Genomic DNA, 56,834 nt, shown 5'->3' with positions numbered 1-56,834 from the left:
GCCAGGCCAGCACGTGGGTCGGGTGCAGCCGGGGCCACCAGGCGCGGAGGAAGTCCCGGAACTCGGGCCGTTCGGCGATCTCGTCCTCGAAGGCCCGCTGCTCCGGCAGCCGACCGACCCGCAGTTCCCGGGCCTGGGCCCAGAGCGCGTCGAAGATCCCGTCGAAGCCGGCCCGGCGTACCTCGTTGCGCCGGGCGCCCGGCGGCAGCGCCCGCTGCCGGATCCGTTCCAGTTCGGTGCCGGTGAGCCGGAGCAGTTCGCCCCGGTAGAGCAGCCGCAGTTCGTCGGGGGCGTCCGGTACCTGGTCGCGGACCGCCCGTTGCAGCACCTTGCGCATCCGCAGCGAGCCCTTCACGGCCGCGACCGGGCCCGGATCGGTACGGGTGGCCGTCACCCCGTCGACGAGGGAGCCGAGCGAGTGCAGCGTGGCGGCGTTCTCGCCGAGGGAGGGGAGTACCGAGGCGATGTAGTCGACAAAAACGGCGGACGGCCCGACCACCAGGACACCGCCGCCGGCGAACCGGTTGCGGTCGGAGTAGAGCAGGTAGGCGGCCCGGTGCAGGGCGACGGCGGTCTTGCCGGTGCCCGGACCGCCGGAGACGATGGTGACCCCACCGGCGGGGGAGCGGATCGCCTCGTCCTGTTCCCGCTGGATGGTCGCGACGATGTCCCGCATGCCGCGCCCGGTGGTCCGGGAGAGCGTGGCGAGCAGGGCGCCGTCGCCGACCACCCGCATCCCGGGCGGGGCCGCCGCCGGGTCGAGCAGGTCGTCCTCGATCCGGGTCACCCGCTCGCCGCTCGACGAGATCATCCGACGGCGTACGACACCCTGCGGATCCGCCGCGGTGGCCTGGTAGAACGCGGCGGCGGCCGGGGCCCGCCAGTCGATCACCAGGGGTTCGGAGCGCTCACCTCGGACGCCGAGCCGGCCGACGTGCAGCACCTGGCCGGTCCGCAGGTCGAGCCGGCCGAAGACCAGGCCCTCGTGTTCGGCGTCGAGGGTGTGCCGCCGCCGGGCGGCGTGGAAGACCATCGCGTCGCGTTCGACAAGCGCACCGAAGTTGCCGACCCGGGCGATCTGGTACCCCTCCCGTTCCGCCCGGGCGGCGGAGCGGCGCAGCTGCGCCAGCCGGGCGTACACCCGGTCGAGGTGCCGTTGCTCGGCCTCGATCTCCTGCCGCAGGGTGGTCTGGTCGGTCAACGCGCATGCTCCCGGGAGATCGAGGTCCGGCCGGGGTGTCCGGTCCCGGCAGGCCGGACCCGGCACCTCCCCCCGGCGTGAGTGCCAGCTAGCGAGGGTACGCCCCGCCCGCTCGCCCACCGACCACCGCGTCGGCGGCGCCGGCCCGTTCGGTCACCGCGAGCAGGGCGGTGGCGACGACCTCGGCGCGTTCCAGCATCAGCATGTGACCGGCACCGGGGCAGACGGTCAGGTCGGTCGACGGCAGCGCCTCGACGATCGCGCGTGCGCACGGTGGCGGGGTGAGCCGGTCCCGGTCGCCGACCAGGACCGCGACCGGCATCCCGGTCAGTGCCGCGAGGGTCTCCAGCCGGCGCTGTGCCCCGATGGACGGGCGGAACCCGCCGATCGAGACGAGCGAGGCACGGGCCACCGCGGCGGTGGTGAGCCGGATGTCGGCCGGGTCGCAGACGTCGCCGAAGAGCAGCCAGCGCAGGGTGGGGCGGAGCAGTTCCAGCAGGGGGCGGGGGGTACGCCAGCCGCCGCACCGGGCCAGCAGGCCGGCGCCGGCGGTCTCCGCGACCCGGATCAGCCGGGCGAGTTGCGGTGCCACCCCGTAGCCGGTGTGGGTGTGTCCCTCTGCGGTGGTGGAGACGAGGACCAGACCGGCGACCCGGTGGGCGAAGTCGTCGGCGTGGCGGTGGGCGTACTCCATCACGGTCATCCCGCCCATCGAGTGGCCGACCAGCACCACCCGGCCGTGCGGGACCAGCTGGGACACCACCTCGGCGAGGTCGTCGCCGAGCTGGGCGAGGGTCGCGGTACGCAGCGTGGTCGGACCGGACCGGCCGTGGCCCCGGGCGTCGTAGCTGATCACCCGGACGGCGTCGCCGAAGGTGTCCCGTAACGCGGTCACCTGGCGGTGCCAGATCCGCCGGTCGAGGGTCCAGCCGTGCAGCAGCAGCACGGTGAGCGGCGCGTCCTCGGGGCCGCAGCTCTCGGCGTGCAGTCGTACGCCGTCCGGCAGGGAAACCACGACGGGGTTGGGCATGGTCACCTCGCATCGGGTCGGGGTGCACGGGGGATTACCCGTACCGCCGGGGCGCTGAACCCGGAACCACGCCGCCCCGGAGCGGGCCGCCCGACGGGCACGGCGAACGCCCCCGGCACGGAGTCGTGCCGGGGGCGTTACCGGAGGTACGTGCGGTGAGCGGGCGTCCGGGCCACGAGCGCCCGGAAGGGTGCTCAGGCCTCGAAGACGCCGGCCTCGACGAGCCGCTTCTCGCAGCGGTCCCACCCGTCGCTCGGGTACGCGGCGGCCAGGTTGGTCAGCTCGGCGCGGATCTTGACGGCGTGCCCGGCGCCGGCCAGCGCCCGGATCTCCTCGACGAAGGCGTCGGAGTCGGTGCGCAGGTGCGTGGTCTTGCCGTTGAGCAGGTTCCGCACGTAGGCGTGCTTGCCGCCGTTCAGCGGGATCAGGTACTTGAACTCGCCGAGCACGCTCAGGGCGCCACCTTGCCCTGCTTGCCCGGCCCGGACGGATGCGCGCGCGGTCTTGGAGGTGTTGCTCGCCACGGAGGTACTCCTTGCATGACGTACGGGAGGACGGGAAAGTCCGAGGGGACAGTTGGCGGACCGGGCTGCGAGCCCACCCGCCGGATTCATGTCGTGCTGGCCGGCTCCGCCATCAGTGGACGCCGCCCGGCAAATTTTACACGACAGCGGTGTTGGCTGGTCGGCTACCGCCGCTGACGTGGGGTCCAACTACCTACGCCGGTACGGCTATTCCCCCGGGGCAGTTTTCCGAATCCCTGGCGTACCATCCGTCACAACCGTCATCATGTGTCTCAGCATTGCGCGGTGGTCCGCGTCGGTGATCCGAGGTCGTAGGGGAAGACGCACCTCGCTCTCCGGGAGGTCACCGTGCCAACGCGTGGCGTCGTATACGTCCACTCGACCCCACTCGCCGTGTGTCAGCACGTCGAGTGGGCGATCGCGCGCGTCCTGACCGCGCCGGTCACCCTGCACTGGACAGCCCAGCCCGTCGATCCCGGCGCGCGTCGGGCGGAGTGCGGGTGGTCCGGCCGGCCCGGGACGGGTGCCGAACTGGCTGCTGCGCTGAGACAGTGGCCGATGATCCGCTTCGAGATCACCGAGGAACCGAGTCCGGGGGTCGACGGCGAGCGGTTCATGTACGTGCCCGGTCGAGGGCTTTTCCGGGCCACCACCGGGGCCGCCGGCGACATCCAGATCGGCGAGGACCGGCTTCGGTCGATCATGGCCTCGGCGCGGGCCCCCGAGGCGCTGGCGCACGCGCTCGACAAGGCGATGGGCACCGCCTGGGACGCCGAACTCGAGCCCTACCGCTTTGCCGGGGACGGCGCGCCGGTGACGCTGCTGACCCGGGTCGGTTGACCTCCGCCGCCCGGGCCGCGACCGGGGCGGCCCGCGGTCGGTCGGTGCGTCCCGGTCCGGCGCGATTCAGCCCGGTTCTGAGCAGTATGTCTCTTCTGTGTCGGATGTGCCCGCCCGCGTCGGCCGGGTGATCCACGGTCCGACCGGTGGCCCGCCCCCTCGGCAACGGGTCGGCGGTCGAGTTGCCCGCCCGATGGCGGCCTGATGGGATAGCCGACGTGTCGAATCCCCTCCGACAGCTTCCGCTCGTACTCGCCACCGTGACCGCCCTGCTCGTCTCCACCGCCTGCGCCGGCCCGGCCGGCCGCACCGCCGGGCCCGGCCCCTCCGCGTCGTCGACCCCGGCGCCGCCGGGCACGCCGCCGGCCGCCGACCCGGCGGCCCGGGCCGCCGAACTGGTCGCCCGGCTCGGCGACGAGGACCTGGTCGGCCAGGTCCTGATGCCCTACGCGTACGGCGACTCGGCGACCCGGGTCTCCGCCGGGTCGGCGGCCGGCAACCAGAAGCTGGCCGGGGTGGACACCCCCGCCGAGATGGTCGCCAAGTACCGGTTGGGTGGGCTGATCCTGGTCGGGTTCTCCGCCGACGACCCGACCGGCCGCAACCAGCCGACCACCAACGTCGACAGCCCCGAGCAGGTACGGAAGCTGACCGGAGGGCTGCAGGAGGCGGCCGGCACACTCGCCGCCGGTGCCGTGCCGATGCTGGTCGGGATCGACCAGGAGTTCGGTGTGGTGACCCGGATCTCCGCCGGCGTGACCAACCTGCCCAGCGCGATGGCGCTCGGCGCGGCCGGCGAGCCGCCGCTCACCGAGACGGCCTGGCGGGCCGCCGGCAGCGAACTCGCCGCGCTCGGGGTCAACGTCGACTTCGCGCCGAGCGCCGACGTACTCTCCGACGGCCGGAGCACCGTGATCGGCTCCCGGTCGTACGGCTCGGATCCGAAGGCGGCGGCGGCCCAGGTCGGCGCGGCGGTCCGGGGCCTGCAGGGGGCCGGGGTCGCCGCGACCCTCAAACACTTCCCCGGACACGGCCAGACCGCGGCCGACTCGCACCAGGGACTGCCGGTGGTCCGCCAGGACGAGCAGAAACTGCGGGCGAACGCGCTGCCGCCGTTCTCCGCCGGCATCGACGCCGGGGCCTGGATGGTGATGAGCGGCCACCTCGACGTGCAGGCGATGGATCCGGGGGTGCCGGCGACCTTCTCCCGCAAACTCCTCACCGACGTGCTCCGGGGCGAGCTCGGCTTCACCGGGGTACTGGTCACGGACGCGATGAACATGGCCGCCGTCACCGACCAGCCGACCGGCAAGGCGGTGGTCCGGGCGATCAACGCCGGCAACGACCTCGTGCTGATGCCGTCGAACGTGACCGAGGCGTACGACGGTCTGCTGGCCGCCCTGCGGGACGGCTCGCTGCGCCGGGAGCGACTGGTGGAGGCGGTGACCCGGGTGCTGACCCTGAAGTTCCGGCTCGCCGGTCGTACCGCGCCGGAGCTGGGCACGCTGAACAGCCCGGAACACCAGGAGGCGGCCCGTCAGGTGGCGGCCGCCGCGGTGACCGTGCTGCGCGGCAGTTGTACGGCGGCAGCGGTGACCGGGCCGGTGACGGTGACCTCCTCCGGCGGGCGGGAGCGCACCCGGAACCTGCTGACCGAGGCGCTGACCCGGGCCGGGGTCGAGGTGGTCCCCTCCGGCGGCGCGGTGGTGCACCTGGTCGGGTACGGCGACGGCGTCGGCGACCTGCGCGGCGACGCCGCGGTTACCGTCGGGATGGACACCCCGTACCTGCTCGGGCAGGCCCGGTCCAAGGTGCTGCTGGCGACGTACTCGTCGACGGCCGCGTCGATGACGGCGCTGGCGGAGGTGCTCGCCGGAAAGGCGAAACCGACCGGACGCTCACCGGTGCCGGTGTCCGGGCTACCCCGGTCCACCTGCCCGGCGGGTTGACCGGTGTCGCCGCTGGTGACCTCGGTCACCGACGCTGCTGGTAGCGTTCCGCAGGCCGAGGGGCAAGGTCAATCAAACGGGGGGTGTCACGGGCGGTGACTAGCCGGACTCCGAGCCTCTCCGTGGTCGTGCCGATCTTCAACGAGGAGAGTGTGCTGCCGCTGCTGGCCCGGCGGCTCCGCCCGGTCCTCGACGGCCTCGACGAACCGTACGAGGTGGTCGCCGTCGACGACGGCAGCACCGACGCCACCCCGGTTGTCCTCGCCGGCCTGCGTCGGAGTTGGCCGCAGCTGCGGGTCGTCCGGCTGCGGCGCAACAGCGGGCACCAGGCGGCCCTGACCGCCGGCCTGTTCCGGGCCCGGGGCGGCTACGTCGCCAGCATCGACGCCGACCTGCAGGATCCGCCCGAGGTCCTGGTCGAGATGCTGACCCTGGCCCGGGAGCGGGCGTTGGACATCGTCTACGGCGTGCGCAGCGACCGTTCCACCGACTCGACCTTCAAGCGGTCCACCGCCGGCCTCTATTACCGGCTGGTGCGCCGGCTGGTCGGCAACACCGTGCCCGCCCAGGCCGGTGACTTCCGGCTGCTCAGCCGGGCCACCGTGGAGGCGCTGCGCGAGCTGCCGGAACGCCGCCTGGTGCTCCGGCTGGTGGTGCCGTGGCTGGGTTTCCCCAGCGCCGAGGTGCCGTACGTCCGCGAGCAGCGGGCGGCCGGCAGCACGAAGTACTCGCTGTCCCGGATGGTCCGGCTGGCCACCGACAGCATCACCAGTTTCTCGGCGGTACCGCTGCGGGTGGCGACCTGGCTCGGGGTCGGCGGCATGCTGCTCTGCGCGCTGATGGTGGTCTTCGCGTTCGTCGCCTACCTACGCGACTCGACCGTGGCCGGGTGGGCCTCGCTCTACGTGGCGATCCTCTTCCTCGGCGCGGTGCAACTGCTCTGTCTCGGGCTGCTCGGCGAGTACGTCGGCCGGATCTACGCCGCGGTGCAGGGACGGCCGGCCTACTTCGTCAGCTCCGACACCGCTGACCTGCCCGAGCCGGTGGCGTCGGCAGACCCGGTGCCGTCGGTCGAGCCGGTGGCGATTGCCGAACCGGTGGATGCGGTCGAGCGGGTGCCGTCCGCCGAGCCGGTGAACGAACCGCTGGAGGAGTCGTTCGGCGCACCGGCGGCCCGTACCGGTGGGGGTGCCACGTCGGCCACCCACGACGGCGCCGCACCGCCCCGGCGTGGTCGGGCCGGCACGAGGACGGGGGGATGACCGCGACCCTCCGGGAGGTCGCCCGCCCGACCCGGCCCGCGCCGCCCCTCGTCCCGCCCGCGCTGCGCCGCTGGGCCCCGCTCGGCGCGGCGGTCGGCTACGTCGCGGTGGCGCTGCTCGCGGCCGACACCAGCCCGCTCGACCTGCTCCGGTACGCGGGCTACCTGCTCTGGGCACTGATCCTGCCCGGCACCCTGGTCTACCGGGCGCTGCGGCGCCGCCCGCACACCCTGGTCGAGGACATCACGATGGGGGCCGCCGTCGGGCTGGTCCTCGAACTGCCGGCCTGGGCGGTCTTCGCGGCGCTCGACGTCGGCGGCTGGCTGTGGCTCTGGCCGACGATGGTGGTCGGACTCTTCCTCGGCGTACCGGGCCTGCGTCGACACTGGCTGGTCCGGGACTATCCGAGCCGGGCCCCGGTCGGCTGGTCCTGGACGGTCGCCGGCGCGGTCGGATTCTTCACCACCTACCTGTCGGTCACCTTCCTGCAACGCAACCCCGTGCTGCCCACCTCCGACGGGACCCGGCAGTACCTCGACCTGGCCTACCAGCTCTCCCTGGCCGGCGAGGCGAAGCACCAGTTCCCGCTGCACGTGCCGCAGGTCGCCGCCGAACCGCTCGACTACCACTGGTTCGGCTACGCGCACATGGCCGCCACCAGCCTGATCGGGCAGATCGACCTGCCGGTGGTGGCACTACGGCTGGCCATCCCGGCGCTCTGCGCGGCGGCGATCGTCCTCACCGCCGTGCTCGGCTGGCGGGTCAGCGGGCGGCCGTACGTCGGCGCGATCGCCGCGGTGCTCTTCTTCGTCATCGGCGAAACCAACTTCACCGACCCGGTGAACATGCCGTTCGGCACCCAGGCCTCCTTCGTGATCTGGCACGGCATGTCGATGATCTACAGCTGGGTGCTGCTGATCGCGCTGGTCGCCGTACTCGCCGACGTGGTCGACCGGCGTGCCGACCGACCGGTCCCACCACTGCCCCGGGCCGGGGCGGTGGTCCTCGCCGCGCTGCTGATGCTCGCCTCCAGCGGGGCGAAGGCCAGCTCCCTGCCGGTCGTCGGGCTCGCCCTCGCGGTGACCGCGGTCGCGCTGCTCGTCACGACCCGACGCATCCCGTGGGCGGTGGTCGTCGCCGGCCTGCTCACCGGCACCGCACAACTCTTCGCCACCGCCGTGCTCTACCGCTTCCAGGCGTACGGCATCAAGGCCGCGCCGTTCGGCGGCCTGGAACCGTACTGGACGATTCCGTCGGACCGGCCGGGCTGGGCCGGCCCGCTCGCCGTGGCCGCCGTGCTCGGCGCCTTTCTGGTCAACATGCAGCTGCGGGTGGCCGGCGTCGTACCGCTGCTGCTGCGGCGTCGGGGACGCCTCGAACCGGTGCAGTGGTTCCTGCTCGGCGGCACCCTCGCCGGACCGGCGCTCTTCCTGGTCCTCGACCAGCCCGGCGGCGCCCAGCAGTACTTCACCCGGGCCGGCTTCAGCTTCGCCGTGGTCCTCTCCGCGTGGGGATACGTCCTGGTCGCCGACCGGGCCCGGCTGACGTCCCGGGCCCGCTGGACGGTCGGGCTCGCCGCCCTCGGCTTCGCGACCGTGCTGGTGCTGTTCCAGCTCCGGTACGCCACCCCGCCACCGAACACGTCGCTGTTCGACTCGCTTCGCCCGCTGCTCTGGTGGGCCGGCGGACTGGCGCTGCTGATGGTGCTCGCGGTCGGCGTGTGGCGTCCGGCGACCCAGGGCATCGCCGCCCTGCGGGGCCGGGGCGGGCTGCTGCTGCTCACCGCGGTCCTGGTCGTCGGCGCACCCGGGCTGGTGATGGACATGGCAAAGTCGGCCCGTTCCCCGAACGGCGGCGCGTACACGAACGTGCCACTGCCGAAGTCGCGGGTCGACGCGGCCCGGTGGACCCGGGAGCACAGCGCCCCGGGTGACGTACTGGCGACGAACGCGCACTGCCTCGTCGTCACCAACGGCTGGTGTGACGCCCGCTCGTTCTGGCTCAGCGCCTACGCCGAACGTCGGGTGCTGGTCGAGGGCTGGAGCTTCGCGCCCCGGGTGGCGGCGCTCGGCGCGTACACCCCGTTCTGGGACCAGGAGCTGCTGCGCCGCAACGATGCCGCGATCAGCGCGCCGACCGAGGCCGGACTGCGCGAACTGCGCGACCGGTACGACGTCCGCTGGCTGGTGGTGGACCGGCAGGTCGGCCGGGAGTCGCTGGAACTGCGTCGACTCGCCGCGCTCCGCTACGACAACGGCCGGATGGCGGTCTACCAGCTCCGCTGACCGGCGGCATCCCGGCGCCCCGCCTGTCAGGCACCATCGCCGGCGGTCGGACAGGGCCGCTGTTCACTGCCCGACAGGGCGGTAGCGGAGGTGTACGACACCGTTGCGGAACCGGCGCTCATCGAGGAGCTCAAGGTCGGCGCGCATGCCGTTCGGCAGCCCTGGCTTGCCTCCGCCGACGACCACCGGCCAGACGAACAGCTGGCACTCGTCGACCAGCCCGGCCTGGAAGGCCTGCGTCGCGAGGTTCGCACCTCCTACGGTGAGATCGCTGCTGGCTGCGGCCTTCAGTTCGCGTACCGCGGTGGGGTCGAAACGGCGTTCGAGTCGGGTGTCGGCGGTCGACACCGTGGCAAGGCTCGTGGAGTAGACGACTTTGTCCGCCGCCTGCCACACGCTCGCGAAGTCGGCCATGAGCTCGGACCGCGCGGCCAGCGCGGCGTCGGTCTCCCAGACGGCCATCGACTCGTACAGGCGCCGCCCGTAGAGGAGCGTGCCCACCGAGCGCAGAAGGTCGGTGGTGAACGCGAATACCTCGTCGTCGGGTGGGAACCAGGCGAAGACGCCGCGTTCGTCCTCGATGTAGCCGTCAAGCGACACGTTGGTCACGTAGATCAGCTTTGCCATGCCGCTACCTCTCGGTGATCACCTGCAACGTCCGGGACATTCACCAGCGTGGGGTTCAGCTTGTCACCCCAGGCGCCGACCGGCAGCCGTGAGGGCGAGGTGGCCGTCAACTTCGTCGCCGACGATCCCGACTATGCGGGCACCATGACGATGACCTGGACGGTGACCGCAACCGAGGACAGGACGCGCGTGGACTTCCGGGCCGACGACGTCCCCGTTGGCATCTCCGCGGAAGATCACGCGGCTGGGCTCGCGTCCTCGCTGGCAAACCTCGCCGCCTACGTCGAACGGTAACCCCGTCACGAGACGGGGATACGATCGGCGCGGACGTGACCCCGCGTTTCGATGGCACCCGCCAGGGAGGTACGTCGGCGACGCGGTTACCGTCGGCCCCGCCCTCTCGACCCGCCGTAAAGGTGGACTCGATGGTCGACATCATGGTCGGGCTCGCATGAGACGAACCCGTCGGCCCGCATCTCGCCATTCGCGACGAGTACCAGCCAGTCCTCGTAGTACCAGCTCGGATCGCAGGCGCAGGTGGTGACGGTGAACCGGAAGTTCGCCCGGTACCGGCCGATCTCCCCGGGCTTGAGCGAGAAGAGACGGGCGGGGCCGCTCTGCCGCGGGTAGGCGGCCCCGCCCGGCAACCGGTCGACGACCAACGCCCCGCCCTCCAGGGACAGCCAGAGGCCGAGGTCACGGGCTCGATCAAGACCGCCACCGACTACGTCGGCATGACGCACGTACCGGGCCGCCTCAGCTGCGAGTACCTCATGAATGACCACCTCAGCGGTTGGCATCGACGGCGGGAGCGTCACCGGGCTACCCAGACCCCGCCGGGCGTTCGCCTCCGGCGCCCCACGTGCTGCCGCACTCCACCGCACACGCACTCGTTGAATGGTGATCACGGTTCACCCTGCCGCACCGGGCCGCCGGACCGCCAACCGTTATCCGGACCTGCCGCCCGGCGCGCCAGCGACCGTGCAGCTAACGGAGTTCCCGAGGGTCGGGGAAGTAGGTGTCCAGCAGGTCGTTGCGGAGCTTGCCGGTCGGGTCGTACCGACGGGCCAGCGCGACGAAGTCGGCGTACCGGTCGTAACGTTCGCGCAGCACCTCCGGCGGTACGCCGAACAGCTTGCCCCAGTGCGGGCGGGCGTCGTACGGCGCCAGCCGCTGCTCGATCGCGTCCAGCACCGGCAGTACGGCACCGGTGTCGGCGATCCAGGTGAAGTGCAGCGCCACACTGTCCCGCCGGTACGCCGGACTCAGCCACAGTTCGTCGGCGGCGACCGTACGGATCTCCGAGATCTGCAGTACGGCGGCGATCCGGTCGCCGATCTCCTCCAGCGCGGCCAGCGCCTCGACCAGGTGCCGCCGGTCGACGAAGTACTCCGACTGCAGCTCCTCGCCGCTGCTCGGGGTGAACTCCAACCGGAAGTGCGGCAGCCGGGCGTGCCAGGGGCCGGGCACACCCAGCTGTTCCGTGCAGTGCACCGCCGACATCCCCGGAACGGGGTGCCGGGGCCCGTCGGCCAGGGTCGCGTCGAGCCAGCGTGGCTGCGGGGGCTCCCCGCCGACGTCGGTCCGGCGCTTCACCCAGACCTGGTTCACCCGCGGGCCGGTCCAGTCGGTGAAGAGACTGACGCTGTAGCCGGCGCCGAGTAGTTCCTCCTGGTCGGAGGCGATCCGGTGCCAGGGCAGGTTGTCGTGGACGTACTGGGAGACCTCGAAGGTCGGGACGAGGTCCAGGGTGAGCCGGGTGACCACACCGAGCGCGCCGAGCCCGACCACCGCGCCGGGGAAGTCGTCGTCGTCGCGGGTCAGCGTCCGCAGCTCGCCGTCGGCGGTGACCAGCTCCAGGGCGGCGACGGCGGTGGCGAGGTTGCCGTTGGTCAGCCCGGAACCGTGGGTGGCGGTGGCGACCGCGCCGGCGACCGAGATGTGCGGCAGCGAGCCGAGGTTGTGCAGCGCGAAACCGGCCTCGTGCAGCCGGGCGACGAACTCGCCGTAGCGCAGCCCGGCCGCCACGGTGACCTGGGACCGTCCGTGGTCGATCTCGACCGTCGACGGCAGGCCGGCGACCGAGACCAGGTCTCCGCTGGTGTCGGCGATCCGGTTGAAGGAGTGTCCGGTGCCGAGCGGGCGTACCCGGTCGCTCGCCGCGACCACGGCCTGGAGCTCGGCCACGGACGCCGGGCGGTGCAGCCGGGCCGCCGCAAAGGTGATGTTGCCGGCCCAGTTGGTCGGTTGTCCGGTCATGTGCACCCTTGTCCTGCGGAGGGATGGTGGTTCCGGGCGGGTCAGCCCGGGCCCGGCTGCCGGGCCGGCGGGTCGGGATCGACCGGGCCGGTGGACCGGTGCCGGGGGTCAGCCCGGCTGGTTGGTCAGCACCGGGTCGCGCATCCGCATCAGCCAGAAACTCGACGGGATGCGGGTGGCGTCGTCGATGATCTCACCGTCGACGTCCGCGAACGACTCCCGGGCGAGCGCGACAAAACCCTCCGGCTCCCGGACGTGCTCACCCCGGTCGTTCTCCGACATCCACCGGGAGACCCGACCCTGCCGGGGCTCGAAACAGGTGTCGACGGCGATCACCCGACCGCCGGGGGCCAGCGCCCGACCGGCCACCCGGAGCAGGTGCCGGGAGTCCTCGTCGGACAGGTGGTGCAGCAGGCCCAGGAGCAGCACCGCGTTCGCCGGCGGGATCTGCGCCAAATGCTCCTCGCCGAAGACCTCGCAGCGGAACTCCGCCCGGTCGCCGCCCCAGCGCCGCTGGGCGTACTCGATGTAGCGCGGCGAGGTGTCGAAGCCGTAGTAGCGGACCTTCGGCAGCCGTTCGAAGTAGTACGCCGGACCGCAGCCGACGTCGATCACCGTGTCGCCGTCGGCGAGACCCAGTTCGTCCAGACAGCGGTAGCGCAGCCGGTCGGCGCCCAGACCGCGCTGCACCGCGACGTAGAGCGAAACGTGGCCGAGCAGGTTCTTGGCCGCTGCCAGCATCTGACCCTCCCGATCGGGTGTGATCCAGAGCTAAGACCGTACCGGTCCGGTCCCGTCCTCCGCCGGGCGGTGCGCCCGCAGCATCAGCGACACCCCGGGCAGCGCCCGGACCGGCAGGTAACGCTCGGCGGTGATCACCGCCCGGAGCCCGAGGTTCACCAGACCGGGCAGATCGTCCAGGTCACTGCCGGTGGAACGGCGCCGCCGCCAGGCGGCCACCGGCCGCAGCAGGACGTTCCAACTCCACAGCTCGTCGACCACCAGACCGGCCTTCTCGACCAGCGCGGTCAGGCCGGCGCGGTCGTACCGGCGGACGTGCCCGACCGCGACGTCGTGCGCCGACCAGAGTCGCATGTCGCAGGGTACGGCGATCAGCGCGGTCCCGCCCGGGGCGAGCGTACGCCGGATCTCCGCCGCCGCCAGCTGGTCCTCGTCGAAGTGTTCGAGGATGTCGAACGCCACCACCAGGTCGAGGCTGGCCGAGGGGAGCGGCAGGTGCCGGGCGTCGGCCCGGATCACCGGCAGTCCACGTTCCAGGGCGATGGCGGCCCCGTCCGCGCTGTACTCGAGGGCGACGGGCTGCCAGCCGTGGGCCCGGAGCACCCGGGTGTTGCCGCCGCCGGCCGCGCCGATGTCGAGGGCCGGGCCGGGGTGCCGACCCTCGGCGGCGAGTCGACGCAGCGCCCGGGCCAGCAGCGCCCGACGTTCGCGGTACCACCAGTGGGTGTCCTCGAGCGCCGCGAGCTTGCGGATCTCGGTCGCTTCCACGCGTCACTCCTCGCGGGTCCGCCAGACTGTGGGGAAGGGGCCCTGCCGGTCGTTTCCGTACCGGAAGGGCCCCTTTCCACATCGCATCGTTACAGGGGTGGTGCGGTGCGGCAGCGCCGCTCGGCGGGGGTCAGGCCCGGGCGAAGACGAGCACCGCGTTGTGACCACCGAATCCGAAGCCGTTGTTCAACGCGGCCGGCACGTCCATCTGACGCGCCTTGTGGGCGGCCACGTCGAGGTCGAGGGCGTCGTCGGGGTCGTCGAGGTTGATCGTCGGCGGCACCACGCCGTCCCGGATGGCCAGGATGGTGGCGATGGACTCCAGAGCCCCGGCGGCACCGAGCAGGTGACCGGTCATCGACTTGGTGGCGGTCACCACCGGGTGGTCGCCGAGCGCGGTCCGCAGGGCGACGATCTCCGCCATGTCCCCGACCGGGGTCGAGGTGGCGTGGGCGTTGACGTGGACGATGTCCGAGCGGGCGATGCCCGCGTCGGCGATCGCCATGTTGATCGCCCGGATGACGCCCCGGCCCTCCGGGTGCGGCTGCACGATGTCGTAGCCGTCGGAGGTGAGTGCGGCGCCGGCCAGTCGGGCGTAGACCCGGGCGCCGCGCGCGGCGGCGTGGTCGGCCCGTTCCAGCACGACCGCCCCGGCTCCCTCGCCGAGAACGAACCCGTCGCGGCCCTTGTCCCACGGTCGGGAGGCCCGTTCCGGGTCGTCGTTGCGGGTCGACATGGCCCGCATCGAGGCGAACCCGGCGATCGGCAGCGGGTGTACGACGGCCTCGGTGCCGCCGGCCAGCACCACGTCGGCCCGGCCGGAACGGATCATGTCGAGACCGAGTGCGATCGCCTCGGCCCCGGTGGCGCAGGCGCTGGCCATCGAGTGCACCCCGGCCTGGGCACCCAGCTCCAGCCCGACCCAGGCGGCCGGCCCGTTCGGCATCAGCATCGGCACCGTGTGCGGGGAGACCCGCCGTGGGCCGGACGCCTCCAGGATGTCGTCCTGGGCGAGCAGGGTCTGCGCCCCGCCGATTCCGGAGCCGAAGCTGACGCCGAGCCGCTCCGGGTCGGGCGGTGCGGCGGCCAGCCCGGAGTCCGCCCACGCCTCGTGGGCGGCGACCAGGGCGATCGCCTCCGAGCGGTCCAACCGGCGCAGCTTGACCCGGTCGAGTTTCTCGGACGGCTCGACCGCGAGTTCGGCGGCGATCCGGACGGGAAGTTGCGCCGCCCACTCCTGGGTGAGCGGACCCACCCCGGAGCGGCCGGCCAACATGGCTTCCCAGGTCGACGCGACGTCCCCGCCGAGCGGGGTCGTCGCGCCGAGCCCGGTGACGACGACGTCGGGACGACTCATGATCAGGACTGGGCCTCGATGTAGGAGACCGCGTCACCGACGGTCTTCAGGTTCTGCACGTCGTTGTCCGGGATCTTCACGCCGAACTTCTCCTCGGCGGCGACGACGACCTCCACCATGGAGAGCGAGTCGACGTCGAGGTCGTCGGTGAACGACTTCTCCTCGGCGACGTCGTCCGGGCTCACGCCGGCGACCTCTTCGAGGATCTCGGCGAGGCCTGCGGTGATCTCGTCACGGGTCATTGTGGTTCTTTCCTCTCCTGGATGGATGGTGCGACGGCGGACCTGTCCGCCGGGGCCGGCCGGACGGGGTGCCGCCACGGCCGGGGGGTCAGGGGCAGCGGACGACCTGTCCGGCGTAGGTGAGGCCGCCGCCGAAGCCGAAGAGCAGCACCGGGGCGCCGGACGGCACCTCCCGCCGCTCGACCAGCTTGGACAGGGCCAGCGGCACGCTCGCCGCCGAGGTGTTGCCGGATTCGACGATGTCCTTGGCGATCACCGCGTTCGGCATGCCGAGCCGTTTGGCGATCCCCTCGATGATCCGGAGGTTGGCCTGGTGCGGTACGAAGGCGGCGATCTCCTCCGGCGCCACACCGGCCCGTTCGCAGGCCTGCAGGGCGAGCGGGGCCAGGGCGGTGGTGGCCCACCGGAAGACCGACTGCCCCTCCTGCTGGATGTACGGGCGCCAGCCCTCGATCCGGACCGCGTCGCTGCGTTCCGGGACGGAGCCCCAGAGCACCGGGCCGATCCCGCTCGGCTCGTCCGGGCCGGTGGCGGTGACCACCGCGGCCCCGGCCGCGTCGCCGAAGAGGATGCACGTCGACCGGTCGGTCCAGTCGGTGAAGTCGGAGAGCTTCTCGGCGCCGATCACGATGGCGTTGCGGGCCGCGCCGGCCTGCAGGGCGTGGTCGACGGTGCCGAGCGCGTACGAGAAGCCGGAGCAGGCGGTGTTGATGTCGTACGCGCCCGGGGCGTTGATCCCGAGCTTGGCGGCGACCCGGCAGGCCACGTTCGGGCTGCGGTCCACCGAGCTGCAGGTGGCGACGACGACGAGGTCGATGTCGGCGGGGCTCAGGCCGGAGTTGGCCAGCGCCTTGTCGGCCGCGGCGGCGGCCATGTCGGAGACGGTCTCGGTGTCGGCGATCCGCCGGGTGACGATGCCGACCCGCTCCCGGATCCAGGTGTCGTTGGTCTCCACCATCTGGGCGAGGTCGTCGTTGGTGAGCACCCGGGACGGCTGGTAGTGCCCGAGGGCGAGAATCCGGCTCACCGGCTCACCGTCCGGCGGTTCCTGGTGTCGCACTGACCGGTCATGAGAGCTGTCCTCCGATGCGGGCGAGGGGCTGGCCCGGGGCGACCGGGTCGTTGTGGTGGGCGAGCCATTCGGTGAGCACCCCGGCGGCGTGCGCGGTGACCTCGACCGTGCCCTGCCGGGTGCTGACGTGGCCGATGACCTGCCCGGAGTTGACCGTGTTGCCCTCGGTCAGGTCGTCGGCCGGGGTGAAGGTGCCGGGATCATCGGCGACCACGACCCGGAAGCGGGCGGTCGGTCCGGAACTGGCCGGGGCGCCGTGCCGGGCGATCAGGTCGCGGGCGGCGGCGAGGTCGTCCGGGGTGTTCAGGGTGACGATCTCCGGTACGGCGCCGCTGCCCTTGAGCTCCCGCTTGATCAGCCCGGCGAGGGTGCCCGCCGGCGGAAGCTCGATGACGGCGGTGACCCCGAGGTCGGCCAGGGTACGGACGCACAGGTCCCAGCGGACCGGAGCGGTGACCTGGCGGACCAGGCGCTGCACCATCTCCCGTCCGTGGGCGACGGCGACGCCGTCGGCGTTGGAGAGCAGGATCCGGGCCGGGTCGGTCGGGGTGATCCCGGCGGCGACCGTGGCCAGGGCCTGCTCGGCCGGGGTCATGTACGGGGTGTGGAAGGCGCCGGCGACCTGCAGGGTGATGACCCGGCTGCCCTTCGGCGGTTCGGCGGCGAACGTGGCCATCCGCTCGACCGCCCCGGCGACGACGATCTGGCCGGCGCCGTTGAAGTTGGCCGGGTGCAGTCCGTGTGCCTCGATGGCGGCCAGCACCTCGGCCTGGTCGCCGCCGAGCACGGCGGACATGCCGGTCGGTTCGAGGGCGCAGGCGGCGGCCATCTCCCGGCCGCGTACGCCGGCCAGGGTGACCGCGCTCTCCGGGGTCAGTACGCCGGCCAGGGCGGCCGCGGCGAGTTCACCGACGCTGTGTCCGGCGGTGACCGTCACGTCGTACGCCGGAAGCTGTTCGGCGGCGAGCAGCGCGGCGGCGACCAGCAGCGGCTGGGTCCGGGCGGTGTCCCGGATCTCGTCGGCGTCGCCCTCGGTGCCGAGCCGGACGAGGTCGACGCCGGCGAGCGCGGAGAACCAGCGCAGGCGCGCCTCGGCGCCGGGCAGGTCGAGCCACGGGGTCAGGAAGCCCGGCTTCTGGGAACCCTGGCCGGGGGAGAGTACGGCGAGCACGGTTACGACTCTGCTGGATCATCCGCTCGGACGTGCTTGCCGTGATGTACCAATCCGCACTACCAGCTTTGTGAGTTACCTACAAAAATCCATGGTGGTCATGGACTTCCCGGGATGTCTGTCCTGAACGGCACCTAATGTCCGTGCGTGGGACCCACCGGCGCGGACGGGTCGAGGCGTCCGATCGTCAACGCCATCCGCAGCGCGAACGCGTCCCGGGCGGTCAGCGGTGAGAAACCCGTCACGTCCGCCACCCGGCGCAGCCGGTACCGGACGGTGTTCGGGTGCACGAAGAGTGTACGGGCCGCGCTCTCCAGCACCCCGTTGGCGGCGAAGAACGCGTCCAGCGTCTCCAGGAGTTCCCCGCCGGCCCGGACCAGGGCCGCGTACGCCTCCTGCCGGAGCATCCGGCGCGCCTCGGGGTCCCCGGCCAGCGTCCGTTCCGGCAGCAGGTCGGCGGCGGCCACCGGCCGGGGCGCCGCCGGCCAGGCGGGCGCGGCCCGGAAACCGGCCAGCGCGGCCCGCGCCGAGTCGGTCGCCGCGTCCAGGCTCGGCACCGCCGGCCCCACCACCACCGGACCGGGACCGAAGCCGGCGAGCAGTTTCTCGGTGGCGGCCAGCGGGTCACCGACCCCGCCGAGTACCACGACGAGCCGGTCGCCGTGCACCCCGCCGATCATCTCCAGCCCGAGCCGCCGGGTGACCCGGTAGATCGTGTGCAGCACCGCGGTCACCTCCCCACCCGGTGAGCGGCCGACCGCCACCGCCACCGGCGGCGCGTCCGACCAGCCCAGCGCCGCCGCCCGACTGGCCAGCACGTCCGGTGAGTCGCCCCGGAGCAGCGCGTCGACCAGCAGCGCCTGCAGCCGGGCGTCCCAGGACCCGCGTGACTCGGCGGCCCGGGCGTAGACCCGGGCCGCGGCGAACGCGATCTCCCGGGAGAACTTCAGCACCGCCTCGTGCAGCAGCCGCTCCTCGCCCGGCGCGGCCAGGTGCGGGACCTGCTGCTCCACGACGTCGATGGTGACCTTGATCAGCGCCACCGTCTGCTGCAGGCTGATCGACCGGGCCAGGGCCCGGGGCGCCGCGGCGAAGACCTCGTCGGAGACCTCCTGCGGACTGTCCGGCGCACCGGCGTCCGTACTGGCCGGCCGGGACCGCAGCCACTCGACAAGCGACCGCACCCCGGCCTGGGCGACCAGCATGACCCAGGACCGCTGCTCGGCGGGAAGCTCACGGAACCACGGCAGTGTCTCGTCCATCCGGGCCACGCTCGCCGTGGCGAGGGCGCCCGCCGCCCGCTCGATCTGGCGCAGCGTCGCCGCCAGCTCGCCGTCCCCCGCCTCGTTGCCCACCGACCCAGCCTGCCACGTCGGAACCCGGCGGCCACCACCCGGTGCGTGGCATCATGCTCCGATGGTCGCCCGTCCATCCCTGGTCGTACCGCTGTCCGCCGCCGCCGGGTTCCTGCTCCTGCTGGCCCTCACCGTCGCCGGCTGGGCGCCGTTGGACCGCGTCGACCTCGCGGTCAGCGACGTTTTCCGGGAGTACGGCGAGCGCCGGCCCGACCTCGTCGCCGTGTTCCGGGTGGCGACCGACGTCGCCGCCACCGTGCCGTTCGTGGCCGCCGGCCTGGTGACCGGGCTGGCTCTGGCGGTCCGGGGCGACCGCCGGCCGGCGGCGTTCTGTGTGGCGGTGACCGTGCTGGTGCCGGTGCTCTGGGCGCTGATGCACTGGCTGGTGTACCATCCCCGGCCGGTCGACGGCTTCGTGGTGGTGACCAGCAACGGCTTCCCGAGCGGGCACACCAGCAACGCGGCGGCGGCCGCGCTGGTCGTCGTACTCCTGCTCTGGTCGGGGCTGGGCCCGGCGGGCCGGGCGCTGACCGTCGGGCTGGCCGTGGTCTTCGGGGTCCTGGTCGGGCTGACCCGGGTGGCGCTGGTGGTGCACTGGCCGACCGACGTGCTCGGCGGCTGGCTGTTGGCCCTCGCCGTCGTGCCGCTGGTCGCCCGGCTGGTCGCGGCCCGGCCGGCCGCCGACGCGGATCGCCGGGTGGCGGCCCGTCCCGCAGCCTGACCGCCGGTGGCGACCGGGCCGACCGGTACGTCTCCGGTCACGGCTCGGGCAGGTGCAGTTCCTGGGCGAGGATGGCTGCCTGCACCCGGCTCCGCAGACCGAGTTTGCCGAGGATCCGGCTGACGTGGGTCTTGGTGGTGCTCTCCGCCATCACCAGCCGGTCGGCGATCTGCTGGTTGGAGAGACCGAGCCCGAGGCAGGCCAGCACGTCCCGTTCCCGGGGGGTGAGTTCGGCGACCGCCGCCCGGCCGGCCGCCGGGACGACCGGTGCGGTGGCCGCGAAGGCCGTGATCAGGCGACGGGTGACCGCCGGGGCGATGAAACCCTCACCCCGGGCCACCGTACGCACCGCCTCGACCAGTCCCTCGGCGTCGGTGTCCTTGAGCAGGAAACCGGCCGCTCCGGCCCGTAGCGCGCCGAAGACGTACTCGTCGAGGTCGAAGGTGGTCAGTACCAGGACGTCGGCGAGTCCCTCGGTGACGATCTCCCGGGTCGCGGAGACGCCGTCCAGCCGGGGCATCCGGACGTCGAGCACGGCGACGTCCGGCCGCAGCCGACGGCAGAGCGCGACCGCCTCCTCACCGTCGGCGGCCTGCCCGACCACCGTCAGTCCCGGCGCACCGGCGAGGATCAGGACGAGACCGGCCCGTACCGCCTCCTGGTCGTCGGCGACCACCACCCGGACGGGTGGGGCGGCCCGGTTGTCACTGGCGCTGATGGGGTCCTCCGTGCTGGTCCGGCTCGCCGGTCACGCCGGTGCGCTCGACGGGTACGGGTGGGTTCGGTGGGTCCGCTCGGCTACCGGCAGTTCGGCGCTCACCCGCCAGCCGTGGTCGCAGGGGCCGGCGGTGAACCGGCCGTGCAACAGGGCGACCCGTTCCCGCATCCCGATCAGGCCGGCTCCGGCGCCCGGCAGCCCCGTCCCGGCCGGTGTCCGGTCGGCACCCGGAGCGCCGGTGGCCCCGCGGGCCAGCCGGTTCTCGATGGTGAGCCGGACCGACCCGGGCCGGTGGGCGACGGTCAGGGTTGCCGGCCCCGTACCGTGCTTGAGCGCGTTGGTCAGCGCCTCCTGGACGATCCGGTACGCGGCCAGGTCCACCCCGACCGGCAGCGGCTCGGGTTCGCCGAGCGTCTCGAACCGCAGCGGCAGGCCGGCACCCCGGGCCTGGTCGACCAGCCGGTCCACCTCGGCGAGCCGGGGCCGGACCGGCCCGTCCACGGCCAGCGGCGCCGGTACGTCCCGGTCAGCCCCCGTTTCGGCACTCTCGGCCGGCTCGCGGAGCAGGCCGATCATCTGCCGCATCTCGGCGAGCCCCTGCACACTGTTCTCCCGGATCACCCGCAGCGCCTGTTCCACCTGGGCCCGGTCCAGGCTGCTGACGGAGAGCACGGCGGTGGCGTGGATGGCGACCGCGCTCAGGTGGTTCGCGACGACGTCGTGCAGTTCCCGGGCCATCCGACTGCGCTCCGCGGCCACCGCCTGGCGGCGGTCGAGCTCGGCCAGCCGGGCGGTCTGCTCGGCCCGGGCCCGCTCGGCGGCGGCCTGGTCGCGGTACTGCCGCACACCGATCCCGCTGACCACCGGCAGTACCCCGATCAGCGCCACCGGCACGGCCAGGGCGAGGCCGTGCCAGGACCACGGGCCGAGGAAGATCATGCCGAGCGCCGCGGCCAGCCCGGTGAGGGCGATGTTGATCCAGAGCAGCCAGCGCCACATCCGGGGTGGGCCGTACACGCAGGCGTCGAAGAGCACCTGGGTGTAGACGAGGGTGGTGGCCAGGGACGAGCCGCAGGCCAGGTCGATGAGGAAGGCGACGGTGCCGAGGGTCAGACCGGTCCGGGTCGCCACCCGGCGCAGTGCGACCGCCACGGAGGTCGTCGTGAGCAGGGCGAGGGATACCCCGGCCGGCGGGTCGAGGATCCCCTCGTTGAGTGGGTGGTACACCGCCAGCAGGAGTAGTCCGCCCAGGTACGAGGCGGACGCCAGTACGATGTCCCGGGACATCGTCCCGCGTTCCAGGTTCCGCCAGGCCGCCACGTTCCGATCCCATCACATCGTCCGGGCCGTCCCCTCGGTCCGGACGACGAAGCGATCCCGGCCCGCATCCGTCAAAGGATGTACAGACCAGGGAAGCGGGCCGCCCGGCCGCGCCCATTCGGGTTGGAATGCTCAGGTTCTGTCGACGGTGGCGTCGAGTCCGTCGGCTCCGACCAGTACGGTGACAAGGTCCCGGCGACGTGGACGCCCCACCCGGTCCCCGGCCGGAGCCCTCGGCGTCCGACGCCGATGCCGGGCGAACCGCCCGGGCAGCGGCGAGCGTGAGGAGGCTTGGATGGCGCAGGACGCCGGACAGGGCTGTGCCGAGGAGGAGCCGAACTCGCTGTTGGGCGGGGACGAGCCGCCGCTCGGTCCGGCCGGCCGGCTCCGCTGGGTCTGCGGCGCCGGTGCCGGGCTCCCGACGGCCCCGCGCGACGGCAAACCGGTCCGGCCCGGGACCGACCCGGTCGGTACGGACGTCGACCATCCCGACGCGGCCGGGCCACCGACGCCGGTCGGCGCGACCGAACAGGCGCCGCAGCGGTCGAGACTGATTCCCCGCCCCCGTTCCGCTGGACGGGACGGGGACAACCTCGCCGAGCCGTCACCGGCGGGCCCGGTGAACGGGACCGCCGGGGCACGGGGCGCGGCCAACGGGACCGCCGGGGCACCGGGGACGACTGCCGATCCGGCCGAGGACGTACCGGCGCCGGAGGAGCAGCGCCGGTCCGGCTGTCAGACGGATCGGCCGGGGTGGGCCGGGGCCCACCGGCACGGCGCGGTCCGGCCCTCCCACCGACGGGTACGCCGGGACCGGCCTCCGCGCCGGTGGTGCTGACCGCCGGTCAGCGGGTCCGGCGACGGACCAGGAGTGCGATTCCGGCCAGTCCGGCGGTGATCGACAGCAGCACGGCGCCGTTGAGCAGGATCAGGTGACGGAGGTCGCCGAGCAGCCGGTTGACGTCCTTCTCGGGGCCGATCGCCTCGTCCGGGATCACCCGCTCACCGCCGCCGACGCCACCGCCGACCACACTGACCTCCGGCTCGGGGAGTGGGGCACCGGCCGCCAACAGCGTCTCGGTCATGGTCAACCGGCCGAAGAACCAGGCCGCGCCGGGCCGGCTCTTGTCCGGCTGCTTCGCCGGCCGGAAGGCACGGGGGCCGCCCTTGGCCAGCGGGTAGAGATCGAAGGTCTGCTTGGCGGCGTCGTCGACGTGCACCACGAGGGTGTACTTCGGCCCCAGGTCGGCCGCCTTCGGTGCGGTGGTCTGCCCGTCGCCCTTGAGCCAGCTGACCTGGTCGAGCACCGCCGCGAACAGGTCGGGACTGGCGTCCGCCCGTACCGTCAACGGGTTCGCCAGGTCCTTGCCGGTGATCACGATCGAGGTGGGTTTCGGCGCCGGCTTGGCGTACGCGGCGCTGCCCGCACCCAGCCAGCCACCGGTCGCCAGCAACAGCGTGACAACCCCGATGAGCCGACGGTTCACCCTTCCGGCCATCGCTGACCTCCTCGCCCCGTCTCGATGGTGGCCATGATGCAGGTCACGCGCTGGTTGGTCGGTGGGAAGACGACACTGTCCCGGATGGACCCGCCGTCTTCACTACGTAGACTCCGCAGAACGCCGCTCGGTTGCACCTGAACGAGCAGTTATTGAAACTATCTGCGATCCAGGGTCGACTGAGGAGTCGAGCCATTGATCGGTAGGGCGAATCGTAGCGGACGGAGGCGACCATGCGGTCCGGGGTCACCCGTTTCGGGACACTGGTGCTGAGCGTCGTGGTGGTGGCGCTCTGCGTACTTCTGCCGGCCGGGCCGGCGGCCGCGCACAACTCCCTGACCGGCAGCGACCCGCGTGACGGGGCCCGCCTCGACAGCGCGCCGAAGCACGTACGGCTGAGCTTCCTGGCCCGGCTCGATCCCGGCACCACGCGGGTCACCGTCACCGGGCCAGACGACAACCCGGTGACCGTCGGTAGGCCCGCCTTCTCCGGATCCCGGGTCACCGTGCCGGTCCGGCCGGTCGCCGCCGGGCGCTACCTGGTCCGGTACGAGGTCGCCTCCGGCGACGGGCACCCGATCAGGGGGGACGTCGAGTTCACCCTGACCGTGGCGGCCGCGCCGACCGCCCCGCCGACCACCGGACCGGCGTCCTCGACGGCCGCCGCCCCGACGGTGTCGGCCAGCCCGTCGGCGGACCCGTCCGGCACGCCGGTGGCCGCCCCGGTCACGCCGACGTCGGGGGAGGATGGTGGAACGCCGTGGTGGCCCTGGGTGCTCGGCGCCGGGGTGGTGCTCGCCGCGCTCACCGGCGGCCTGCTGCTCCGTCGTCGCCCGACCCGTGACAGGCCGACCGACTGATCCGGGCTCGGCCGGCTGTGCCGTGACAGGCCGGCCGACTGCGCCGTGACAGGCCGGCCGTCGACACCCGGCCCGCCGGGCGGCGGACCGGGCGCGGTCCTTCGGTCAGATCAGCCGGGTACGGGCGGCCCGCAGCCGGGTCAGCGACCGGTCCCGACCGAGTACGGCCATCGACTCGAACAACGGCAGGCCGACGCCCCGTCCGGTGATCGCCACCCGGACCGGTGCCTGGGCCTTGCCGAGCTTGAGACCCCGACGGGTGCCGACCTCCTCCAGCGCGGCCTTGATCGGCTCGGCCGACCAGTCGGCGAGTGCCTCGAAGGCGGCGATCGTCTCGTCCAGGAGTTCGGCCGCGCCCTCCTTCATCGCCTTCGCCCACGCCGCCTCGTCGATCAGCGGCGAGTCCAGGAAGAGGAAGTCGACGTTCGGCACGATCTCGCTGAGCACCGCGATCCGGGTCTGGGCCAGCGGTGCCACGGCGGCGAAGGCGGCCGGGTCGAACTCGGCCGGCTGCCAGGGCGGCGGGGCGACGGTGTCGGTGCCGGTGAGCCACGGCTGGCAGGCGGCGACGAAGTCGTCGACCGGCAGGGCCCGGATGTACTCGCCGTTGAAGGCCCGCAGCTTCTTCTCGTCGAAGAACGCCGGTGACGGGTTCACCTCGGTCAGCCGGAACTCCGACTCGATCACGGACCAGGGCACGATCTCCCGGTCGCCGGAGGGTGCCCAGCCGAGCAGCATCAGGTAGTTGCGCATCGCGTCGGCCAGGTAGCCCTCGTCCCGGTACGCCTCGAGGGCGACCTTGTCGCGGCGCTTGGAGAGCTTCTGGCGCTTCTCGTTGACCACCACCGGCACGTGGGCCCAGATCGGCGGCTTGACCCCGAGGGCGTCCCAGAGCAGCTGCTGCTTGGGGGTGTTCGGCAGGTGCTCCTCGGCCCGGATCACGTGGGTGATGCCCATGGTGAGGTCGTCGACCACGTTGGCCAGCAGGAAGACGGCCGAGCCGTCGCCCCGGGCGATCACGAAGTCCTCGATGAGCTTGTTCTCGAAGGTCGGCTCGCCGCGGATCAGGTCGACCACCACGGTCTCGCCCTCGTCCGGGGTACGGAACCGCAGCGCCCGTCCCTCACCCGGCGCCAGGTCACGGTCCCGGCAGAAGCCGTCGTAGCCCTGGTACTGCGAGCCGGTCCGAGCCTGGATCGCCTCCCGGGTGCAGTCGCAGTAGTACGCCCGTCCCTCGGCGTGCAGCCGGCTGGCGGCGTTCCGGTGTTCACCGGCGTTGGCCGACTGGAAGTGCGGACCCTCGTACGTGCCGCGTTCGATCCCGATCCAGTCCAGCGCGGAGAGGATCCCCTCGGTCCACTCGGGTCGGTTGCGGGCCGCGTCGGTGTCCTCGATCCGTAGGACGAAGACACCTCCCTGCTGCTTGGCGAAGATCCAGTTCTGCAGGGCCGAGCGGGCACCGCCGACGTGGAACATTCCAGTCGGGGAAGGGGCAAAGCGTACGCGTACCGTCACGGTGCCAGCCTAGTCAGCCGGCCGGGGGCGCCCGCCACCAGGTTTCCGGTCCGCACCCGCCTCGGCGCGAGGTGCCGCACCCGCCCAGGGCAGGTGCCGCGCCCGCCACGCCGGAGGCGCCGCGCCGGTTCCGGCGAATCGGTCTCAAGCGCCAGAAACCACACCGAGGTAGTTCATTCCGGCGTGTCGCCGGCAAGACGTCCGTTTTACCCCGTAATCCTCAATAAGCTGCCGATGGTTACCAGGTTGTCCGCAATGGAGGCGACTGAAGGATGATGCTCATCGAACGCAGCACGCGGGTGGCGGCGCCGATCGAGGCGGTGTGGGACCTGGTCCAGCGGGCCGAGCACCTGCCGGAGTGGCTGGCCGGGGTACGTCAGGCAGAGGTGCTCTCCGGGGAGGGCATCGGCCGGCGGCAGAAGGTGCACGCCGCCGGCCGCGCGTTGGACGCGGAGGTCATCGCGTACCAGGAACCGACCCTGATCGCCTGGCGTGAGCGGGCCGAGGGAGCGGGCGCGCGGGCCGAGGCGCGGACCGAGATCTACGTCGAGCTGGCCCCGGAGGAGGACGGCACGACGGTCCGACTGATCATGGTGCGCTGGCCCGCCGGCCCGGTCAGCGGCGCCCTGCTGCGCTGGGGCATGCGCCGGGTCGGCGCCGACCTCGAGGGCTCCCTCGCCCGGCTCACCGGCCTCGCCACGGTCGGTTGAGCCGCCCGGTGCCGAGCCTGCGCCCGTACCGCCGCCGGTCCGCCCGCCGGCGGCGCCGGCGCCCTGGAGGTCCCGGGCAGAGCCGTGGGGGCGGGTGGCGTCCGACGCCACCCGCCCCCTCGTCCTGTCACTCGTCGTGACCCAGCCGGTCAGGAGTCCCCGCCGGTCTCGCCCACCGGGGCCGCCGCGACGTCGTCGATCGCGTACTTCTTCGCCGCCTCGGCCGGTACCGACGGCGGTACGACCCCGCCCAGCGCCAGCTGACGCAGCGTGGCCACGGCCACCGACTCGGCGTCGACGTGGAAGTGCCGACGCAGCGCGTGCCGGGTGTCCGACAGGCCGAAGCCGTCGGTACCCAGCGAGGTGTAGGCACCGGGGATCCAGCGCGAGACCAGGTCCGGCACCGCGCGCATCCAGTCGCTGACCGCGATCACCGGACCGTCCGACCCGGCCAGCTTCTGCTGGATGTACGGCACCCGGGGCTCGTCGCCGGGGTGCAGGAGGTTGTACTCCTCGCACTCCACCGCGTCCCGGCGCAGCTCGGTCCAGGAGGTGACCGACCAGACGTCGGCCGCCACCCCCCACTCGTCGGCCAGCAACTGCTGCGCCTTCAGCGCCCACTGCATGCCGGTGCCGGAGGCGAGGATGTTGGCGCGCGGCGCGGAGCCGCCCTTGCCGCCGGAGACCGCCGGGGCCGGCGAGTACCGGTAGATCCCCTTGAGTAGCCCCGCCACGTCCACGTTCGCCGGCTCGGCCGGCTGCAGGATCGGCTCGTTGTAGACGGTGAGGTAGTAGAAGACGTTCTCCGGCTTGTCGCCGTACATCCGGTGCAGGCCGTGTTCGAAGATGTGCGCGATCTCGAACGCGAACGCCGGGTCGTACGCCACCACGGCCGGGTTGGTCGCGGCGATCAGGTGCGAGTGGCCGTCCTCGTGCTGCAGACCCTCACCGTTCAGGGTGGTCCGGCCGGCGGTGGCGCCGAGCACGAAGCCCCGGGCCATCTGGTCGGCGGCCGCCCAGAACGCGTCACCGGTGCGCTGGAAGCCGAACATCGAGTAGAAGATGTACAGCGGGATCATCGGCTCGCCGTGCGTCGCGTACGACGTACCGGCGGCGGTGAACGAGGCGACCGAGCCGGCCTCGTTGATCCCCTCGTGCAGGATCTGCCCGGTGGTGGCCTCCTTGTACGACAGGAACAGCTCCCGGTCGACCGAGGTGTACCGCTGGCCGTGCGGCGAGTAGATCTTCTGGGTCGGGAAGAGCGAGTCCATGCCGAAGGTACGGGCCTCGTCCGGGATGATCGGCACGAACCGCTTGCCGAACTCCCGGTCCTTCATCACGTCCTTGAGCAGCCGGACGAAGGCCATCGTGGTGGCGACCTTCTGCTTGCCGGAGCCCTTCTTGACGTCGGCGAAGCGCTCCTTGCCCGGCACCGGCAGCGGCGCCCACTCGGTCCGCCGGGTCGGCAGGTAACCGCCGAGCTGCTGGCGCCGCTCGCGCAGGTACTCCATCTCCTCGGACTTCTCGCCCGGGTGGTAGTACGGCGGCAGGTAGGGGTTGTCCTCCAGCGCCGAGTCCGGGATGTCGAGGTAGAGCCGGTCACGGAAGCTCTTCAGGTCGCTGAGCGTGAGCTTCTTCATCTGGTGGGTCGCGTTGCGGCCCTCGAAGCTCGAACCCAGCGTCCAGCCCTTGATCGTCTTCGCCAGGATGACGGTCGGCTGGCCGGTGTGCTCCATCGCCGCCTTGTACGCCGCGTACAGCTTGCGGTAGTCGTGCCCACCCCGCTTGAGGTTCCAGATCTCGTCGTCGGTCATCCCCTCGACGAGCTTGCGGGTGCGCGGGTCGCGGCCGAAGAAGTGCTCCCGGACGTATGCCCCGGACTCCGCCTTGTAGGTCTGGTAGTCGCCGTCCGGCGTGGTGTTCATCAGGTTGACCAGCGCGCCGTCGGTGTCCGCGGCGAGCAGCGGGTCCCACTCCCGGCCCCAGACCACCTTGATGACGTTCCAGCCGGCGCCCCGGAAGAACGCCTCCAGCTCCTGCATGACCTTGCCGTTGCCCCGGACCGGGCCGTCCAGCCGCTGCAGGTTGCAGTTGATCACGAAGGTGAGGTTGTCGAGCTCCTCGCGGGCCGCCGCGCCGATCGCGCCGAGCGACTCCGGCTCGTCCATCTCACCGTCACCGAGGAACGCCCACACGTGCTGCTGCGAGGTGTCCTTGATGCCCCGGTGGTGCAGGTAGCGGTTGAACCGCGCCTGGTAGATCGCATTGAGCCCGCCGAGACCCATCGAGACGGTCGGGAACTCCCAGAAGTCCGGCATCAGCCGCGGGTGCGGGTACGACGGCAGCCCGCCGCCGGGATGCGAGAGCTCCTGCCGGAAACCGTCGAGCTGGTGCTCGCTCAGCCGGCCCTCCAGGTACGCCCGGGCGTACATGCCGGGGGAGCCGTGACCCTGGTAGAAGATCTGGTCCCCACCACCCGGGTGGTTCTTGCCCCGGAAGAAGTGGTTGAAGCCCACCTCGTAGAGCGACGCCGAGCTGGCGTACGTGGAGATGTGGCCGCCGACGCCGATCTCCGGCCGCTGGGCCCGGTGCACGAGCATCGCCGCGTTCCACCGGATGTATGCCCGGATCCGCCGCTCGATGTGCTCGTCCCCGGGGAACCAGGGTTCCCGCTCCGGGGGGATGGTGTTGATGTAGTCGGTGGTGGTCAGGGGTGGGACCCCCACCTGGCGTTCCCTGGCCCGCTCCAGCAGGCGCAGCATGACGTACCGTGCGCGTTTGGCGCCGCGTTCGTCGATGACACCGTCGAGTGACTCGACCCACTCGCTTGTTTCTTCGGGGTCGATGTCCGGAAGCTGGCTCGGCAGGCCGTCGCTGATCACCGGGCGCTTGCGTTCCGTGGCCACAGGCGTTCCCTAGGTTGTGTGTGGGATAGGTCTCTAGCGCCATCCTGCCTCCTTGTGCCGGTGTCCGTCACGTCTAGACCCGCCAGAGGCGATGCTCGACACAGGTACCAGGGGGTAACTTTCCGGCAACACGTCGTTCTCGGACACGGACCAGGCAGGCGTTCATGAATGGGACGGACGGCCGGTGCGGCAGACTGGGCACATGGACAGTGAGGTGATCACCATCCGGACCGGTTCCCGTCCGGTGGTCCGGGACATCACCCAGGAGGCCGAACGGTTCCTCGCCGGCCGGGGCGACGGGCTGCTGCACGTCTTCGTGCCGCACGCCACCGCCGGCCTGGCCATCATCGAGACCGGCGCCGGCTCCGACGACGACCTGCTGACCGCGCTCGACGACGTACTGCCCACCGACGACCGCTGGCGGCACCGGCACGGCTCGCCCGGGCACGGGCGGGACCACGTGCTGCCGGCCTTCGTGGCGCCGTACGCGACCCTGCCGGTGCTCGGCGGGCGGCTCGCCCTCGGCACCTGGCAGTCGATCTGCCTGGTCGACCCGAACGGCGACAACTCCACCCGCCAGGTCCGCTTCTCCTTCCTCGCCGGCTGACGGCCGGCCGGCTGGACGGGAGCGCCACCCGATCCGGGCCACCCGGAACGGGTGGCCCGGATCGGCTAGCCTCGCGCGGATGACACCCTCCCCGATCGAGGCGCCGATCGTCGCCGTCACCGTCTTTCCGGACCGGGCCCGGGTCACCCGCCGGGCCGACCTCCGGCTGCCCGCCGGCGAGCACCGGGTACGGATCGGCCCGCTTCCGCTCGGCCTGCGGCGGGACTCGCTGCGGGTCGGCGGTCGTGGGCCGGCGAGCGTGCTCGGCGTGGACGTGGCGACCGACGTGCGACCCCGGAGCGCCGAGCCGGGCGCGGTCGAGCTGGAGCGGCGGCGCCGTGAGCTGACCGCCGAGATCGCCGAGCTGGCCGACGCGGAGACCGTCGAGACCCGCCGTACGGAGTTCCTGACCCAGCTCGCCCAGCGGGCCGGCGGCACGTACGCCCGGGCCCTGGCCGGCGGCGACGCGACGCCGGGCGACGTCCTCGGCTTCACCGACGCGGTGGCCGAGCAGACCGCCGCGAGTCAGGCCCGGCGGCGGGACCTGACCCGGCGGCGTGACGAGGTCCAGGAGCGGCTGGCCGCCGTCGACCGGGAACTCGCCGCGCTGCCCGGCAAGCGGCAGCCGGACCGGCTCACCGCCGAGGTGGTCGTCCAGGTCGAACCCGACGGTGCCGGCGAACCCGGCCCGGAGGCCACCGTCGAGGTCCGACTCGAGCTGTCGTACGTGGTCGACGGGGCGGGCTGGACCTCCTCGTACGACCTGCGTCTGGTCGACGAGACCCTGACCCTCACCTGGTTCGGGCAGGTCAGTCAACGTACCGGTGAGGACTGGCCGGAATGTGAGCTGCTGCTCTCCACCGCCCGGCCGACCACCGGCACCAACCTGCCGGAACTGAGCCCGTGGTATCTGGACCAGGCGGACCCGACGGCCTGGATGGCGAAGGAGGCCGCCCGGGGCGGCGGACCGGTACGCGCGTTCGCCGCCGCCGCACCGTCAGGCGGGCCGGGTGGACCGGGGCGCCCCGGATCCGCGCCCCGGCCACCGGCACCGGTCGCCCAGCCGACCGCGACCCTGGAGCAGGGCGTGGCGGCGGCCACCTACCAGCCGGCCCGTCCGGTGGCGGTGCCGGCCGACGGCGGTACGCACCGGGCGGTCGTCGCGGTGCTCGAACTCGGGTCCACCCTCGACTACGTCACCGCGCCGGTGCGTACCCCGGACGTGCACCTGCGGGCGACGGTGACCAACAGCTCCGACCACACCCTGCTGCCCGGCTCGGCGTCGGTGTTCCACGGCAACGACTTCGTCGGCGCCACGAAGCTGCCGACCTGGGCGCCGGGGGAGGAGGTCGAGTTGGCGCTCGGCCTGGACGACCGGATCCGGGTCAAGCGCGAGCTGGTCCGCCGCACGGACACGAAGGCCACCCTCGGGTCGACCCGGCGCCGGGAGGTGGAGTACCGGACCACCCTGGCCAACCACACACCCCGGCCGGCCCGGATCACCGTGCTCGACCAGTTGCCGGTCTCGCGCGGCGAGGGGATCACCGTGCGCGAGCTGCGGCTCGACCCGGCCCCGACCGAGCGGGGTGACCTGGGCGAGCTGCGCTGGCGGCTGGAACTGCCCCCGGGCGGGTCCCGGGCGATTCTGTTCGGCCTGCGGGTGGAACTGGCCAAGGGCGTCGACCTGACCGGCTGGCGCGAGTAGTCGCCAGGATCCCCCTGGACGGCCGGTGCCGGCCGACCCGGACCCGAACCGGGTCGGCCGGCACCGTGGGTGGGTTCCGGCGCGCGGGCACGCCCGCCGGAACCGCGGGTTCGGCTCAGGGCCGGACGGTCTCCTGGGCAACCGGGTCGACGGCCGGGGCGCTTCCGGTCCGGGTGGCGGCGGACGCGGGCGGGTCGAGCGGCCGGTCGTACGTCTGGTGCAGGCCCGGTGCCCGGTCCTCGACCACGAACGACGCCCGGGTGTGCACCGGCGCGTCCGGCGTGGTGACGTACGGCAGCACCTTGAAGTCGACCGCGAGTTCGTCGGCCCTGATCTTCGTCAGGACGTAGCCGCGCTGGTTGTTGTAGAACTTCAGGTGCGGGTTGATCTTCAGGAACGAGTGGTCGGCGGGGTTCGAGTCCGCGCCGTTGCCGGTGGTGGAGATCGAGGAGCAGACCAGTTCGGTGCCGACCGTCCGTGAGGTCGGGTCGGCGTAGTCGAGCTTCAGCTCACTGGCCCAGTGCGCGTGCACGTCGCCGGTGAGGACCACCGGGTTGCGGACCCCGGCGTTCAGCCAGCCCCGGGTGATCCGGTCCCGGGAGGCGACGTAGCCGTCCCAGGAGTCCATGCTGGTGACCGTCGCCGGGCCGGCGTTGTTGTCCCGCTGGGCGAAGAAGACCTGCTGGCCGAGGATGTCCCAGCGGGCGTCCGAGCGGTGGAAACCGTCCAGCAGCCAGCGCTCCTGCTCCGGCCCGGTGATCGAGCGGGCCGGGTCGAGGGCGGCCGGGCAGTCCTGGTAGCCGTCGCCGCAGGCCTGGTCGTCGCGGTACTGCCGGGTGTCGAGCATGTGGAAGTTCGCCAGCCGGCCCCACCGGATCCGCCGGTAGAGCTGCATGTCGATGCCGCGCGGTACGGAGGTGCGACGCAACGGCATGTTCTCGTAGTACGCCTGGAACGCGGCCTTCCGCCGGGCCAGGAAGTCCGGCTGCGGGATGTCGGGCTTCTCGTACACCTCGTCGGCCCAGTTGTTGTCCAGTTCGTGGTCGTCCCAGACCACCAGCCAGGGCGCGGCGGCATGTGCGGCCTGCAGGTCGGCGTCGGTCTTGTACTGCGCGTGCCGCTGCCGGTAGTTGGCCAGCGTCACGGTCTCCGGACCCTCGTGGTCCCGGATGTTGCCGCCCGGGATCGTGTAGCTGTCCCTCGTGTACTCGTACTGGTAGTCGCCGAGGTGCAGGACGAGGTCCGGCTCCTCCTCGGCGAGCCGCCGGTAGGCGGTGAAGTAGCCGTGCTCGTACTGGGAGCAGGAGGCGAAGGCCATGGTGAGGGTGCCACCGAGCGCCCACGGCGCCGGGGCGGTGCGGGTCCGGCCGACCGGCGAGGTGTGCTTCTCGGCGTGGAACCGGTAGAAGTACTCACGTCCCGGGGACAGTCCGTCGAGTTCGACGTGCACACTGTGCCCGGTCTGCGGGCGGGCCAGCGCCGTGCCCCGGCGTACCACGTGCCGGAACCGTTCGTCGGCGGCGACCTCCCAGCGGACCGGCACGGTGCGGTCCGGCATGCCGCCCATGCCGTCCTCGGCCAGCGGCTCGACCGCGAGTCGGGTCCAGAGCACAAAACCGTCGGCGTCCGGGTCGCCGGAGGCGACCCCGAGGGTGAACGGGTCGGTGCGCAGCGGTCGGGCGGCGGCGGCCGCGGTGGGCAGGGCGGTCAGCGCGCCGGCGGCGCCGACCGCGGCACTGGTGGCCAGAAGGGTACGGCGGGACAGGGCCATCGAGATCTCCCAAGATCCGGTGGACAGACTGGCAAGCACGTTGGTCGGCACCGGTGCCGGGAACGGAGCGTGGCGATAGCCGTCGGCCGAACAACCGGTGAAGGGACGGTCGTGCGGTCGGCCGGGCCTTCGGCGACGGTTGGATGGCGCGATGACGACAGTCGGTCAGGCCAAAGGCGACGGTCGGTCGAGGTCGGCGGCAGTCGGTCAGGACGGTCCGGTGGTGCTGGGCGATGACGGGCGCAGCAGCCGGCGCAGTTCGGCGGGGGTCCGGCCGAGCTGCGCCCGTACCGTCCGGGTGAGGTGGGCCTGGTCCGCGAAGCCGAGGTCGGCGGCGAGCGCGGCCAGGCTGTCGGTGCCCTGTTCGAGCCGGTCGAGGGCCCGGCCGACCCGCAGCCGGTTGCGGTACCGGGTCAGCGGCACCCCGACCAGCTGCCGGAAGGACCGGCTGAGCCGGTACGGCGAGACGTCCAGCAGCCGGGCCAGCGGTACCAGTCCGGTCGCGGCCGGCTCTCCGTCGTGCAGTGCCTCCCGGGCGGCCTCGACGACCCGACGGTCCCGCGCCGCGTTTCCCGGTGTGCCGGCGGCCGGGGGGACGCCCGTTGCCCGCACGAGCAGGGCCACCAACCGCTCCGCCGCCGCGAACTCCGGGTCGGGACCGCTGCCGGCCCGACGGAGCAGCCGGTGGGCGAGATCGAGTTCGGCGTCGACGTAGACCGTTTCCGGAACCGGCCGTGCGTCGAGCAACTCGTGCCAGAGCGCCGTCGAGATCGTCAGTGCGGTGCAGTCGTCCCCGCCATGCGGATGGGCGAAACTCGCCTCGTCGTGCGGGTGCGCCAGATAGCCCAGCGTCTGGTCGAGCAGCGCCTCCCCGGTCCGTCCCCGGCGGCGGAACCCTCCGGCGCGGACCAGCACCAACTCGTACCGGTCGACGGGCTCCGGCGCGGACCAGCCGGTGTGGTCGTCGTGGCAGCGCACCGCGCAGATCCGGAAGTCGGGCTGGTCGACCAGCACAGTCGTGGTGCGCACGCCGGTCAGGCTAGGCCGGCCGGCGGTGGCCCGCCAACGGGGTTCGGACGCGGGCCGCCGCAAGATTGTTCAAGACGTCGGCCGGGGGCGGGCCGGAGAGTCTCCGGCATGACGGAGACACCTGCGCCGGCGACGGTCGCGGCGCCCGACCGGTCCGGCCTGGTCCGGACCGGGCCGATGCTGGCGGTGCTGCTGATCGGACAGGCGATGGCGACGATGGACGGTTCGATAGTCGCGGTGGCCGCCTCGACGATCCGGGCCGACCTGGGCGCCAGTGGCGCCGAGCAGCAGTTGCTGCTCGCGGCTTACACCCTGGCCTTCGCGGTGCTGGTGGTCACCGGCGCCCGCCTGGGTCAGCGGTACGGGCACGCCCGGATCTTCCGGCTCGGGTTGGCCGGTTTCACCGCCGCGTCGCTCTGCTGCGGCGTCGCGCCGGAGCCGGTGACCCTGCTGGCGGCCCGGGTCGGACAGGGATTGACCGGGGCGCTGATGGTGCCCCAGGTGCTGTCGATGATCCACCAGCACCTCTCCGGACCGGCCCGGTCCCGGGCGATCGGCCGGTACTCGATGGTGCTGGCCCTCGGTGTGGCCGCCGGTCAGATTCTCGGCGGGGCGCTGATCACCCTCGACCCGGCCGGGCTCGGCTGGCGGGCCGTGTTCCTGGTGAACGTGCCGATCGGGGTCGCGTTGCTGGTCGTGGCGGGCCGCTTCCTGCCCGTGGAGGAGCCGGCGCGGACGCCGTCCGACCGATCGGACCGACTGGACCTCGCCAGCGTGACAATGCTCGGCGCGGCGATGGCGGCGATCGTGTCACCGCTGGTCCTCGGCCGGGAACTCGGCTGGCCCGGTTGGCTCTGGCTGCTGTCGTTCGCCGTCGGCGCGGCCGGCCTCGCCGGCTTCGCCACGCGCCAGCGGCGGATGGCCACCCGGGGCGGCTCGCCGCTGCTCGACCTGCGGGTGCTGACCCACCCCGGGGTCCGCTCCGGACTGTTGGCCTGCTGCCTGGTGATGGGCGGGTACGCCGGGCTGGTCTTCGGGCTCGTCCTGCGTCTGCAGGACGGCACCGGGTATCCACCGCTGCTCGCCGGGCTCGCCTTTGTGCCGTACACGGTGGGTTTTGCGGTCTGCGGGCTGCTCGCACCCCGGTTGTCCGGGTGGCCGGCCGACCGGCTCCCGGTCGCCGGTCCGCTGCTGTTCGCGGCGGCCGCCGGCGCGTTGGCCCTGGTCTCCCGGGAGGACTGGCCGTGGGTCATCGCCAGCCTGCTGCTCTGCGGCGCCGGGGCCGGGCACGCCGCCGGGTTCAGCCCGCTGGTGACCCGGATCGCGGCCCGGATCCCGGCCGACGCCGGCGCGGCGCTCTCCGCACTGGTGTCGACCGGTACGTTGCTGGCCAGCGCGCTCGGGGTGGCCGGCCTCGGCGGTGTCTACCTGTCGACGAGCGGACCACAGGACGGGAATCCGACCGCCGGGCTGGGCGGCACGGTCGCGGTGCTCGTCGTGGTGCTCCTGGTCGCCGCCACACTCGCCGGTCACGCGGTCCGGAACCGTCGCCCGGACGGGTGACCGGTCCGGACGACGGTGAACCGCGATCAGCTCTGACGCTGCGCGGTCGCTGGTGGACGATGTGTGGTTGCCCTGCCCGCCCGGGCGTCGTGTCGAGTGGTCAGGGACGGCCGTGGTCGGTAATGCTGTGCGACGTGACCACCCCCCAAGATCTCGACGAACGGTTCCGGGAGGCGGTCGGCGCCCTCGTGGCGCCGGCGACCCGACGGGCGCCGGAGGAGCCGCTGCGCGACGGCGGCACCCTCGACGGGGCCCGGGCCCGGGAACTGTTCGACGCCCAACTGGTCAGCCGGCACCTGGATCTCGCCGCGCGGTGGCTACGGAGCTTCGGCGAGGGCTACTACACGATCGGCTCCTCGGGTCACGAGGGGAACGCGGCGGTGGCACTCGCCGTCCGGGCGACCGACCCGGCGCTGCTGCACTACCGGTCCGGCGCGTTCTACTGCGCCCGCGCCGGCCAGGCCGACGCGTCGCGTGACCCCGCCGAAGCCGGGGCGGACGGCGGGCGTCTCGCCCACCGGGTCGGCATCGCCGAACGGGTCGCCGAGGCGCTGCGCGGGCAGGAGAACGGCGGCGGCAGCGGCCCGCGCCGGACCGACGACGAGACCGGCGATCCGGACGCCCCGCCGGACGCGCTGCTGGGCGCCGCCCGCGACGTGCTGCGCGGCGTGGTGGCCTCCGCCGACGAGCCGGTCGCCGGCGGCCGGCACAAGGTCTTCGGCAACTCGGCGCTGGCGATCGTGCCGACCACCTCCACCATCGCCTCCCACCTTCCCCGGGCGGTCGGACTCGGGTTCGCCATCGAACGGCAGCGCCGCCGGGCCGACGGCCGGGCCCAGCCGACCGGCCGCCGACCGGCCGGCGGACCGGCCCGGGGCGGCGACGTCGACCCGTCCTGGCCGGCCGACGCGATCGTGGTCTGCTCGTTCGGGGACGCCTCGGTCAACCACGCCACGGCGGTCGCCGCGTTCAACACCGCCGGCTGGTGCGACCACACCGGGCTGCGCATCCCGGTGCTCTTCGTCTGCGAGGACAACGGGCTCGGCATCAGCGTGAAGTCGCCGGACGGCTGGGTGGCGAACACACTGCGGGCCAAGCCGGGGATCCGGTACTTCTCCGGCGACGGCTGCGACCTGGTCGAGGCGTACGAGGCGGCGGTCGAGGCGGCGGCCTGGGTACGCCGGCACCGGCGGCCCGCCGTACTGCACCTGTCGACGGTACGGCTGATGGGACACGCGGGGGCGGACGCGGAGGTCGCGTACCGGAGCACCGCCGAGATCAACCGGGACCTGGCCCGGGACCCGGTGGTCACCACCGCCCGACTGCTCGTCGAGTCCGGACTCGCCACCCCGGAGGAGCTGATCACCCGGTACGACGAGATCGGCTGGCAGGTGCGCAAGGTCGCCGAGGAGGTGATCGGCGAGCCGAAGCTGGACAATCCCGCCGACATCGTCGCGCCGCTCGCCCCGCGCCGACCGGTGCGGGTCGCCCGGGCGGTCACCGAGGCCGCCAACCGGGCCGCCGGGCCGGGCGCCGCCGCCCGGGCCGCCGCCTTCGGCGACAGGCTCCCGGAGAACGATGGGCCGCTCACCCTCGCCCAGACGATCAACGCGGCGCTGGCCGACGGGCTGATCGACTATCCGCAGATGACGGTCTTCGGCGAGGACGTGGCGGTCAAGGGCGGGGTGTACGGGGTGACCAAGGGGCTGCGGGAGCGGTTCGGCGCCCCCCGGGTCTTCGACACGCTGTTGGACGAGACCTCGATCCTCGGCCTCGGGCTCGGTGCCGGGCTCGGCGGGATGCTGCCGGTGCCGGAGATCCAGTATCTGGCGTACCTGCACAACGCCGAGGACCAGTTGCGCGGCGAGGCGGCGACGATGCAGTACTTCTCCCGGGGGGCCTACCGCAACCCGATGGTGGTGCGGATCGCCGGGCTGGCGTACCAGGAGGGGTTCGGCGGGCACTTCCACAACGACAACTCGCTTGCCGTACTCCGGGATGTGCCCGGGCTGGTGCTGGCGGTGCCGGCGCGGGCCGACGACGCCGCGCCGATGCTGCGGTCCTGCCTGGCCAGCGCGGCGGTCGACGGCAGTGTCTGCGTCTTCCTGGAGCCGATCGCGCTCTACCACACCCGGGACCTGTACGCCGAGGGCGACGGCGAGTGGCTCGCCCCGTACGCCGGACCGGGCGGCTGGTCGGCCGGCCACGTCCCGATCGGCCGGGGCCGGGTGTACGGGGTCGGCTCGGCCGAGGACATCACCATCATCACTTTCGGTAATGGTGTTCGGATGTCGCTGCGGGCCGCGGCGAAGCTGGCCGAGGAGGATATCGGCACCCGGGTGCTGGACCTGCGCTGGCTCGCCCCGCTGCCGGTCGCGGACATCATCCGGGAGGCCCAGGCGACCGGCCGGGTGCTGGTCGTGGACGAGACACGCCGGTCGGGAGGGGTCGGCGAGGGGGTGGTGGCGGCGCTGGTTGATGCCGGTTTTGTCGGGTCTGCTCGTAGAATCGCCGCTATCGACACTTTCGTCCCGTTGGGCCCGGCCGCCCGTCGGGTTCTCGTCTCCGAGGAGGCCATTACCCAGGGTGCCCGTACGCTGCTGGCACGGTAAATTCCCTTCGACTCGGTGCGCCACTTGCGCGCGGCCGGACAACTGTGTGGACTTTGCGTCATCGGCGTCACAGGGATGCCGCTGGCAGGGAGATGAGGAGGCACGTGACAGTGAGCGCGACCGCTGGTCAGGCCGCCGACGGAGTACGGAGTCTGGCGGACCGGTTCGGCATCGAGCCGGGGATGGTCGTCATGGAGATGGGGTACGACGACGACGTCGACCACGACCTCCGCGACGCCCTGACCGATCGCTGCGGAGAGCTGGTGGACGAGGACACCGACGAGGTCGTCGACGCGGTGCTGCTCTGGTACCGGGACGGCGACGGTGATCTGTTCGAGCTGCTCACCGACGCCCTGGGGCCGCTGGCCGACAACGGGGTGGTGTGGCTGCTGACGCCGAAGGCCGGACGGGACGGACACGTCGAGCCGAGCGAGATCAGTGAGTCGGCGCCCACCGCCGGCCTGCAGCAGACGTCGACGGTCAACGCCGGCAAGGACTGGAGCGCCGCCCGGCTGGTCCTCCGCCGTGGCGCCAAGGCCAAGAAGTAGCGCGGGCCACGGCAACGGGTGCCGCCCTCCCCGCCGGTGGTGCCGGTAAGGGCGCCAGGGGAGGCGGTACGCCGCGGTGGTGCGACGGTAACTGGCCAGCTCGGTGTGGCCACGATCGGAAGGAGACGCCAGATGCTGCTCGAGGTGGGTGCGCAGGCACCGGACTTCGTGCTGAAGGACCAGAACAACCAGGAGGTCCGGCTGACCGACTTCCGGGACCGCCGGGCCGTGCTGCTCGTCTTCTATCCGCTGGCCTTCACCGGCACCTGCCAGGGCGAGCTGACCGAGGTGCGCGACAACCTCGACGAGTACCAGAACGACGAGGTGCAGGTTCTGACGGTCAGCGTCGACTCGGTCTTCTCCCACAAGGTGTGGGCCGACCGGGAGGGTTTCGGGTTCCCGCTGCTGGCCGACTTCTGGCCGCACGGGGCGGTGGCCCGGGCGTACGGGGTCCTCAACGAGACCACCGGCGTCGCCCACCGGGGCACGTTCGTGATCGACAAGGCCGGCACGGTCCGCTTCGCCGAGCTGAACGGGCCCGGTGAACGCCGCGACCAGGCGGCCTGGCGCAAGGCACTGGCTGCCGTAGTGGCCTGACGGGCGAGCGTCCCGCCACACCGGGACGTGACCCCGGCCGCCGCGATCCGCCCGGCCCGTCGCGGGCGACGCCGGTCCCGCCCGGCCGGTTCGCCGGGCGCGGGTGACCCCGGCCGCCGCGATCCGGGAACTGGTTCGACCACGGGCGGGTCCGGCAGGGTAAGCTTGCCGCCGCCGGTAGCCCGTACGGGCGTTCCGGGCGCGTAGCTCAGTGGGAGAGCACTCGCCTTACAAGCGAGGGGTCGCAGGTTCGAAACCTGCCGCGCCCACCAGTGCGGACGTGGGGGTGGAGGCGCCCGCTCACCGGCGCCCCGCCGCACCCCTCCCGTCGGGAGACGGTCTCCGTCGTCCCGTCCCGGGACGGCTTCTTTCGGAATTTCTCCGCCCCTCTTTCAACTTTTTCCTTCACCGCCGGGTCTGTTTCCTGTCGAACAACCCCGACCGACCCGGAGGAGCATGTGGCGGAGGACGGATTCCGTGAGTTCGTGGAGGTCCGATATACCGACCTGTTACGGACCGCGTACCTGCTCACCGGGTCGACGCACGCCGCCGAGGACCTGGTGCAGAGTGCCCTGATCCGGGCGATGCGCCGGTGGCGGGACGTGCAGGAACCGATGGCGTACGTACGCCGGATCATGGTCAACGAGCGGCTGAGCCGGTGGCGGCGGATCGGCTCCCGGGAACTGCTCACCGGAGTGATCGGCGACTGGGGACGCGGACGTGAGCCGCAGACCCGGGACGTCGCCGACGGCGTGGTGGTACGCGACGAACTGCTCGGCGCGCTGAACGGCCTACCGGCCCGGATGCGGGCGGTATTGGTGCTGCGCTACTGGGAGGACCTGTCCGAGGCCCAGATCGCGGAACTGCTCGGCTGCTCGGTCGGCACGGTCAAGAGTCAGGCGTCCCGGGGGCTGGCCCGGCTGCGGACCGTACTGCCGCCACCCGCCCCGGACGCCACGCCGTTACCCGCTCCGGCTTCCGCTTCCGGGCCGGCGCCCGCTCCCGCGCGTACCCCACTCCCGCCGTCGACCGCCCGCCAGTTCGGGAACCAGCGTCTGCCGGCCGACACGATCTCCGGAAGGAACGTTTGATGACCCAGGAACTCAGGGACGGACTGGCCCGGCTCGCCGACCCCGTGGTGTCGCGCCCCGAGCCGTACCGTCGGTTGCTCGAGCGGGCCCGGCGACGCCGGCGGCGGCAGGCGCTGACCACCGGCGCGGCGGCCCTGGCGGCGCTGGTCGCGGTGGTCCCGTTGTTCGGCGGAACGGTCCGCGGGGGCGAGGCCGACCCGGCCGACCAGGTGGAGATCCAGCCGCCGGCCCCGGTCGCCGACCCGCTGGCCCGGCGGCTGCTGGACTCGCCGCTCCGGGGCAACCTGGCCGGCGACCACCAACTGATCGAGTCCATCACCCGCGGCTACCGGGCCGCCCGGGCGGAACTGCGGGTCGACCCGACACTGGACGCGGTACGGGTACTCTTCGCGCACGACCTGCCCACCGCGCGAGTGGTGGTGGTCGTTTTCGCCGACGACGAGCACGCGGTGCTCCGGACGGCGATCGGCGATCCCGGCGCGTCGGTACGGGGTCTGCTCGACAAGACCGGCACGCCGATCGACACGCTTCCGTTCGAGTCGTTCGTCAACATCGCCCGGGGCGGCCAGCACGCCTCCGACGACGTCACCCTGGCGCTCGGCCCGGCAGGTTGCCAGGTCGAGTCCACCTCGAACGGACAGCTGACCGCCGACGGAACGGTACGCCGCGAGTGGCGGCCGACCGGCGGCGACGGATACGTGGTGGCGGGCCCTGAGCAGGTCGGCGAGCGATGGCGGTTCCGCTGCGACGGCGTCGTACGGTACGACACCGTGCCCGGGGTCACCCGGTCCCACCCCCGACCGGATGCCACGGCCGTGCCGCCGGGTACCCCGGACGGTGTCGACCCGACCGCCGCCGCGAACGCCGCCCGCGCGCTGACCGAGGAACTCACCTACGCGGGGCTGGCGGTCGGACCGGTACAGGTCAGGTGGCACGGCCGGATTCCCGGCGCGTCCGCCGACACCCCGCCGGCCCTGCTCGTCACGTCCTGTGCCGCCGGTGGCGGTTGCGCGGCGCTGCTTCAGGTGGGGACGGGGCGGACCGAGTCGGTCAGGATCCCGTCCGGCGGAGGATCGCTCGTGCTTCCGGCGCTGTGGCGGAAGGCCGTCGGGCGCCCCGACCTGGTGGTCGCCCAGATCCCGGCCGACCCGACCGATGCGCCGGCCGACCCGTCAGGCCGGCCGGCCACGCCGACGGGTGTGCTGGTGGTCGGCCCGGCCGCGGCGACCCGGGTCGAACTGCTCGGTGCCGGGAAGCGCGTGGTCGCCGAGGGGCCACTCGACGGTGGCGTCGGCCGGCTGGAACCGGGCGCCGAGGAGGTCAGCACGGTCCGGGTCTACGACGCCGCGAACCGGCCGGTGGCGTCGATGCCGGTCCGGCCCGGCTTCGGGTCGGTCGACTTCGGCGAGGAGTGGCCCTCACGCTGACCCGTCGCCGCCGCCACGCCGGCCCGACCGGTCCGGGCGCCGCCCCTGTGGCCCGGTCCGGCCGGTCGTGGCGGCGCCCGGCCGGCCGGCATAGGTTTCCTTTAAATGTGGCCTAAGCTTCGCTATCTCCCGCGTCCGGAGATTGACTCAGAATCCCATTCGGCAATACGGTTCGGGCCGAAATCGCACTTGTTACATCGCGTCACCCGGGGAGGATGAGGACGTGGCCACGGCCCGATCTGCAGTGAAGGCAACGCGTTGGACGGCCACCGTACTGGTCGGCTTTGTTGCTGGGCTGCTCACACTGCCGGCGGCGGGACTGGCCGCCCCGGCCGGGCCCACCCAGCTCGGAGCGGCGGACATGACGCTGCTCAACGGCGTACGGCTGGCCGGACTCTGGGAGATGCCGGCTGGCACGATGGCGGCCGAGAAGGGCAGCAAGGAGGAGGTCCGCAAGGTCGGGGCGGAGATCGCCGCCCAGCACGACGAACTGGACCGGCTGGTCGTCGAGGCGGCCAACAAGCTCGGCGTCCAACTGCCCACCGAGCCGAGCGCCCAGCAGAAGGGCTGGCTCGACGAGATGAAGGGCGCCACCGGGGACCGGTTCGACCGGATCTTCGTGGACCGGCTGCGGGCCGCGCACGGCAACATCTTCCCGGTGATCGGCGTGGTCCGCTCCAGTACCCGCAACGACGTCGTTCGCACGCTCGCCGAGCAGGCCAACGGGTTTGTCATGAACCACATGACGCTGCTGGAGAGCACCGGCCTGGTCCGCTACGCGGAGCTGCCGCCGATCGCCCTGCCCGCGCCGCAGGACGAGGGACTGGTCGCGGTGGCCAAGGCCAACGCGGAGTTCGGTGCCGGGCTCAGCTCCACCGTCATCTGGGCGGTGCTGCTCGGCGCACTGGCCCTCGGCAGCATCGCCACGGTCCGGCTGGTCCGCCGACGGTAGCCGGGCATTACCGTAGCCGGGCTGTTCCGCCCTGGGTCAGGAGGCCGGTCCGCGCCACCGGTAGACCCAGGGCGGTCCCTCGTCCCGGGTCGCCTCCAACTCGTAGATCTCCGCCCGGGCCAGTCCGCCGTCGACCAGGTGGTGGTGGGTGAGCGGCGGCCGGCCGTGTACGTCGAGGTCGACGATCACCGTGTCGCCGTCGGCGACGCCGCCGACCAGCGGGATTTCCGTGGTGACCTCCATGCGCCCATCCTGCCGTCGTCGGCGCCCGGGCGCAGCCGAACTCAGCGCCAGTGGTACTCGAGGTCGGCGACGCCCAGTCCGACGCTGACCCGGGCGAGCACCGCGGCCAGGATCGCCGGCCGCTGGTCGTGCGGTACGTCCCGGGCCGCTTCCCCGTACCGTTGGGTGACGTGTGCCCAGACCAGCTGCTCGGTCTGCTCGGCCGGTATCCACGGGCGCGGACAGCGCCGTTTCGGACAGCCGTAGTACCGGCGTCCGCTCGACGAGAACGACGGGATCAGCAGTCCGTCGCAGGGACCGCAGCAGAGCAGGTCGCGGAGCAGGTAGCGCCCCGGGGTGGTCCGCTGCACGATGGGAAAGTCCATGGTCACCACCTCGCGTCAGGATGCGACGCATCCATAACTATCGTCATCTTGTCCGGTAGTACGGCTCGCCGGGCCGAACTGTTCGATTCGCGACTGGACCGGACGAAAAGCAGCCACCGCCGGACCCGCTGTCCGTTGTCGTCGGCGGGCCGGGGCGGCCTGTCCCGGCCGGGTGCTAGAAAGGACCCGCCGAGTGGCTGGTGTGGTGGAGAGAGGACCTGTTCGTGCTGGTGGTGCACGGAGTGTGGCGGGGCGCTGGCCGGCTCGCGGTGTGGGCCGAGGACTCCGCCCTGCCACCCCGCTGGCCGCGCCGGCCCGGCCGGGCACCCCGGGAGCGGCCGCACCCGTTCGCCGCCGACCACTCCGGGCTGGCCGACGCGCTCGGTGAACTCGCCGCCAAGGCGGCGACCGGCACCGTCCTGCTCACCCTGCCGACCCGGAGCGGTGGGCCCACCGACTCGCCGGAACTGGTCCGCACCGAGCCGGTCGAGCCGGGCCGTGGCCCGGTCACCCTCGCCGGTTGGCGGGCGCCGACCCTGGAGTACGACGCCGACCACGCGCTGCCGCTCCTGCTGGCGTTCGGCGAGCGGGAGCCGACCGACGTCGACCGGCCGGTGCCCGGAGCGTCCCTGCGGCATCTGGCGCGGCTCGCGGAGTTCGCCGTCGAGCTGGTCGGACGCGGCCGGACCCTGCCGGGTCTGCGCCGCCCGACCGCGACCGGCGCCGTCGACGGCATCCGGCCCGGTACGTCGCCCGGCCCGGCGACCGCTGGCGGCGGGGCGGGTGGCGAGACCGTCGAGGCGGTGTGGCGACCGCTGTTGACCGGGGCGGACGCCGGCTGGGCCCGGGCCCTGACCATGGCGCTGCCCCCGGCGGCCCGGTCAGCCGGGCCGGACACGCCACCCGCGGCGGTCGATCCGGCACCGCCGGCCTCTGGCGCGGCGGTCGACCCGGCGGTCGGCTCGGCGGGGGCGACGGTCGCCGACGCACTCGACACCCTCACCGACGCCGCCGCCCGGAGCGCCCTGGACGGCGTACGCCTGATCGGGGCCGGTCGGACCACCGGCGCGGACACCGCCGTGCGGGCCTGGCTGCGGGCCCTGACCGGCCGGCAGCGTGCCTTCACCGCCCGGCCCGAGGCGATCGGCGTACTCGACGCGGAGCTGCGGGCCTGGCAGCGCGACGCCGCCGGGGGCCCGGTCCGGGCCTGCTTCCGACTGGTGGAACCGGCCCTGCCGCTGCCCGACGTCGACCCGGAGCTGGCCCCGCGGGTCGACCCGGAGACGGTCGCGCCGGTCGCCCCGGGGACGGCTTCCCGGGTCGACTCGGAGTCCGTCGACCCGGAGTCCGTCGTGTCGGTCGAGCCGGACGCCGGTGCTGGCCTTTCGTTCGCGACCGCAGGGCTCGCGAGCTCACTCCTCGCGCTCACCCCGTGGCGGATCGAGTTCGCGCTCCAGGCGGCCGACGAGCCGAGCCTGATCGTCGGCGCGGACCGGATCTGGGCGTCCGGGGCCGACCTGCCGGCGCTCGCCCGACAGTTGGCCGCACCGCAGGAGATCCTGCTGACCGAACTCGGCCGGGCCAGCCGACTCTGGCCGGAGCTGGAGGACGCGCTGCGGACCGCCGCCCCGGAGGCGATGGAACTGGACACCGAGGGCGCGCACCGGTTCCTGCGGCACGGCGCACCGGTCCTGCACGCGGCCGGCTTCGGGGTCCTGCTGCCCTCCTGGTGGCAGCGGCCCGGTGCGCGGCTCGGCGCCCGGTTGCGGGCCCGGTCCCGGACCGCGCCCGGCACCGTCGCCGGCCGCAGCGCCCTCGGTATGGCGGCCCTGGTCGACTACCGCTGGGAGCTCGCCCTCGGCGACCAGCCGCTCACCGCCGACGAACTCACCGCGCTGGCCACCCTCAAGACCCCACTCGTACGGCTGCGCGGCCAGTGGGTCGAGCTGGATCCGAAACGGCTCGCGGCCGGGCTGCGGCTGCTGAGGACCACGGGTGAACTGAGCGTCGGGGACCTGCTCCGGCTCGGCCTGGCCGACCAGGACGATCCGGCGGCGTTGCCGGTGCTCGCGGTGGAGGCCGACGGTCCGCTCGGCGACCTGCTCGCCGGGCAGGCCGAGCGGCACCTCGCCGAGCGTGACGCGCCGGAGGGCTTCCGGGGCGCGCTGCGCCCGTACCAGCGGCGCGGGTTGGCCTGGCTGGCCTTCCTCCAGTCACTCGGCCTGGGCGGCATCCTCGCCGACGACATGGGGCTCGGCAAGACCGTGCAACTGCTCGCCCTGCTCGCCGGGGACCCACCGGACAGCGGGCCGACCCTGCTGGTCTGCCCGATGTCGCTGGTCGGCAACTGGCAGCGGGAGGCGGCCCGGTTCACCCCCGAGCTGCGGGTGCACGTACACCATGGTGCGGAACGGGTGCGGGGGCCGGAGTTCACCGCGGCGGTGCGGGACGCGGACCTGGTGGTGACCACGTACTCGTTGGCGGCCCGGGACGCCGCCGCGCTGGCCGAGGTCGACTGGCACCGGATCGTGGTCGACGAGGCACAGTCGATCAAGAACGCGGCGACCCGGCAGGCGGTCGCGGTCCGGTCGCTGCCGGCCCGGCACCGGGTCGCGGTCACCGGTACGCCGGTGGAGAACCGGCTGGCCGACCTCTGGTCGATCATGGAGTTCGCGAACCCGGGCCTGCTGGGCGGCGCGACGACCTTCAAGAAGCGGTACGCCGAGCCGATCGAACGGCACGGCGACGACGAGGCGGCGGCCCGGCTGCGCCGGATCACCGGCCCGTTCGTGCTCCGCCGGGTCAAGACCGACTCCTCGATCATCTCCGACCTGCCGGAGAAGCTGGAGATGGAGGTGCTCTGCAACCTGACCCGGGAACAGGCCTCCATCTACCAGGCGGTGGTGGACGACATGCTGGCCAAAATCGAGAGCAGCGAGGGGACCGAGCGGCGCGGACTGGTCCTGGCCACGATGACCAAGCTCAAGCAGGTCTGCAACCATCCGGCGCAACTGCTCCGGGACGGTTCGGCACTGTCCGGCCGGTCCGGCAAACTCGCCCGACTGGAGGAGATCACCGAGGAGATCCTCGCCGCCGGCGAACGGGCCCTGCTCTTCACCCAGTACGCCGAGTTCGGCGGCATGCTCCGGGCCCACCTGGCCGCCCGGTTCGGCCGGGAGGTGCTCTTCCTGCACGGCGGGGTCGGCAAGGCGGACCGGGACACGATGGTGGCCCGCTTCCAGGACGAGACCGGACCGAGCCTTTTTGTGCTCTCCCTGAAGGCCGGCGGCACCGGGCTGACCCTGACCGCCGCCAACCACGTGGTGCACGTCGACAGGTGGTGGAATCCGGCGGTGGAGGACCAGGCGACCGACCGGGCGTTCCGGATCGGTCAACGCCGGGCGGTGCAGGTACGCAAGTTCGTCTGCGCCGGAACGGTGGAGGAGAAGGTGGCCGCGATGATCAACGAGAAGCGGGGACTGGCCGCGAAGATCGTCGGCAGTGGTGAACAGTGGCTCACCGAACTGTCCACCGCACAGCTGCGCGACCTCTTCGCCCTCGAGTCCGGGGCGGTGGTGGAGTGAGCGGGCGGCAACCCTTCACCGAGTACGGCCGACCCCGACGGGTCAGCGGTGGGCTACGGGCCCGCAGCACCCGGGGCACGATCGGCGAGTCCTGGTGGTCCCGCCGTTTCGTCGACGTACTCGAGTCGTTCGCGCTCGGCACCCGGCTCAGCCGGGGACGGTCGTACGCCCGCGCCGGACAGGTGCTCTCGCTGGAGGTGGCACCCGGCGAGGTGACCGCCGTGGTGCAGGGCTCCCGCCCGCGGCCGTACGCGGTGTCGATCCGGTTCCGGCCGTTCCCGGAACCGCTCTGGGCCCGGCTCGAGACCCTGCTCGCCGCAGAGGCGCTGTTCAGCGCCCGGCTGCTCGCCGGTGACGTACCGCCGGACCTGGAACAGGTCTTCGCCGAGGCGGGCGCGCCGCTGTTCCCGGCCACGATCGACGAACTCGACCAGCGGTGCAACTGTCCCGACGTCGCGGTGCCGTGCAAACACCTGGCCGCGACCCTCTACCTCCTCGCCGAGGCGTTCGACGCGGACCCGTTCCAGCTGCTGCACTGGCGGGGTCGGGAACGGAGCCGACTGCTCGCCCGGCTTCGGGCGCTCCGTACCGGCGAGTCCACACCCGACCTGCCGGGGCACGGTGCCGATCCGGCGGGGCGGAAGGTGCGCCGGAGCGCCCGGCGTACCGGTCGGACCGCTGCCGCGGCGGCGGACCCGGACGGGGCGGTCGCGGCGGCGCCCGCGGTCCCGTCGTCGGCGGACGCCGCGCTGGCGTCGCCGGTCGGTGCCGGGATGGCGCTCGCGGACCTGCCCGCCACGACACTCGCCGAGGTGGCGGACCGGTTCTGGGTCAACCCCGTCCCACTGCCGGACCGACCGCCGGTGCTGGCGACCGGTCCGGGGCTGGTACTGCGACAACTCGGCCCGCCCGGCGCGGCCATCGGCGGCCCCGGGCTCGTCGAACGGTTGACCCGGGCCTACCGCCGGTTCGACCCGACCGGGGACTGAACCCTCTCCGCCCCGGCAGCCGTGGCGCTTCACCACCGGTGGCGTCGGGCCTGCCACATCAGCAGCGTCGCCGCGACCAGGACCGCCGGAGCGATCGCGACGGCCAGCCAACCGCCGAGGACGACCAGGGCCGGCACCGTCGCCCACAGGACGAAGGTCATGATGAGTATCAGCCGGGCCCGGCGGACTCTGGCCCGGTCGCCCAACCGGGCGACGAACTCCGGATCGGTTACGCGAAGATGGTGCGTGATCTCGTCAAAGCGGCGCTGATCCTCTTTGCTGAGCATGGCGCGGGCCCTTTCCTCAGGCGTCAACCAGTCCGACGCCGGAGTACCCGGTCCCGGGCCGCTCTCACGCTCCTGCTGCTCTCGCTACCTCCCACGGCGACCCGGACGATCGCGACACACCGATCAGTGTGGGCACCACCCGCCCAGACCGGTCAGTAGCTGCGGCGGGGAGACGGCAGGTGGGCCGGGAAGAGCGGCTCGGGCAGCGTCGGGGTGACCGCGTGCAACGCCTCCAACAGCAACTCCTGGACGCTGTACGGGTCGGGGAGCCGCCAACGGGTCTGCTCCGGCGACCGCACCCAGCGGACCGTGCCCTCCGGCAACCGGGTCGGTGGGGCCGGAATCCACGAACCGGCGCCGTGCTGGATGACGTACAGGGACTGGTCGAGTTCCGGGCGTAGCGCCTCACCGGGACCGACCAGCAGCATCCACCGGCCACCCGGGGTGGCCGCGACCGGACCCCGGGCCCGCTCCGCGACACCGCGACCCATTCGGGACCGCACCTGTTCCAGCGCGTACCGGCCCAGATAGGCGGGGACCTCCAGGACGTCGAAGGCCCGCCCGGTCGCCAGCAGGATCGAGTGTGGACGCAGGCGCCACCAGGTGGCCACCCGGGCCGGATCGGCACTCGCCTGCTGGTCCCACTGCTCCAGGGCGGGATGACAGCCGGTGGTGGGGCAGCCCGCCCGGCCACAGATGAACCGGTGCCGGGCCAGGCAGGCGCCGGGTGTGACGGTCCAGCCGTGGCTGGCGTACCGCACGGCGACGCGGCGCAGCCGGACCCGTTCGAGCTGGTCGAGGCGGACGGAGGGCGGACGGACTTTCCTCCACATCGCGGTGAACCCCCTAATTTATCGATTTCGGCCAGTGACGGGGGTCGAAACCCGTCACTGGTGGCGAACGTGGTCGTTCTTTCGGGCAAGCGGCCGATCGTCGCATCGAAAACTACGAGCGGCCGCCGACCGGGTGACGTACATGCTGTGCGACCTGCACAGACGTGAGAACAGCACGGTTTGACCGGCGCGGGAGTGCCGGCCGGAACTGTCCGACGAGGTGGAGAGGAGGGACGAGGTGGACGAACTTCCGATCGGCCGCCGCGTCGCCTACTGGCGTGGTCGCCGCAAGATGTCCCAACAGGTCTTCGCCGATCGGCTCGGCAAGTCCAAGAGCTGGGTGGACAAGGTCGAGCGGGGCGTACGACGACTCGACAAGTTCTCCGTGCTCTACGAGATCGCCGACATCCTCCAACTCGACGCCCAACTGCTGCTCGGCAAGGCGCCGGAGCGGCGGACCGACGGGCTGACCTGCATCGACGAGGTCGAGGTCGAGGAGATCCGGTCGGCGTTGGAGCGCTACGACTCGATGACCTCGTTCTTCACCGCCGCCCCCGAACCGCCGTCGCTACAGGAGATGGCGAAGTCGGTCAGCCACGCCTGGCTCACCTACCAGTACGCCCGGTACGGCGTACTGACCCGGGCCCTGCCCAAACTGCTCCGCGACGCGCAGGCGCTGGACAGCACGGCCGGCGGTGACGACGCCCGGAGAGCCGCCCACCTGCTCGGGCAGGTCTACCAGATCGCCTCCTCCGCGCTGCGCAAACTCGGCGAGTACGAGCTCGCCTGGCTCGCCGCCGACCGTTCGATGGCGGTGGCGCAGCGCGCCGACGACCCACTGCTGGCCGGCGTGGCCACCTACCGGGTCGGCAACGCGCTGCTCGCCCTGGGGCGGGCCCGGGCGGCGCTGGAGGTCAACGTCAGTTTCGCCAACCGGATCGCCCCCGGTGGCATCAACGGTGCCACCCCGGACCGGCTCTCGGTCTACGGCATGCTGCTGCTGCAGGGCGCGATGGCGGCGGCCCGGATGGGGGACAACAACACCGTCCGCGACCTGGTCAACGGGGCCGCCGAGGCGGCGGACCGGCTCGGCGGCGACGACAACCGCTACTGGACCAGTTTCGGCCCGACCAACCTGGAACTGCACCGGGCGGCGGCCGCGGTGGAACTGGGCGAGGGCCGGCACGCGGTGGAGACCCACGAACGGCAGATCGTGCGGCGGGAGGGGTTCCACGCGCTGCTGCCGGAGCGGCGGGCGCACCACATGCTGGATCTGGCCCGTGGCTTCGCCCAGATCGGCGACCTGGACCGGGCCGGTGAGGCGTTGGTCGAGGGGGACCGGCTCGCCGCGTCCGAGATCCGGTGCCGACCGATCGCCCACGAGGTGATGTCGAACGTGCTGCGTCGCACACGGGGTGCGCCGCCGGCGCCGATTGCGGAGTTGGCTGAGCAGATGGGAGTAGGAATATGACCGCGTGGTGGAGGTACGCCTGGTGATGGTGGAATCGACCGGTGCGCGCGTTCTGTACGTCATCGCCTGCGGCACGCCGCTGACCCGCAACGTCGGACGACTGGTGACGCACGCGCAACAGGACGGCTGGGACGTGTGCGTGGTGCTGACCCCGGACGGGACGAAGTTCGTCGACGTACCGGCGCTGGCGCGGCAGACCGGTTATCCGGTGCGATCGACGTACAAGAACCCGGGGGATCCGGACGTGTTGCCCGACGCGGACGCGATGATCGTCTCTCCGGCGACGGTGAACACGGTGAACAAGTGGGCGGCCGGGATCGCGGACACGCTCGCGCTCGGCCTCCTGGTGGAGGGCCTGGGCAAGGGGCTGCCGATCGTGGCCATGCCGTTCACGAACTCGGCGATGGCGGCCCATCCGGCGTTCCTGGAGAGCATCGCCCGGCTGCGGGACTGGGACGTCACGGTGCTCTTCGGCGACCATGTCCTGCCGTTGCACCCGCCCGGGACCGGGGAACGCCAGATCGAGCGGTTTCCCTGGGAGATGGGGGTGGCGGCGTTGCGGACCCGGTTCTCGGTCAGCGGCCAGCTGGGCTGATCCGCGTACCGGTGCCGGTCGGCGGTGTCCCGGCCCGGTCCGGCCGAGCAGATCTCGGCCGGACCGGGCTCCGGATCGGGCCGGTGGGGCCCGGCCGGCCCTGGATCGGGCCGGCGCGGCCGGCCCCGGACCTGGTCGGTGCGGCCCCGCCGGCTCCCGGGTCGGGCCGGCCGGTCGTACCGGCGGCGCGGATCGCGGCTCGTCGCCGGTAAGCTGGGCCGCCGTGGGTGCATCCGGATCTCCGACGGCCAGCGTGGCCGATGTCGTGGCTGTCCTGGACGGGCGTTATCCGCCGTCCTGGGCCGAAGGGTGGGACCGGGTCGGGCTGGTGGTCGGGGAGCCCTCCGCACCGGTACGCCGGATCTGCTGTGTGGTCGACGTGGTGCCGGAGACCGTCGCCGAGGCGCTCGACCACGGCGCCGAGCTGATCGTCGCGCACCACCCGCTGCTGCTGCGGGGCGTCTCGTCGGTGGCGGCGACGACGTACAAGGGGCGGATCGTGCACCAGTTGATCCGTGGCGGCGTCGCCCTCTACGTCGCGCACACCAACGCCGACGTCGCCGACCCCGGCGTCTCCGACGCGTTGGCGGCCCGGCTCGGCCTGACCGGGCTGCGTCCGCTGCGGCCGGCCGCGCCGGGCAGCCCGGCCGCCGGCCAGGGGCGGGGCATCGGCCGGGTCGGCGAACTGCCGGCCCCGATGACGCTGGCCGACCTGACCGGGTACGCCGCCGAGGTGCTGCCGCCGACCGCCTGGGGGGTCCGCGCCGCCGGCGACCCCGGGCGGATGATCCGTACCGTCGCGGTCAGCGGCGGTGCCGGCGACTCCTACCTCGAGGACGCCCGACGGGCCGGAGCCGACGCCTTCCTCACCGCCGACCTGCGGCACCATCCGGTCAGCGAGTACGTCGCCGAGGGCGGCCCGGCACTGCTCGACGCCGCACACTGGGCGACCGAGCGGCCCTGGCTGGACGACGTCGCCGAGCACCTGCGTACCCACCTGCCCGTCGAAACCGTGGTGTCCGACCTGGACACCGACCCGTGGACGGTGCACGCCGCATCCCCCGCCTCCGCCGTGGACAAGGAGTCCCGCTCATGAAGGCCGACCCGAAAGAGCAACGTCGTCTGCTCGACCTGCAGGCGATCGACACCGCTCTCGCCCAGCTCGCCCACCGGCGCCGTACCCTGCCGGAGCACGCCGAACTGGAGACCCTGGCCCGGGAGCTCTCCGCGCTGGAGGACGAGCGGATCCGGGCCCAGGTCGCCGTCGACGACCTGGACCGCGACATCGACCGGCTGGAGCGGGACGTCGACCAGGTCCGGACCCGGAAGAACCGGGACGAGGCCCGGCTGACCATGGGCAGCGGCCCGGCCCGGGAGCTGGAGGCGCTGCAGCACGAGCTGGTCTCGCTCAACCGGCGGCAGACCGAGCTGGAGGACGCCCAGCTGGAGCTGATGGAGCAGCGGGAGACCGCGCAGGGCGTACTCGACGGGATCCAGGAGCGGATCACCGCCGCCCGGCAGCGGCGTACCGAGGTCGAGGGACGCCGGGACGAGACGCTGGCCGAGATCACCAAGGACGAGGAGTTCAAGACCGGGGCCCGCCAGCCGCTGGCCGCGGACCTGCCGGGTGACCTGCTGACCCTCTACGACCGGATCCGTGAGACGTCGGGCGGACTCGGCGCCGCGCTGCTGACGGGTGGCCGCTGCGGCGGCTGCCGGCTGGAACTGTCCGGGGCGGACCGGGCCCGGATCCGGGCCGCCGCGCCGGACGAGGTGGTGCGCTGCGAGGAGTGCCGGCGGATCATGGTCCGTACCGCCGAGTCGGGGCTGTGACGAGGCGGAATGGTCGGTCGGACAGGGAGCGTGCCGGTGGGCGGTCGTAGGGTCGTGGTGGAGGCGGACGGCGGGGCGCGGGGCAACCCCGGTCCGGCCGGGTACGGGGCGGTGGTCCGGGACGCCGACACCGGAGAGGTGTTGGCCGAACGTTCCGAGTCGATCGGGGTCGCCACCAACAACGTCGCCGAGTACCAGGGGCTGATCGCCGGCCTGGAGGCCGCCCGCGAGGTGGGGGCGACCGGGGTCGAGGTGCGGATGGACTCCAAACTTGTCGTCGAGCAGATGGCCGGGCGCTGGCAGATCAAGAACGCCGGGCTGCGTCCGCTCGCCGCGCAGGCGGCCGGCCTGGTCCGCCGGTTCGACGCGGTGACGTACACCTGGATTCCCCGGGAGCGGAACCGGCACGCGGACGCGCTGGCCAACGCGGCGATGGACCTGGCCGCCGGCAAGGTGCCGAAGGCGGCGACGGAGAGCGGGCCGGCGACGGCCGCCGCTGCCACCGCCGCCGGTACGGCGGACGCCGAGTCGACCGGCCGGGCCCGGGCCACCGAGGTCGCCGCGCAGGGCTCCACCGCCCGCAGCTCCTGGGAACCGCGGCCGGCGGAGACCGCGACCCGGCTGCTCCTGGTGCGGCACGGCGAGACCGAATACACCGAGCAGCGCCGGTACTCCGGCCGGGGCGACGTGCCACTGTCCAGCCGCGGCCTGGCCCAGGCCGGCGCGGCGGCCCGCCGGGTGGCCGGGCTGGCCCCGTCGGTCGCGGCCGTGGTCAGCTCACCGCTGTCCCGGTGTACGGCGACCGGCGGCATCATCGCGGGTGGGCTCGGCGGGGTGCCGTTGAAGGTCGAGCCGGACCTGATCGAGTGCGACTTCGGCGCATGGGAGGGGAAGACCTTCGGCGAGGTACGCGAGCACTGGTCCGCCGAGATGGACGCCTGGCTCGCCTCGACCGAGGTCGCACCGCCGGGCGGGGAGTCCTTCGCCGAGGTCGGCGTACGGGTACGTCGGGCGATGGCCGGGCTGCTCGCCGCGTACCCGGGGGAGACCGTGGTGGTGGTCTCGCACGTCTCGCCGTTGAAGATCGCGCTGCGGGACGCCCTCGCCGCCAGCGACACCTTCCTGCACCGGCTCTATCTCGACCCGGCCGGGCTCTCCGTGCTCGACATCTGGCCGGACGGCGGGATGGCGGTCCGGTCGGTGAACGACACCGCCCACCTCACCGGACTCTGACGGCTCTCCCGGCTTGGTCGGCCGGCTCTCCTGGCTGGCCTGCCGTTTCTTCTGGCTGGGCTGCCGGCTCTCCCGGCTGGCCCGTCGGCGGCGACGGGGCGGCCGGGGTGGCCGGTGCGCCTGCCTGGTCAGTCGGCGCTGAGGAAGGTGAGCACGGTCCTGACGAACCGGGCCGGGTCGTCGACCCACGGTGAGTGGCTCGCGCAGCCCTGGACCGCGACCTCGGCCCGGGGGAGGAGCGCGGCCAACTGCCGGGCCGCCGCCGGGGTCGGCGCGGGGTCCAGTTCGCCGGCCACGATCAGCACCGGGGCGTCGAGTCGGGCCAGGCCGGCCCGGACCTCGTCGACGTCGGGGCTGAAGCCGTCGTAGTACCCGGCGGCGGCGACCGGCGACCGCTCCCACTGCTCGGCCTCGGCGTGCGCCCGGGCCCGCTCGTCCCACCGGCCGTACGCGAACGGCGCGGCGGCGGTGCGCAGCGCGGCCACCTCCTCCGGGTCGGCGTTCCGGGCCGCCGCCTCCTGCCAGGCGTCCATCGCCGCCCTGGCCGGGGCGTACCACCACTCGCCGGAGCGGGCGTCGACCGCCTCGGCGAAGCCGACCGTCTCCACCCCGACCGCACGCAGACCCGGGGCGACCAGGACGAGCCGGGCCAGCCGGTCGGGGAACCGGGCCGCGTACAGCTCGGCGAGGTTGCCGGCGGCGGAGTGGGCGAGCAGGTCCATCCGGTCCAGGCCGAGATGCTGTCGAAACGCCTCGACGTCGTCCACCAGCCGGTCGCAGCGGTACGTCGTCGGGTCCTCCGGGGTCGCGGACTCGCCGCTGCCGCGCAGGTCGAGCAGGAGCAGGGTGCGCTCCCGGGCCAGCCCGCCCAGGTCTCCGAGATAGCTCGACGCCCGGGCCGGGCCACCGGGTAGACAGACCAGCGGCGGGCCGGATCCGATGACGTGGTACGCCAACCCGGTGCTGTCGTACGAGGAGAAGCGCGGCATCGGGCCAGGATGGCAAAACTCCCGTACGCGGATCAAGATGAATCGCCGAACTTCGATATTCTCACGTGCGGAACATCCGTTATCGGCCAGCTTGTCACCCGCCGGGCCGGTCGATCCGACCGCCGCTCGGCGCACCGCAGTCACCGCTGGGCGCATCGATAACGTTTCCCGAACGTGACGGCCGACACGCTGTCCTAACCTCCGGCGTCACACGCAGATCCGACGGTCCTCCCAAGGGGGCGGCATGAGCGAAGCTGATCCGGAGTCGGCGGCACCAGCCACGGCGGCGACCACGGCACCGACCACGGCGGTGTCCCGAGCCAAGGACCACAGTCCCTGGAACTGGCTCCTCTTCGTCCCGATCGTGGTGCCGCTGGTCACCCCACTGTTCAACACCGACGCGCCACGGCTGTTCGGCTTCCCGGTCTTCTACTGGCTGCAGCTGGCCTTCATCGTGCTCGGCGTCGGCACCACCACGCTGGTCTACCAGATGACGAAGAAGCGGAGGTGAGTCGCGGTGTGGCGGGACCATCTCACTGAGATCATCGTCTTCACGCTGCTGTTCCTGCTGGTCAGCGGCATGGGCTTCGTGGCTGCCCGGTGGCGGGCCCCGAAGGACATGGCGCACCTCGACGAGTGGGGACTCGGCGGACGCAGCTTCGGCGGCTGGATCACCTGGTTCCTGGTCGGCGGCGACCTCTACACCGCGTACACCTTCGTGGCCGTACCGGCGCTGCTGTTCGGGGCCGGCGCGGCCGGGTTCTTCGCGGTGCCGTACACCGTCATCATCTACCCGCTGGTCTTCCTGGTACTGGTCCGGCTCTGGTCGGTGTCGCACCGGCACGGCTTCGTCACCCCGGCCGACTTCGTCCGCAAGCGGTTCGACTCACCGACCCTGGCGCTGATCATCGCGATCACCGGCATCGTGGCGACGATGCCGTACATCGCGCTGCAACTGGTCGGGATCGAGGCGGTGCTCAAGACCATGGGCGTCAGCGGGGAGAGCACCCTGGCCCGGCACCTGCCGATCATCGTCGCCTTCGCCATCCTGGCCGCCTACACCTACCAGTCCGGACTCCGGGCACCGGCACTGATCGCCTTCGTCAAGGACTCGCTGATCTACATCGTCATCCTGGTGGCGATCATCTACCTGCCGTACAAACTGGGCGGCTGGGGGGAGATCTTCGACGCGGCGGACGCCAAGTTCGACGCGAGCCCCTCACCCGGGGACGGCATCCTGCTCAACCCGAACAACCAACTGCAGTACATCACCCTGGCCCTCGGTTCGGCGCTGGCGCTCTTCCTGTACCCGCACAGCCTCACCGGCGTACTGGCCGCCCGGAACCGGGACGTGATCAAGCGCAACATGTCGGCGCTGCCCGCGTACAGCCTGCTGCTCGGGCTGATCGCCCTGCTCGGCTACATGGCGATCGCGGCCGGGGTCACCCCGCTGCCCGGCAACTCGGCGGGCAGCGTCGACAACAACACCGTCGTACCGCTGCTCTTTGAACAGCAGTTCCCGAGTTGGTTCGCCGGAGTCGCGTTCGCCGCGATCGGGATCGGCGCCCTGGTGCCGGC

Annotated in this window: 52 protein-coding genes and 1 tRNA gene (2 of these 53 only partly in view); 28 read left to right on the top strand and 25 right to left on the bottom strand. The window is 72.8% G+C overall.

Going from position 1 to position 56,834, the window contains the following annotated elements; translation table 11 throughout:
• The 3 genes from ABGB21_RS11450 to ABGB21_RS11440 all read right to left on the bottom strand — a co-directional run.
• Positions 1-1,201: the 5' portion of an AAA family ATPase gene (locus ABGB21_RS11450; RefSeq protein WP_347677652.1), read on the bottom strand. Its footprint begins 914 nt before the window's first position; only the first 1,201 of its 2,115 coding nucleotides appear in the window; it begins with the start codon at positions 1,199-1,201; its stop codon lies off the left edge, out of view.
• A gap of 88 nt (positions 1,202-1,289) precedes the next feature.
• Entirely contained in the window at positions 1,290-2,231 is a 942-nt protein-coding gene (locus ABGB21_RS11445; protein WP_347677650.1) for an alpha/beta hydrolase, read from the bottom strand.
• A gap of 194 nt (positions 2,232-2,425) precedes the next feature.
• Complete coding sequence (locus tag ABGB21_RS11440; RefSeq protein WP_347658360.1) at positions 2,426-2,755, bottom strand: hypothetical protein; 330 nt, start codon at positions 2,753-2,755, stop codon at positions 2,426-2,428.
• Between the two features lie 348 nt (positions 2,756-3,103).
• On the opposite strand from ABGB21_RS11440, the gene ABGB21_RS11435 reads away from it, so the two are divergent.
• The 4 genes from ABGB21_RS11435 (at position 3,104) to ABGB21_RS11420 (ending at position 9,091) form a co-directional block, all read left to right on the top strand.
• The gene (locus ABGB21_RS11435; protein ID WP_347658359.1) at positions 3,104-3,595 is read left to right on the top strand and encodes a DUF3145 domain-containing protein; all 492 of its coding nucleotides are present in this window, start codon (positions 3,104-3,106) and stop codon (positions 3,593-3,595) included.
• 218 nt (positions 3,596-3,813) lie between these two features.
• A complete protein-coding gene (locus ABGB21_RS11430; RefSeq protein ID WP_347677647.1) occupies positions 3,814-5,544 on the top strand; it encodes a glycoside hydrolase family 3 protein in 1,731 nt (576 codons plus the stop codon).
• A gap of 95 nt (positions 5,545-5,639) precedes the next feature.
• Positions 5,640-6,806 (top strand): glycosyltransferase family 2 protein, encoded by a 1,167-nt coding sequence (locus ABGB21_RS11425; protein WP_347677645.1) that lies wholly within the window; start codon positions 5,640-5,642, stop codon positions 6,804-6,806.
• Positions 6,803-9,091, top strand: coding sequence for a hypothetical protein (locus ABGB21_RS11420; RefSeq protein ID WP_347677643.1), 2,289 nt, complete (start codon positions 6,803-6,805; stop codon positions 9,089-9,091). Before ABGB21_RS11425 ends, ABGB21_RS11420 begins: the two co-directional genes overlap by 4 nt.
• 63 nt (positions 9,092-9,154) lie before the next feature.
• Here ABGB21_RS11420 and ABGB21_RS11415 read toward each other — a convergent pair whose 3' ends face one another.
• Positions 9,155-9,718, bottom strand: a complete 564-nt coding sequence (locus ABGB21_RS11415) for a dihydrofolate reductase family protein (protein WP_347677641.1) — start codon at positions 9,716-9,718, stop codon at positions 9,155-9,157.
• A 48-nt stretch (positions 9,719-9,766) separates the two neighbouring features.
• Here ABGB21_RS11415 and ABGB21_RS11410 point away from each other — a divergent pair, with 48 nt between their 5' ends.
• Entirely contained in the window at positions 9,767-10,012 is a 246-nt protein-coding gene (locus ABGB21_RS11410; RefSeq protein ID WP_347677639.1) for an SRPBCC domain-containing protein, read from the top strand.
• An 86-nt stretch (positions 10,013-10,098) separates the two neighbouring features.
• On the opposite strand, the gene ABGB21_RS11405 is transcribed toward ABGB21_RS11410, so the two are convergent.
• From ABGB21_RS11405 to ABGB21_RS11365, 9 genes are all read right to left on the bottom strand, one after another.
• Positions 10,099-10,518: a hypothetical protein gene (locus ABGB21_RS11405; protein WP_347677637.1), complete on the bottom strand. Its 420-nt coding sequence runs from the start codon at positions 10,516-10,518 to the stop codon at positions 10,099-10,101.
• A gap of 187 nt (positions 10,519-10,705) precedes the next feature.
• The gene (locus ABGB21_RS11400) at positions 10,706-11,977 is read right to left on the bottom strand and encodes an FAD-binding protein (protein ID WP_347677635.1); all 1,272 of its coding nucleotides are present in this window, start codon (positions 11,975-11,977) and stop codon (positions 10,706-10,708) included.
• Between the two features lie 108 nt (positions 11,978-12,085).
• On the bottom strand, positions 12,086-12,718 hold the full coding sequence (locus ABGB21_RS11395) for a class I SAM-dependent methyltransferase (RefSeq protein WP_347677633.1): 633 nt from the start codon (positions 12,716-12,718) through the stop codon (positions 12,086-12,088).
• A gap of 30 nt (positions 12,719-12,748) precedes the next feature.
• Positions 12,749-13,486, bottom strand: a complete 738-nt coding sequence (locus tag ABGB21_RS11390) for a class I SAM-dependent methyltransferase (protein WP_347658350.1) — start codon at positions 13,484-13,486, stop codon at positions 12,749-12,751.
• A 130-nt stretch (positions 13,487-13,616) separates the two neighbouring features.
• Positions 13,617-14,843, bottom strand: coding sequence for a beta-ketoacyl-ACP synthase II (gene fabF / locus ABGB21_RS11385; RefSeq protein WP_347658349.1), 1,227 nt, complete (start codon positions 14,841-14,843; stop codon positions 13,617-13,619).
• A 2-nt stretch (positions 14,844-14,845) separates the two neighbouring features.
• Positions 14,846-15,085, bottom strand: a complete 240-nt coding sequence (locus ABGB21_RS11380) for an acyl carrier protein (protein ID WP_331217180.1) — start codon at positions 15,083-15,085, stop codon at positions 14,846-14,848.
• A gap of 88 nt (positions 15,086-15,173) precedes the next feature.
• Entirely contained in the window at positions 15,174-16,112 is a 939-nt protein-coding gene (locus tag ABGB21_RS11375; protein ID WP_347658348.1) for a beta-ketoacyl-ACP synthase III, read from the bottom strand.
• Between the two features lie 40 nt (positions 16,113-16,152).
• A complete protein-coding gene (locus ABGB21_RS11370) occupies positions 16,153-17,328 on the bottom strand; it encodes an acyltransferase domain-containing protein (protein ID WP_347658347.1) in 1,176 nt (391 codons plus the stop codon).
• A gap of 134 nt (positions 17,329-17,462) precedes the next feature.
• Positions 17,463-18,683 (bottom strand): helix-turn-helix domain-containing protein, encoded by a 1,221-nt coding sequence (locus ABGB21_RS11365; RefSeq protein WP_347658346.1) that lies wholly within the window; start codon positions 18,681-18,683, stop codon positions 17,463-17,465.
• A gap of 61 nt (positions 18,684-18,744) precedes the next feature.
• Between ABGB21_RS11365 and ABGB21_RS11360 the strand changes: the two genes are divergently transcribed.
• Positions 18,745-19,404 carry a phosphatase PAP2 family protein gene (locus ABGB21_RS11360; RefSeq protein WP_347658345.1) on the top strand — a complete coding sequence of 220 codons (660 nt, stop codon included), beginning with the start codon at positions 18,745-18,747 and terminating at the stop codon, positions 19,402-19,404.
• A gap of 37 nt (positions 19,405-19,441) precedes the next feature.
• Here the strand turns inward: ABGB21_RS11360 and ABGB21_RS11355 are convergent, their stop codons facing one another.
• On the bottom strand, positions 19,442-20,080 hold the full coding sequence (locus ABGB21_RS11355; protein WP_347658344.1) for a response regulator transcription factor: 639 nt from the start codon (positions 20,078-20,080) through the stop codon (positions 19,442-19,444).
• Between the two features lie 72 nt (positions 20,081-20,152).
• The gene (locus tag ABGB21_RS11350) at positions 20,153-21,442 is read right to left on the bottom strand and encodes a histidine kinase (protein WP_347677631.1); all 1,290 of its coding nucleotides are present in this window, start codon (positions 21,440-21,442) and stop codon (positions 20,153-20,155) included.
• A 295-nt stretch (positions 21,443-21,737) separates the two neighbouring features.
• On the opposite strand from ABGB21_RS11350, the gene ABGB21_RS11345 reads away from it, so the two are divergent.
• Positions 21,738-22,280: a hypothetical protein gene (locus ABGB21_RS11345; RefSeq protein ID WP_347677706.1), complete on the top strand. Its 543-nt coding sequence runs from the start codon at positions 21,738-21,740 to the stop codon at positions 22,278-22,280.
• Between the two features lie 7 nt (positions 22,281-22,287).
• On the opposite strand, the gene ABGB21_RS11340 is transcribed toward ABGB21_RS11345, so the two are convergent.
• Positions 22,288-22,941 (bottom strand): hypothetical protein, encoded by a 654-nt coding sequence (locus tag ABGB21_RS11340; RefSeq protein WP_347677629.1) that lies wholly within the window; start codon positions 22,939-22,941, stop codon positions 22,288-22,290.
• 233 nt (positions 22,942-23,174) lie between these two features.
• Between ABGB21_RS11340 and ABGB21_RS11335 the strand changes: the two genes are divergently transcribed.
• Positions 23,175-23,801: a copper resistance CopC family protein gene (locus ABGB21_RS11335; RefSeq protein WP_347677627.1), complete on the top strand. Its 627-nt coding sequence runs from the start codon at positions 23,175-23,177 to the stop codon at positions 23,799-23,801.
• 105 nt (positions 23,802-23,906) lie between these two features.
• Here ABGB21_RS11335 and gltX read toward each other — a convergent pair whose 3' ends face one another.
• A complete protein-coding gene (gene gltX / locus ABGB21_RS11330) occupies positions 23,907-25,316 on the bottom strand; it encodes a glutamate--tRNA ligase (protein WP_347658340.1) in 1,410 nt (469 codons plus the stop codon).
• Positions 25,317-25,588: 272 nt separating this feature from the next.
• Between gltX and ABGB21_RS11325 the strand changes: the two genes are divergently transcribed.
• Positions 25,589-26,026, top strand: a complete 438-nt coding sequence (locus ABGB21_RS11325; RefSeq protein WP_347658339.1) for an SRPBCC family protein — start codon at positions 25,589-25,591, stop codon at positions 26,024-26,026.
• A gap of 149 nt (positions 26,027-26,175) precedes the next feature.
• Here ABGB21_RS11325 and aceE read toward each other — a convergent pair whose 3' ends face one another.
• On the bottom strand, positions 26,176-28,932 hold the full coding sequence (gene aceE, locus ABGB21_RS11320; RefSeq protein WP_347655337.1) for a pyruvate dehydrogenase (acetyl-transferring), homodimeric type: 2,757 nt from the start codon (positions 28,930-28,932) through the stop codon (positions 26,176-26,178).
• Between the two features lie 202 nt (positions 28,933-29,134).
• Here aceE and ABGB21_RS11315 point away from each other — a divergent pair, with 202 nt between their 5' ends.
• Together ABGB21_RS11315 and ABGB21_RS11310 are read left to right on the top strand one after the other, a co-directional pair.
• Entirely contained in the window at positions 29,135-29,539 is a 405-nt protein-coding gene (locus ABGB21_RS11315) for a YjbQ family protein (RefSeq protein ID WP_347655336.1), read from the top strand.
• A 79-nt stretch (positions 29,540-29,618) separates the two neighbouring features.
• Complete coding sequence (locus ABGB21_RS11310; protein WP_347677625.1) at positions 29,619-31,244, top strand: mucoidy inhibitor MuiA family protein; 1,626 nt, start codon at positions 29,619-29,621, stop codon at positions 31,242-31,244.
• Between the two features lie 115 nt (positions 31,245-31,359).
• Here the strand turns inward: ABGB21_RS11310 and ABGB21_RS11305 are convergent, their stop codons facing one another.
• Together ABGB21_RS11305 and ABGB21_RS11300 are read right to left on the bottom strand one after the other, a co-directional pair.
• Positions 31,360-33,015: an alkaline phosphatase D family protein gene (locus ABGB21_RS11305; RefSeq protein ID WP_347677623.1), complete on the bottom strand. Its 1,656-nt coding sequence runs from the start codon at positions 33,013-33,015 to the stop codon at positions 31,360-31,362.
• Between the two features lie 207 nt (positions 33,016-33,222).
• Positions 33,223-34,044: a helix-turn-helix domain-containing protein gene (locus ABGB21_RS11300; protein WP_347655333.1), complete on the bottom strand. Its 822-nt coding sequence runs from the start codon at positions 34,042-34,044 to the stop codon at positions 33,223-33,225.
• 108 nt (positions 34,045-34,152) lie between these two features.
• Here ABGB21_RS11300 and ABGB21_RS11295 point away from each other — a divergent pair, with 108 nt between their 5' ends.
• From ABGB21_RS11295 to ABGB21_RS11260, 8 genes are all read left to right on the top strand, one after another.
• A complete protein-coding gene (locus ABGB21_RS11295) occupies positions 34,153-35,607 on the top strand; it encodes an MFS transporter (RefSeq protein WP_347655332.1) in 1,455 nt (484 codons plus the stop codon).
• Positions 35,608-35,729: 122 nt separating this feature from the next.
• On the top strand, positions 35,730-38,219 hold the full coding sequence (locus ABGB21_RS11290; protein ID WP_347655331.1) for a thiamine pyrophosphate-dependent enzyme: 2,490 nt from the start codon (positions 35,730-35,732) through the stop codon (positions 38,217-38,219).
• Positions 38,220-38,329: 110 nt separating this feature from the next.
• The gene (locus ABGB21_RS11285; protein WP_331217159.1) at positions 38,330-38,767 is read left to right on the top strand and encodes a DUF3052 domain-containing protein; all 438 of its coding nucleotides are present in this window, start codon (positions 38,330-38,332) and stop codon (positions 38,765-38,767) included.
• A gap of 132 nt (positions 38,768-38,899) precedes the next feature.
• Positions 38,900-39,364, top strand: a complete 465-nt coding sequence (locus ABGB21_RS11280; RefSeq protein ID WP_347655330.1) for a peroxiredoxin — start codon at positions 38,900-38,902, stop codon at positions 39,362-39,364.
• 197 nt (positions 39,365-39,561) lie between these two features.
• A tRNA-Val gene (locus ABGB21_RS11275) sits at positions 39,562-39,636 on the top strand.
• Positions 39,637-40,455 carry a SigE family RNA polymerase sigma factor gene (locus tag ABGB21_RS11270; RefSeq protein ID WP_347655329.1) on the top strand — a complete coding sequence of 273 codons (819 nt, stop codon included), beginning with the start codon at positions 39,637-39,639 and terminating at the stop codon, positions 40,453-40,455.
• Positions 40,455-41,882, top strand: coding sequence for a hypothetical protein (locus ABGB21_RS11265; RefSeq protein ID WP_347655328.1), 1,428 nt, complete (start codon positions 40,455-40,457; stop codon positions 41,880-41,882). The genes ABGB21_RS11270 and ABGB21_RS11265 overlap by 1 nt, the downstream gene beginning before the upstream one ends.
• 244 nt (positions 41,883-42,126) lie before the next feature.
• Positions 42,127-42,834, top strand: a complete 708-nt coding sequence (locus ABGB21_RS11260) for a DUF4142 domain-containing protein (protein ID WP_347677621.1) — start codon at positions 42,127-42,129, stop codon at positions 42,832-42,834.
• Between the two features lie 36 nt (positions 42,835-42,870).
• On the opposite strand, the gene ABGB21_RS11255 is transcribed toward ABGB21_RS11260, so the two are convergent.
• The gene (locus tag ABGB21_RS11255) at positions 42,871-43,077 is read right to left on the bottom strand and encodes a hypothetical protein (protein ID WP_347655326.1); all 207 of its coding nucleotides are present in this window, start codon (positions 43,075-43,077) and stop codon (positions 42,871-42,873) included.
• A gap of 41 nt (positions 43,078-43,118) precedes the next feature.
• Positions 43,119-43,442, bottom strand: a complete 324-nt coding sequence (locus ABGB21_RS11250) for a zinc ribbon domain-containing protein (RefSeq protein ID WP_347655325.1) — start codon at positions 43,440-43,442, stop codon at positions 43,119-43,121.
• 224 nt (positions 43,443-43,666) lie between these two features.
• Between ABGB21_RS11250 and ABGB21_RS11245 the strand changes: the two genes are divergently transcribed.
• Together ABGB21_RS11245 and ABGB21_RS11240 are read left to right on the top strand one after the other, a co-directional pair.
• The gene (locus tag ABGB21_RS11245; RefSeq protein ID WP_347677704.1) at positions 43,667-47,026 is read left to right on the top strand and encodes an SNF2-related protein; all 3,360 of its coding nucleotides are present in this window, start codon (positions 43,667-43,669) and stop codon (positions 47,024-47,026) included.
• Positions 47,023-48,015, top strand: coding sequence for an SWIM zinc finger family protein (locus ABGB21_RS11240; protein WP_347655324.1), 993 nt, complete (start codon positions 47,023-47,025; stop codon positions 48,013-48,015). The genes ABGB21_RS11245 and ABGB21_RS11240 overlap by 4 nt, the downstream gene beginning before the upstream one ends.
• Positions 48,016-48,044: 29 nt before the next feature.
• On the opposite strand, the gene ABGB21_RS11235 is transcribed toward ABGB21_RS11240, so the two are convergent.
• Both ABGB21_RS11235 and ABGB21_RS11230 read right to left on the bottom strand, forming a co-directional pair.
• Complete coding sequence (locus tag ABGB21_RS11235; RefSeq protein ID WP_347655323.1) at positions 48,045-48,302, bottom strand: DUF3040 domain-containing protein; 258 nt, start codon at positions 48,300-48,302, stop codon at positions 48,045-48,047.
• Positions 48,303-48,454: 152 nt separating this feature from the next.
• Positions 48,455-49,135, bottom strand: a complete 681-nt coding sequence (locus tag ABGB21_RS11230) for a bifunctional DNA primase/polymerase (RefSeq protein ID WP_347655322.1) — start codon at positions 49,133-49,135, stop codon at positions 48,455-48,457.
• Between the two features lie 238 nt (positions 49,136-49,373).
• On the opposite strand from ABGB21_RS11230, the gene ABGB21_RS11225 reads away from it, so the two are divergent.
• The 5 genes from ABGB21_RS11225 (at position 49,374) to ABGB21_RS11205 (ending at position 54,267) form a co-directional block, all read left to right on the top strand.
• Positions 49,374-50,606 carry a helix-turn-helix domain-containing protein gene (locus tag ABGB21_RS11225; RefSeq protein ID WP_347655321.1) on the top strand — a complete coding sequence of 411 codons (1,233 nt, stop codon included), beginning with the start codon at positions 49,374-49,376 and terminating at the stop codon, positions 50,604-50,606.
• Positions 50,607-50,631: 25 nt separating this feature from the next.
• Positions 50,632-51,201, top strand: coding sequence for a flavoprotein (locus ABGB21_RS11220; protein WP_347655341.1), 570 nt, complete (start codon positions 50,632-50,634; stop codon positions 51,199-51,201).
• Positions 51,202-51,424: 223 nt separating this feature from the next.
• Positions 51,425-52,297, top strand: coding sequence for a Nif3-like dinuclear metal center hexameric protein (locus ABGB21_RS11215; protein WP_347677619.1), 873 nt, complete (start codon positions 51,425-51,427; stop codon positions 52,295-52,297).
• Entirely contained in the window at positions 52,294-53,034 is a 741-nt protein-coding gene (locus ABGB21_RS11210; RefSeq protein ID WP_347655319.1) for a C4-type zinc ribbon domain-containing protein, read from the top strand. The genes ABGB21_RS11215 and ABGB21_RS11210 overlap by 4 nt, the downstream gene beginning before the upstream one ends.
• 36 nt (positions 53,035-53,070) lie before the next feature.
• The gene (locus ABGB21_RS11205; RefSeq protein WP_347677617.1) at positions 53,071-54,267 is read left to right on the top strand and encodes a bifunctional RNase H/acid phosphatase; all 1,197 of its coding nucleotides are present in this window, start codon (positions 53,071-53,073) and stop codon (positions 54,265-54,267) included.
• A 128-nt stretch (positions 54,268-54,395) separates the two neighbouring features.
• Here the strand turns inward: ABGB21_RS11205 and ABGB21_RS11200 are convergent, their stop codons facing one another.
• Entirely contained in the window at positions 54,396-55,256 is an 861-nt protein-coding gene (locus ABGB21_RS11200) for an alpha/beta hydrolase (RefSeq protein ID WP_347677615.1), read from the bottom strand.
• Between the two features lie 244 nt (positions 55,257-55,500).
• On the opposite strand from ABGB21_RS11200, the gene ABGB21_RS11195 reads away from it, so the two are divergent.
• Both ABGB21_RS11195 and ABGB21_RS11190 read left to right on the top strand, forming a co-directional pair.
• Positions 55,501-55,767 (top strand): DUF3311 domain-containing protein, encoded by a 267-nt coding sequence (locus tag ABGB21_RS11195; RefSeq protein WP_347655316.1) that lies wholly within the window; start codon positions 55,501-55,503, stop codon positions 55,765-55,767.
• Positions 55,768-55,773: 6 nt separating this feature from the next.
• On the top strand, positions 55,774-56,834 hold the 5' portion of the coding sequence (locus tag ABGB21_RS11190) for a sodium:solute symporter (protein WP_347677613.1). 613 nt of this gene lie beyond the right edge of the window; 1,061 of the gene's 1,674 nt are visible here — the first part of the coding sequence; the start codon lies at positions 55,774-55,776; the stop codon falls past the right edge of the window.

It is taken from the genome of Plantactinospora sp. B24E8 (genome assembly GCF_039871735.1).
Taxonomy (GTDB): Bacteria; Actinomycetota; Actinomycetes; order Mycobacteriales; family Micromonosporaceae; genus Plantactinospora.
Note: the sequence above shows the minus strand (reverse complement) of the source record. Positions and strands in the feature narration are given on the sequence as shown.

Bases quoted from the DNA above. Each gene is read 5' to 3' on its own strand.
- ABGB21_RS11400 (WP_347677635.1), bottom strand. From the start codon at position 11,977: ATGACCGGACAACCGACCAACTGGGCCGGCAACATCACCTTTGCGGCG.
- ABGB21_RS11255 (WP_347655326.1), bottom strand. From the start codon at position 43,077: ATGGAGGTCACCACGGAAATCCCGCTGGTCGGCGGCGTCGCCGACGGC.
- ABGB21_RS11235 (WP_347655323.1), bottom strand. From the start codon at position 48,302: ATGCTCAGCAAAGAGGATCAGCGCCGCTTTGACGAGATCACGCACCAT.
- ABGB21_RS11290 (WP_347655331.1), top strand. From the start codon at position 35,730: ATGCTGTGCGACGTGACCACCCCCCAAGATCTCGACGAACGGTTCCGG.
- ABGB21_RS11195 (WP_347655316.1), top strand. From the start codon at position 55,501: ATGAGCGAAGCTGATCCGGAGTCGGCGGCACCAGCCACGGCGGCGACC.
- ABGB21_RS11220 (WP_347655341.1), top strand. From the start codon at position 50,632: ATGGTGGAATCGACCGGTGCGCGCGTTCTGTACGTCATCGCCTGCGGC.
- ABGB21_RS11250 (WP_347655325.1), bottom strand. From the start codon at position 43,442: ATGGACTTTCCCATCGTGCAGCGGACCACCCCGGGGCGCTACCTGCTC.
- ABGB21_RS11280 (WP_347655330.1), top strand. From the start codon at position 38,900: ATGCTGCTCGAGGTGGGTGCGCAGGCACCGGACTTCGTGCTGAAGGAC.
- ABGB21_RS11420 (WP_347677643.1), top strand. From the start codon at position 6,803: ATGACCGCGACCCTCCGGGAGGTCGCCCGCCCGACCCGGCCCGCGCCG.
- ABGB21_RS11405 (WP_347677637.1), bottom strand. From the start codon at position 10,518: ATGCCAACCGCTGAGGTGGTCATTCATGAGGTACTCGCAGCTGAGGCG.
- ABGB21_RS11345 (WP_347677706.1), top strand. From the start codon at position 21,738: ATGGCGCAGGACGCCGGACAGGGCTGTGCCGAGGAGGAGCCGAACTCG.
- ABGB21_RS11395 (WP_347677633.1), bottom strand. From the start codon at position 12,718: ATGCTGGCAGCGGCCAAGAACCTGCTCGGCCACGTTTCGCTCTACGTC.
- ABGB21_RS11380 (WP_331217180.1), bottom strand. From the start codon at position 15,085: ATGACCCGTGACGAGATCACCGCAGGCCTCGCCGAGATCCTCGAAGAG.
- ABGB21_RS11315 (WP_347655336.1), top strand. From the start codon at position 29,135: ATGGACAGTGAGGTGATCACCATCCGGACCGGTTCCCGTCCGGTGGTC.
- ABGB21_RS11415 (WP_347677641.1), bottom strand. From the start codon at position 9,718: ATGGCAAAGCTGATCTACGTGACCAACGTGTCGCTTGACGGCTACATC.
- ABGB21_RS11305 (WP_347677623.1), bottom strand. From the start codon at position 33,015: ATGGCCCTGTCCCGCCGTACCCTTCTGGCCACCAGTGCCGCGGTCGGC.
- fabF (WP_347658349.1), bottom strand. From the start codon at position 14,843: ATGAGTCGTCCCGACGTCGTCGTCACCGGGCTCGGCGCGACGACCCCG.
- ABGB21_RS11295 (WP_347655332.1), top strand. From the start codon at position 34,153: ATGACGGAGACACCTGCGCCGGCGACGGTCGCGGCGCCCGACCGGTCC.
- ABGB21_RS11265 (WP_347655328.1), top strand. From the start codon at position 40,455: ATGACCCAGGAACTCAGGGACGGACTGGCCCGGCTCGCCGACCCCGTG.
- ABGB21_RS11200 (WP_347677615.1), bottom strand. From the start codon at position 55,256: ATGCCGCGCTTCTCCTCGTACGACAGCACCGGGTTGGCGTACCACGTC.
- ABGB21_RS11335 (WP_347677627.1), top strand. From the start codon at position 23,175: ATGCGGTCCGGGGTCACCCGTTTCGGGACACTGGTGCTGAGCGTCGTG.
- ABGB21_RS11310 (WP_347677625.1), top strand. From the start codon at position 29,619: ATGACACCCTCCCCGATCGAGGCGCCGATCGTCGCCGTCACCGTCTTT.
- ABGB21_RS11210 (WP_347655319.1), top strand. From the start codon at position 52,294: ATGAAGGCCGACCCGAAAGAGCAACGTCGTCTGCTCGACCTGCAGGCG.
- ABGB21_RS11325 (WP_347658339.1), top strand. From the start codon at position 25,589: ATGATGCTCATCGAACGCAGCACGCGGGTGGCGGCGCCGATCGAGGCG.
- ABGB21_RS11230 (WP_347655322.1), bottom strand. From the start codon at position 49,135: ATGTGGAGGAAAGTCCGTCCGCCCTCCGTCCGCCTCGACCAGCTCGAA.
- ABGB21_RS11445 (WP_347677650.1), bottom strand. From the start codon at position 2,231: ATGCCCAACCCCGTCGTGGTTTCCCTGCCGGACGGCGTACGACTGCAC.
- ABGB21_RS11360 (WP_347658345.1), top strand. From the start codon at position 18,745: ATGGTCGCCCGTCCATCCCTGGTCGTACCGCTGTCCGCCGCCGCCGGG.
- ABGB21_RS11340 (WP_347677629.1), bottom strand. From the start codon at position 22,941: ATGGCCGGAAGGGTGAACCGTCGGCTCATCGGGGTTGTCACGCTGTTG.